Genomic DNA, 57120 nt, shown 5'->3' with positions numbered 1-57120 from the left:
TCGGCGGACTTCCCGCGTTGCGTCCAGGGCCTGCGGGAGGGTCGGTTGTCGCTGGATCAGGTCGGGGTCATCGCGGCGCGCGGTGGTGAGGGATCTGACGAGCACTATGCGCAGTTGGCGGCGGTCGCCACAGTCAATCAGTTGCGTACGGCGGTCACGCTGGAACCGCGGCCCGACCCCGCACCGCGGCCAGAACAGCAGGCAGCGATCACCAAGACCGGCGACGAGTGGGGCAGCCGCTATCGGATCACACTTGGCCATCATGACGCCGCGAAGTTCGACGCCGCCTTGGCGTCGCATCGGGATGCGCTGATCGCCGAGTGGAAACACGATCACGACACCGGCGACGGCGCTTCGGACACCGCGCCGCCGGTGCCGGGGAGCGCCGAGGCGTTCATGCGGCTGGTCGAGGCCGGCTGGGATGCTGAGGCCGCGCGGCGCCCGCACGGGCAGCACACCACCGTGGTGGTACACCTCGATGTCGAGCAGCGCGCCGCGGCGCTGCATCTGGGTCCGCTGCTGACCGAGGCCGAGCGGCGTTATCTGACTTGTGATGCCACCTGCGAGATCTGGTTCGAACGTCACGGCGAGGTGATCGGTGCGGGCCGGTCGACTCGGGTGATCAATCGGCGGCTGCGCCGCGCGCTGGAGTATCGCGACCGCACGTGCGTGGTGCCCGGGTGTGGGGCCACGCGTGGCCTGCACGCCCATCACATGCGGCACTGGGAAGACGGCGGCCCCACCGAACTGTCCAACCTGGCGCTGCTGTGCCCGTACCACCACCGGCTGCACCATCGTGGCGCCATCACCATCACCGGACCTGCACACGCCCCCACCGTCACCGACGACGCCGGCCGATCACTGGCCCCGGGATCGCTGGCGCGCCCACCCACTTCGCCCGCGCCCGCGGTCCCGCCCTGCCGTGGGCCTCTCGGCGAGCGCGCCGACTGGTGGTGGTACACACCGTTCCAACCACAACCGCCACCGACAACCAACTAGCGCTGGTCGCCCGTCGCCGTCACCCCGCCGAGCCCAGCATCGTCTTCCACCCCTCGTCTCCGATGTTGGTCGAATTCGCAACGGAATAGACCACACCGTCGGGGCCCACGACCTTGCCGCTGCGCACGTCGTACAGCGCGGTGGGCAGGGTGTTGGGCGTGTAGGTGCACGGGTTGGGCTGCTGCCCATTGCACAAGACGCTGCCCGATCCGGGACGCTGCAGCGGGTCGCTTTTCGGCGGCGGTGTGCCCGGCACCTGATCGGCGGGCGCGGGGTTGAGGCCGTTGTTGACCGACGGCGCCGGGATCACCAGCCCCGGTTTCACCGGCTGGTCGCAACGCGCGCCCGGCGCGGGACACGTCAGTATCTGATTCGGGTCGCCATACCAGGGGTTGGTGCCGGCCGGCACGTACGGTTCGGTGCTGCGACATTCCCGCGGCGTCGCCGCCCGCTTTCCCGGTACGTCCACACATGGGTAATTGCGCGCTCCGCGAACAACATTCGTCGCATCCATCGGGATCTTGCAGTAGGTGCCTGCCGGGAGCGGGGCGGTGCTGGTATCCGCGGGAGCCCGCCACTCCGATGCCGGCAGGAAGCCGGTCAGGCACGGCGGCGGCTGGTTGAGCGAGATGGCGCCGACGCCGAGCGCTGCCTGCCCGGGAAACTGTGCGGTCACCGACTGAGCGATCGCACCCGACTGGGGTAAGAACACCAACGCCTGCTCGACGCCGTTGTGATAGCGCTTGAGCATGTCGATCACGACCTCGAGATTGGCCAAGGTCTGCGGCAACGACTCCCGCACGTCGCCGAACGTGCTGTTCACCTGCGCGGCCGTCGGCGCCGCGTTGGTCAAGATGCTGCGCACCGCCTGATCGGACTGCGCGGTCTGTGCGGTCAGCGTGTTCAGATTGGCGGCCCAACGACCAATCGTGTCAGCGGAATCCGCCTGACTGTCGATGATGGGCGCCGAACGTCCGATGATGTCGTCGACATCGTCGATACTCCCCCGGAAGTCGTGGGCGATCGCCTGGGTGGCGTCGACCAGGCGTCGCAGGGATGGCCCCAGGCCGCCCACGGCCTGTGACGTCTCGTAGAGCAGCGAGGCGATCTTGTCTTTGGGTAGCACCACGAGGCCACGGTTGGCGGCGTCCAGCGCGGGACCGATCTGGCTGGGAACGGTGCTTTTGCTGATCGTCTGACCGTTCGCCAGGTACGGACCCCGGCCGGCGGTCGATACCAGGTCGATGTATTGCTCACCCACCGCCGAGACCGAATGCACATTGGCCGATGCGTCGGCCGGTATGCGGTATCCGTCCTCGATGCTCATCGTCGCGCGCGCGCCGCGCTGGGTCGGTTCGACGCGGATGACCTTGCCGATGGTGATTCCCCGGTATGTGACGTTGGCAGTTCGGTACAGGCCCCCGGACTGGGGCAATTCGGCATAGAGGGTGTAACGACCGACGCCGACCAGGCTCGGTATCCGAAGGTAATACCAGCCGAGAACCACCACGGCGGCCACCGCCACCGCCGTCAGAAGCATCAGCTGGGTTTTGATCAAGCGGGGCAACATCTTTCATTCGCCCCTTTCCACCAGCGGCCCGCCGGGGGCGTCATTGGGATTGGGCGTGTAGCGGACGTCCGGGATCATGGTGTCCGGATTCCGCCCCCACGATTGCTCGAGCGCCCGCAGCGCACCGGAGAATCCCGTACCGGTCAGCGTCGTGTTGTCGATGGTGGACAGCGTCAGGTCGAGCGCGCCGGAAACATTGACGTAGTCACCGCGGATCACCTGGGAGACGTCGTCGATATTGAACGGCGCCGTGAGACCCAGCTTCAGCGCGCCGGCGATGAACGGAGAGGCGAGAACGAGTTGGCGTAGCGGTCGCTGCAGCGACTGCAGGCTGCGGTAGAGGTTGGGCCGGGTGTCGGCCAGCGCCCGGTTGGCGGCGCTGCTGAATCGCCCAAGGGATTCGGTGGCGTCGGCGAACAGTTCTCGGGTGTCGGCGAAATGCTGGATCAGCGGCGGGATGTCGGTCAGGACCCGGTCCAGCGTGTCCTTGCGGTTCGCGAAGATCCTCAGGAGTTCGTTGCTCGAATCGATTGCGCGCGTGAGGTCGTCGCGTTGACGGCTCAAACCGGTGATGAAAGTGTCCAGCCGACCGAGGAATTCGCGGATCTGATCGGCGCGGCCGTCGAGGATGTTGACGACCTCGGATTGGATCGCGTCGAGGTTGGCGATGCCGCCGCCGTTGAGGATCACCGCGACGCTTGCCAACGTCCGTTCGACGGTGGGGTACGCCGAGGAACTCCTCAAGGGGATCGTGTCGCCGCTTCTCAGTTGCTGCGCGGACGGGTTTTTCGGCGCGGCCAGCTCCACGTGCTGCGTGCCCAGCAGGCTGGTCTGGCCGATCTTCGCGGTTGCATTCGCCGGCAGCTTCACGCCCGGATCGAGGTCCAGCCGAACAGTCGCGATCCAGTTCTTCAGGGTGATGGCACGGACCGTGCCGACCCACACGTCGGCGACCCTCACCCGGCTATTGGTGTTGAGCGCCAACGTGTCTGGCATCTGCACGTAAATGGTCATGTGGTCACTGCCGGTGCCGTGGCCGACCGGGAGCGGCATGTCGGCGATGCCCCGCCAATGGCAGGACGCCAACATCGTCCCGGCCATTAGGAACGCCAGTGCGCGGCGGACCACTCCGATGACGCGCCGCCGCCCCGCCGGTCGGCTCGGCACGCCGCTCGCGCTCACCGGCCCGGCCCCGGCTGCGCGGGCCGCGGAAACCACGGCGGGGACGGCGGATTCGACTCGTCATAGGCGTTGGGCGGGCCGGGTGCGTTGGTCCCCGGCGGTGGCAGCGCGATGTCCTGACCGCCCACCAGCTCGGCGAGCGATTCGGCGGTGAGCATGTTGGCGGTGGCCGGCTGGACCTGCGTGCCCTGCATCCCGGGCGCGACCACCCAGCCCGGCTCGTGGTTGCCGTACGAAAAGGGGGTGTCGCGCGAGAAGATCCCCGGAACGGTGGTGTCTTTGTATCCGGGCGGCGGGCGCAGCCGGTCTTCGGAGTACGCGACTTCCTTGGGCAGCGTGGCCGCGGAGTTGAACGGGTTCAGGCTGGCCGGCAGGTAGTTGAACTTGATGGTGTCCAGCACCGGGGCCAGATACTGTGCGCACAGCTCGGCCGAGTCCTGATACCCCAGCCGGCTGCCGGCCTGAATCGCACTGCAGATGAAATGAATCGGGTTGGCGAAGTTGGGAAAGACGAACAACCCCACCAGCGAGCTGTGGGCGGGCTGGTAGAGGTTGTTGAAGTTGCCCGCGAAGGTGGGCAGCACGTGTAGGGCGGTTTCCAGCCCATTTCGCGGCTCGGGTTGCAGGATCGTGGTGGTCACGTCAGCGAGGTTGTCGACATCGTGAGTGAGGTCGGCGCCGTTGTCGTGCAGGAACTTTCGGGCTGCATCGAGTACGTCGTCGAGGTGGGTGATGGTGTCGCTCACGTCGTGATCGGACTTGGTGAACCAGTCGGTGAACTGAGCCAGGTTGTCGTTGAGTGCGACGAACTGTTGCTTGTGCTGGTATAGCGCGGTGACGAACTGCGCCAGGCTTTTGGTGATGGCGACGAAGTCCCCCCGGCCCTCGTTGAGCGCGGTCAGCGCCTGCGACAAGCTGTTCAGGGTGTCGTTGATCTGCTTGCCCTTGCCGGCCAGGTTCTCGGCGGCCGACTCGATGATGTCGCCGAACGGCCCCGCCGGCTGCTGGGGTGTCGGGCCGAGCTGCCGCAGGATCCCATTGATTGAGTCCCGCAACTGATCCCACTCGACGGGCACCTGAGTGCGCTCGATCGGGATGACCGCGCCGTTTTTCAGCACCGGGCCGCCGGTGTAGGGCGGGGACAGCTGGATGGTGCGCGAGGCCACCAGGCTCGGGTTGAGAATCGATGCGGTGGCCTTGGCGGGCACTTTGTATTTGTTGTTGTAGTGCAACGTGACTCGCATCTTGTCGCCGGCCGGCTCGATCTTGTCGATCGATCCCACCCGGACACCCATGATCTGAACTCGATCGCCTGGGTAGAGGGCCAGGGTCTCGGAGAAGTACGCGACGACCGTCGTGGTGGTGAGTTTTCGGTAGAGCTGCACTCCGGCGACCGCCGCGATGAAGACGAAGGCCGCCGCCAGCGCCGCGACGACCAGTACCCGCGCGGACACGTTGGGCAGTCGCAGGTTGCGGATGTCGAAGATGGTGCTCATCGGTCGCTACCCCCTCGGTCCTGGGTCGGACCGGCCGGGCGAAGGCCCTCGGTGCGCGCCCCCGGTGGCGCATGCTCCGGAAGCGGCACCGCGGTGCCGGGAACGTCCGGCGGCGCCTCGCCCGGCCGGGCCGCGCTCGGGATACCGGGGGTCGGCGGCAGCCCGTCAGGCTTAGGCGGCGACGCCCCGACGTCCAGCGGCGCCGGAAAGCCGCCGAGGACGGCGCCGAACGGGCCCTGGTCGGAAAGCGCGCACGGCAACGGGTTTCCGGGCCGCGGCGGGCTATCGGGCGCCGGTGTGTACGAACAGGGCGATCCCGGCGGTACGGCCGGTCCCGGATGGTCCGGGGTGCCCTCCAGCACCGGCGGGCCCGGCGGGGGTGCGCCATTGGGAAACCGGGTGCCGTTCGGGTCGGGCCAGCGGAATGCCGGCAGCCCGGCGCTGCGCCAGAAGTTCTCCGGGTCGATGCCCCGCTTCTTGAACGCCGCGTCGAGCCACGGCTGAAGCACCTGCGCCGGAACCAGATTCGCCACGATCGCCTTGAAGAACGGACCGGACGCGACGGCTTCGGTCAGGGCCGCGGTGTATCTGCTGACCAGCACGAGCACATCGGACAGTTCCTTCTTCCGCTTGACCAGCTCGTCGCTGACCGTGCCCAGCTGCTGCAGCACACGGTGTGCATTGGGGTTTTCCTTGATGAATCCGGACACCTGCGTCGACACCGCTGACACGTTGCTCAGCAGGATGCTCAGCGCCTGGCTGCGCTGCCGGAAGGCGGCCAGCAGGGTGTCGGCGTCGACCAACAAACTGTCGACCTGTTGGCTGCGGTCGCCGAGTACGCGAGTGATCTTGTCGGCGTTGGCCAGCAGCTGCTTGATCTGAGCGTCCCGATTGCCGATGGTGCCGGAGAATTTGGAGACACCGTCCAGAGCCGCCTTCAGGTGCGGGGCGGTCTGATCGAACGTCTCCGACAAGACGTGCAACGACCGTTTGACGACGTCGATGTTCCAGTCCGTCGCCGCCTTCGTGACATCGACGAACGCGTCGTAGATCTGATACGGGGTGGTGGTCTGCCCGGAAGGGATGATTCCGTTGGGCCGCAGCGAATCCGAACCACGGGGCTGGATCGCCATGTTCTTGCGCCCGAGGAAGGTGTCGGTGCGGATCGCGGCGCGGCTTTGCGTCCCGATCGTCTTGCCGGGCATCGAAAAGCCAACCAGGACCTTGTCGCCGCTGATCACCAGCGAGCGCACCAAACCGACGTTGACGCCGGCGATCTCCACCTTGTCGCCGACGCTGATACCGCCGGTGTCGGCGAATTGCGCGTAATAGGTCGGGGTGGCGAACAGGATCGGCACGCTGGTGAAGCTCTGCCCCACACCGACGACGAGCAACGTCACCAGCGCGCCCATCAGACCGACACGCGTCCGGTTGAACTCCGTCAGGGTTCTCACTGCGGGGTGCACCTTCCGGTCGGCTGCCCGAAGAGCTTGATCGTGCGTACCGGGCCGCCCGGCTGCAATCCGTTGACCTTGATCGAGAGGTCACACAGGTAGAAGTTGTAGAAGTCGCCGTAAATGCCGCCGGCACGGCCGATTACGCGGAACGCGCCCGGGAGTTTTCCCAGCACGTCGTCAACCGTCGGAAGGTCGCTGATCAGCGACTGCTGGATGCCCTCGAGGTGGCCGAGCGTGTCGTGCAGCGGTGGCCGGTCCTCGCTCAACAGGCCGGCCACCGTTCCCGCGGCGTCGCTGATGTGTGCGGCGGCCGCGGCCAGCGGATCGGCCCTGTTCTTCAATCCGGTGATGAGCAATTCCAGCTTGTCGACCGTTCGATCGAACTCCTTCTCGTGCTTGACGGTGGTGGCCAGCACCGTGCTCAAATTGTTGATCACCTCGCCGATCGCCTTGTCGCGGTCGGCCAGCGCCCCGGTGAGTGCCGCGGTCTGGTCGAGGATGTCGTTGATCGTGGCACCTTGTCCCTGGAACACGGTGATGATCGACTGGGCGATGCTGTTGACCTTGTTTGGGTCCAACGCCTTGAACAGCGGCCGGAACCCGCCGATCAGTGCGTCGAGGTCGAGCGCCGGCTGGGTGTGTTCGAGCGGGATCTCGCCGCCGGGGGCCAGCCGCTGGCCGCTCTCGCCGCGTTTGAGCTCCAGGTAGCGGTCACCGATGAGGTTGAGGTAGCGAATCGACGCGGTCGTCGCGCGGTCCAGGGTCAATGAGCGATCCACGTTGAACTCCACCAACACCCGGGTGTCGCCGTCGGTCAACGTCACCTTGGCGACCTTGCCGACTTCCACCCCCGACGCGCGTACGAATTGCCCGGCCCGTAGCCCGCTCGCGTCGGTGAACACCGCGGAGTATCCGGTGGTGCGATCGAATCGCACCTGGCCGAACACGATGATGATCATCACGGTGAACATCGCCAGCACTGACCAGAAGACGCCGAGTTTTACTGCTGTACCAGTGATTTTCATGGGTTGATCGTGTTCTCCCCGAATTGGCGTCCCCAGACGTATTCGGTGGCCAGCGGCTGGCCGAGCCCGAAGTGGTTGTAGGGCGCGAGGCTGGCGCCGGTGTCCATCACCAGATACGGGGCGGGCCACAAGTCCCGGGTGATCTTCTGCCAGCAGCCGGGCCGGCCGCCGGGGCCGCCGTGAGCGTTGACCCGCGGCAGGTTATCCGGATAGACATAGGGATTGGGCGCACCGATGATCGATCCGGCCGCGGCCAACGAATAGCCGTTGCCGCCAGCCGCTTTCGCGACTTCCGGAGCGGCGTCGTGGAAGTTGCGGATCATGCAGAACAGTTCGGGGCTGTAGGTGTCTAGCAGGTCGGCCGTCGGCACCAGATCCGCGGCGCCGCGGGAAAGGTACGGTCCCCCGCGGGTGAAGATGTCCTCGCCGTTGCGACCGACGCCCACCGCCGCCAGCAGCGCGGCGTCCAGGTCGCCCTGTTGCCTGGTCAGGGTGCGTGCGGTGGTCACCGCGTTGTGCAGGAAGTCCCACAAGTCCGGTGAGGCCTTGGTGTAGACGTCGGCCAGGTCCGCCAATCGCTGTACTTCATACCGGATTTGAGGCATCCGCGGGTTCAGCTGGGCCAGGATGGCGTTGCCGTTGACGATGGATTCACCGAACCTGCTTCCCAGCCCGTCCAGCGCCTGCGCCAGCGCGGACAACGTCGCGTTCAGCTCGATCGGACTCACTTTCTCGGATATCGAGGTGACCGTCTCGAACAGCGTGTTGAATTCGGTGGTCACCGAGCGCGCGTCGATAACATCATGCGGCGAGATGCGCTGTCGCGACGCATTTTCCGGCGCGATCAGCGACACATACTTGTTGCCGAACAGCGTCGCCGCCTCGATGTTGGCCACGACGTTCGCCGGAATAAGCGTGACGTAGCGCGGATTCACGTCCAGCACCAGCTTGGCGGCCGGGGCGCCGTCACGCTCGATCTCCGAAATGGCGGCGACCCGGCCGATCTCGACTCCGTTGTAGGTGACCTTGGATCCCGGCTCCATCACCAGGCCCGCCCGGGTAGCGACCATCGTCAGCTCGGTCTTCGGGGTGAAGTCCCCGCGAAATTGTAGATATACCAGCGCCAGAACCAGTCCGCAGACCAACAGCAGGACGACGCCCTCGACGTACACCCAGGCGCGTCGACCCTTCCGCGGCACCGGCGTCATCGGTTACACCGTCAGATTGAAGTTCGGGTCGACGCCGTAGAGCGCCAACTGGGCGAGCAGGACCACCACCACCACCGAAACCAGCGAGAATCGCATCGACCGGCCGACCGCCTGGCCGACCCCGACCGGACCACCGCTGGCGGTATAGCCGTAGTAGCAATGGGTGATCATCACCACCACCGCGATGATGACGACCTCCAGCACCGACCAGCCGACGTCCTCGGGGCGCAGAAAGGTGCGGAAGTAGTGCTCGTAGGTGCCGTTCGACTGGCCGTAGAACACCGTCGTGACGACCTGGCCCGACGTGAAAGCCATGTCGAGGGCGAGCGCGTACAGCGGCACGATCACCGCCAGCCCGCCCAGAATTCGGGTGGAGACCAGAAACGAAATCGATTTGATGCCCATGACTTCCAGCGCGTCGATCTCCTCGCTGATCCGCATGGCACCCAGCTGGGCGGTCGCGCCGGCGCCGACCGTGGCGGCCAGCGTGACCCCGGCGACGATCGGGGCGGCGATGCGGGTGTTGGCCAGCGCGGCGAAGAACCCGGTGAACGCCTCGACGCCGATGTTGCCCAGCGACGCGAAGCCCTGGATCGCGATCAGCGATCCGCCGGACAGCGTGACGAACCCGATGATCGCGACCGTCCCGCCGACCACGGCCATCGCGCCGGTGCCCATGCCGATCTCGGCGATGAGCCGCAAGGTCTCGCGTCGGTAATGGCGCACCGCCCACCCGATCTGCCCGACGCTGGTTCGGGCGAACCGCGCGAAAATCCCGATCTGCCATAGCCTTCGGGCCGTGCCGCCGCCGTAGCGGTTGAGGTTGGCGGCCGTTCGCGGGTAGCGGGCGCGCAGCGCGCCGGGAGCCGATATCGCGGCCACGTCAGCGACCCGTCCCGAACCGCACGCCGATCGTGGTGAGCACCACGTTGACGGCGAACAGCGCGATCACACACAACACCAGCGTCTCGTTGACGGCGGTGCCGACGCCCTTGGGGCCGCCCTTGGTGGTCAGCCCGCGATAGCAGCCGACCAGGCCGGCGATCGTTCCGAAGATGGCCGACTTCACCACCGAGATGACCACCTCGGGCAGGCCGGTGATCAAGGTGAGGGTGCCGACGTAGGCGCCCGCCGAAATGTGTTGGATGAAAACACCGAACACGAATCCACCGACCAGGCCGATGGTGATCACCGCCCCGTTGAGCAAGGTGGCGACGATGGTCGCGGCGACGACGCGCGGCACCACCAGCCGGTGGATCGGGTCGATGCCGAGCACCTCCAGCGCATCGATCTCCTCGCGGATGGTGCGCGCGCCCAGGTCGGCGCAGATCGCCGTGGACCCGGCGCCGGCGATCACCAGCACGGTGGTCAGCGGCCCCAGCTGCGTCACCGCGCCCAAAGCCGCACCGGCGCCGGAGATGTCGGCGGCACCGAACTCCGCCAGCAGGATGTTGAGGGTGAAGATGATCAGCACGGTCAGCGGAATCGCGACCGCGAGGGTGGGCAGCAGCGAGACACTGGTGATGAACCAGCCCTGCTCGATCGTCTCCCGCCACTGGAACGGCCGGCGGAACAGCGCCTTGCCGGTCAGCACGCAGGTCCGGAAGAACCCGCCGACCGCGTCGACCCCCGGCTGGATCTGGCCGCGCAGATACGTCGCGATCACGGTGTGGGTGCTCATCGCCGCCTCTCCCGCAGCTCGAGCGCGGCGATCATCGTGGAGTTGGCCAGTTCGAGGACGTGCTGGGCGAGGGTTCCCGCCTCGTCCGCGTCGCCGGCGCAGACGGCCTCGGCCAGCTTCCGGTACTGGTCCGTTCGGTTCGCCTCGGCGTCGATCGCGGCGGCCAGGGCGGTCAGGGCCCGCTCGTACGCGGCGCGAAAAGGGTTGTACATCAACCGGAACACGATCGAGCCGGAGCTGTCGATCATGTGATCCCAGAATGCGAGGGTGTCGCGGTGCCACTCGAGCGTGCCGGCCGAGGCCTCGAGGCTGCGCAGCGAATCTTGCAGCAGTGCGGCCAATTCGGGTCCGTGTTGTTCGGCCGCCAGTTCTGCGACCTTCGGCCCGATGCGCAAGCGGGCCTCGAGGATGCTGCGGAAAACGCCCGTGTCGAGTTCGTCATCGCGAAACAACAACTGGGGCAGCAGGTCCAGGCCGGCGTGCCGCCGAAAATCGCGCACGGTGGTGACGCCGCCCTGGCGCACCTCGACCAGGCTGGCCGCCGAGAGCCGCTTGAGCGCCTCGCGGACAGCGGGCCGCGATACCCCGAGGACCTCCGCCAGCCGGCGCTCGCTGGGCAGCGCCGCACCCGGACGCATCTCGCCGCTGAGCACATCGGTCGCGATCTGGTCGAAAACCGCTTCGGGCACAGATCGGCGAATCACCGGCTGCAGCGCCATGCGGCCAGTGTGGCTGGCCGAAAGCCAGTCAGGTGGTCAGACCACCGGCGTGTCGCAAATCTTTCCGGGCGGCTACCGTTGCGTCCGCTGCGCCGCCACAAACAGATTGCTGGGCACGTAGTCCCGGACTTCCTCGGGCGCCGCGCGCCCGTAGCCGGCCATCAAGTCGTCGGCCGGTGTCACCGTCACGTCCCAGCCGTGGCGGCCGAACCACTCGCCGACGTCCTCGCGCTCCTCGAAATACCAGAGCTCGTCGGTCCGCGGCAGCTCTCGGTCCGGATCGACGCCGGCCATCAGCCCGCGGATCCGGTCCATCCGTTCGCGGCGCTTGGCGCGGGCCTGCGGGTCGAGGAATTTCGGGCCCAGCGCCTCCACCGCGACCCGGCTGCCCGGAACGGTCAGCCCCTGAATGCGGTCGAACAGCAGCTCCTGGGCGGCGGCGGGCAGATAGGGCATCAGCCCCTCGGCCGACCAGACGCTGGGCGCTTCAGCGTCAAACCCCGCCTGCCGCAACGCGGCCGGCCAATCGTGGCGCAGGTCCACCGGCACCGCGATGCGGTTGCAGGCGGGCTGTGCCCCATGCTCGGCCAGCGTGGCCGCCTTGAAGTCCAGCACCCGAGTCTGGTCGAGCTCGTAGACCGTCGTCCCCGCCGGCCAATCCAGCCGCCATGACCGCGCGTCCAGGCCGGCCGCCAGGATCACCGCCTGGCGGATGCCCGCGCCGGTGGCATCGAGAAAGAACTTGTCGAAAAACGCAGTGCGCGAAGCCATGTAGCCGACCATCGACTGCATCTGCAACGGCAACGTCGGTTCGGCTTCGATGACCTCGTCCGGCAGCTGACCCGCGGAGTGCCAGTTCCACACGCCGTCGCCGGCGGCGTCGAGGAACACCTGAGCGAATGGGTCTGTGATCAATGGGTTTTCGTTGCGGGTCTCCGCCGCGCGGGCCGAGGCCACACCCAGCGCGGTAGCCCCCACGCTTTCGGTGATCTCCCAGCTGTCGTTGTCGGTTCTGGCTCGGCTCATTTCTGGCGTCACTCGCCCTTTCCGGCCCGTTGCGCCCGTATCCGCCCATCAGCTCCGGCGCCGATGCGACCGTCCCGGGCCGGCCGCGCCGTGTCATCATCCGTCCTGGCCACGCCGCTGCCCCCTTGATTCGCTAGCCTACGTACCCGACCCTACGCGCGCCGGATGAGTGGAAGCTGTCAACGAACCCGGTATTGAGTTAACTTGTCGGCGGGCCACTTGGCAGGCCGAAGGCAAGGCGCCAGCGCGCGAACCCGAAGGATCGTTGCTACATGCGAGTTGACGGGCGCGACATCGTTGTTTCCGGCAACTTGCTGCACCCGCTGACCCGGCGGACCAATGACATCCTGCGGCTGATGCTGGCCTCGCTGTTCCTGGCGCTGGTGATCACGGGTTCGGTGATCACCCGCCCGCAATGGATCGCGCTGGAGAAGTCCGTTTCGCAGATCGTCGGCGTCTTGTCACCGACGCAATCCGACGTGGTCTACCTGGTGTACGGGTTCGCGATCGTGGCTTTGCCATTTGTGATCCTCATCGGCCTGATCGTCGCCGGGCAGTGGAAACTGCTGGGCGCGTATGCCGCGGCGGGCTTCGGCGCGATCCTTTTGCTGTCGATCAGCGCCAGCGGCATCGCGTCACCACGATGGCACTTCGACGTTCACGATCGGCTCAGCACGGTCCCGGCGCAATTCCTCGACGACCCGCGCTGGATCGGGATGCTGGCGGCGGTGCTGACGGTCTCGGGCCCGTGGCTGCCGGCGCGCTGGCGGCACTGGTGGTGGGCGCTGCTGCTGGCCTTCGTACCCATCCACCTGGTGATCAGTGCCATCGTCCCGGCGCGCTCGTTGGTGGGCCTGGCGGTGGGGTGGATCGTCGGCGCGCTGGTGGTCCTCGTGGTCGGCACTCCCGCGCTCGAGGTGCCGCTGGAGGCCACGGTGCGGGCGCTGGCCAAGGGCGGCTTCGCCGTGTCCCGGCTGACCGTGGTCCGGCCGGCCGGCCGCGGCCCGCTGATTCTTTCGGCCGACGGCGAACATCTCGGCGAGACGGCGCTGATCGAGTTGTACGGCCCGCACCAACGCAGCGGCGGAGCGCTGCGCCAGCTCTGGGAGAAGCTGAAGCTGCGCGACGCCGAAACCGCACCCCTGGTGACCTCCATGCGCCGGGCCGTGGAGCACCGCGCACTGATGGCGATCGCGATCGGTGAGGCGGGCCTGGCCAATACGGCGACGATCGCCGTCGCCCCGCTGGACCGGGGCTGGATGCTGTACTCGCACCGGCCCCCCGCCGGGACGCCCATCGACGAATGCGCGAAGACGACTCCCGTTGCCCGGCTGTGGGAATCGCTGCGAGCCCTCAACGACCACCGGATCGCCCACGGTGACCTGCGCAGCCACCACATCACGGTGGAGGACGACACCGTGATGTTCGGTGGGTTCGGCAACGCCGAGTACGGAGCCACCGACGCCCAGCTCCAATCCGACATCGCGCAGCTGCTGGTGACCGCCTCGGCGCTCTACGAGCCGAAATCCGCGGTGAGCGCGGCGATCGAGGTGTTCGGCAAGGACACCATCCTCAGCGCATCCCGCCGGCTCACGAAAGTCGCTGTGCCGCGATACATTCGGCGGTCGGTGCCGGACGCGGGTGCCGTCATCTCCGGCGCGCGTGCCGAGGTCAAGCGCCAAACCGGCGCCGACCAGATCAAGCCTGCGACCATCACCAGATTCACCCGCAGCCAGATCGTGCAGCTGGTGCTCTTCGGCGCGCTGGTCTATGTCGCCTACCCCTTCATCAGCACGGCACCGACGTTCTTCTCCCAACTGCGGACGGCGAACTGGTCGTGGGCGCTGCTGGGCCTGCTGGTGTCGGCGCTGACCTACGTAGGCGCGGCCGCCGCATTGTGGGCCTGCGCCGACGGCATGGTGAACTTCTGGACACTGTCAATCGCACAGGTGGCCAACACTTTTGCCGCAACCACCACGCCGGCGGGGGTCGGCGGGCTGGCACTGAGCACGCGGTTCTTGCAGAAGAGCGGCTTGTCGGCGATGCGAGCCACCGCCGCCGTGGCCCTGCAGCAGTCGGTTCAGGTGATCGCGCACCTCGCGCTGCTGGTCTTGTTCAGCGCCGCGGCCGGCGCCTCGATGAACCTGCGCCATTTCGTTCCGAGTGCGACGCTGTTGTACCTGATCGCGGGGGTCGCGCTGGGCATCGTCGGCGCGTTCCTGTTCGTGCCCACGCTACGCAAGTGGCTGGCGGCCGAGGTGCGCCCCAAACTGAACGAGGTGGTGACCGATCTGGTCAAGCTCGCGCGCGAACCGCGGCGGCTGGCCCTGATCCTGCTGGGTTGTGCGGGCACCACCCTGGGCGCTGCGCTGGCGCTATGGGCGAGCGTCGAAGCCTTCGGTGGCGGAACGACTTTCGTTGCCGTCACCGTCGTCACCATGGTCGGCGGGACGCTGGCGTCTGCCGCGCCCACGCCCGGCGGCGTCGGAGCGGTCGAAGCGGCGCTGATCGGTGGCCTGGCCGCGTTCGGTGTGCCGGCGGCCGTCGGCGTGCCGTCGGTCCTGCTGTACCGGGTGCTGACCTGCTGGCTACCGGTGTTCGTGGGCTGGCCGGTGATGCGGTGGCTGACCGCCAACGACATGGTCTGAGGATCCGGTCCTCGGATTCGGCCGCAACACCGCGAGCCGTTTTGGCCGAGGAATTTGATTGCAGTCGGCGTTCGGCGGCGCCGCGGCATAACGCCGGAAAAGATTTTGGCAAACCGGCGAGATATTTCGGTTACTGTCATCCCACCATGGCTGGCGCTGGTACCGGCCCAATTTTCGGGAGATTGGATCGATGAAACATTTGACGCTAGCAACCATTTCTGTGGCGCTGAGTTTGGCGCTCGTGGGTTGCGGCAGCGACAACAAATCGGGTGACAAAACGTCGACGACCACTTCGACGACGACGTCGACGAAATCGTCAACGTCGTCGACAACGAGCGCGGCACCGGCGGCCAAAGCCAAGTACACGATCGCCGACTACGTGAAGGACAACAACATCGCCGAGACACCGGTGCACCACGGCGATCCCGGCCCGAACGTCGACTTGCCGGTGCCCGCGGGCTGGCAGCTGAACCAGAACTCCGGCACCTCCTACGGAGGAATCGTGCAACTTCAGCCGTCCAATCCCTCGGATCCGCCCACCGTCTCGGCGCTGTTCTCCAGGCTCAGCGGCAACGTCGACCCGGCCAAGCTCATCCAGTACGCGCCGGGCGAAGTGCAGAACCTGCCCGGGTACCAGGGCCAGGGCGACGGCTCGGCGTCCACGCTCGGCGGCTACCAGGCGTGGCAGATCGGCGGCACGTACCAGCGCGGCGGTCAGACCCGCGCGATCGCACAGAAAACGGTGATAATTCCCAGCCAGGGCGCGGTCTACGTGTTGCAGCTCAACGCCGATGGTCTGGAGGCCGATCAAGGACCGTTGATGGACGCGACCAACATCATCGACGACCAGACCACCATTACCGCCGGCTAGACCGGCTCACGCAGGTCCCGCGCCCGCGGCCGCGCGGGTTCGGGTGACGACGGGTTGCTCGAAGCCGGCGCCGGCCGCGGCGCGCCGCACCGCCTCGCCGACCGTGTCCGCGCGGTCCAGCGGCACCAGGGCGATCACACAGCCGCCGAAGCCGCCGCCGGTCATCCGCGCGCCCAGCGCGCCCGCGCGCACGGCGGTGTCGGCGATCAGGTCGATGCGTTCGGTGGTGATCTCGAAGTCGTCGCGCATGGAGGCGTGCGAGGCGGTGAAGATTCGTCCGGCTTCGGGATAGTCCGAGTCGCGCAGCGCCGCAACGCAATCGATCACCCGATGATTTTCGGTGAGCACGTGGCGGGCGCGGCGGGCGTCGACGGGATCACGCACGCCGGCCAAGGCGGCGAGGCCTTGCCCGCCCGCGGTGTCCTGCAGCTCACGCAGCGACGATGCCGACAGGTCGGCGGCCGCCCGCTCGCACGACGCGCGCCGTGCCGCGTAGTCGCCGCCGGCGTGGGTGTGGCGCTCGCGGGAGTCGATCAGCAGCAGCACGACACCCGCCGAATCCGGGTCGAAAACGACCGGCGTGACCGTGAGGTCGGCGAAGTCGATCAGCACTGCCGTCGCGTCCCGGCCGAACAGCGCGGCCAGCTGATCGAGCAAACCCGTTGGCGCGCCTACGTATTCGTTCTCCGCGCGCTGAGCCAGCCGGGCCTGCTCTGCCGCGTCGATGCGGAGACCGGCGGCCGACGCGATCGCGCCCAGCGCCGCGCACTCCAGCGCCGCCGAGGATGACAGGCCCGATCCCATTTCCACGTCGCTGGTGATCGACATCGTGCCGCCGGGTACCGGATGACCACCCTGGCGCAACGCCCAAACCACGCCGGCTACGTAGGCGGCCCAGCCGGCCACCTCGCCCGGAGCGGTACCGATCCGAACGCGCACCGGTCCGTCCGCGCGGTCGCTGACAACGGTGATCGCATCGTCGTCGGCGGGGGTGAACGTCGCGACGGTCCGCTGCGGTAGCGCGATGGGCAGCGCGAAACCCAGGTTGTAGTCGGTGTGTTCGCCGATCAGATTGATCCGCCCCGGCGCGGCGTAACGGATCGTCATGGTCATTGCGCGAGGTCCCGCAGACGCTGGGCCACGATCTCCGGCGTGACGTCACCGATGAAGGCGTCCATCGCCGATTCGGAGGCCGCCAGGTATTTGAGCTTGGTGGCGCTGCGCCGGATGGACATCAATTCGACGTGGAAGTAGCCCTCGGCTAACGCGGCGGTGTCGGCGTATTGGTGCAGCGCCGAAATGTAGGGCAGCGGTGCGGAATACATCCGGTCGAAGCGCCCGAGCACGTCGAGGTAGACGGCCACGAAAGCGTCCACTTCGGCCTGGCTGAGTTCGGTCAGGTTGCGCACGAACCTGTTCGGGTAGATGTGCACCTCGACCGGCCAGCGCGCCGCGAACGGCACGAACGCGGTGAACAGTTCGTCGTGGGCGATGATGCGGCTGCCGTCGGCGACCTCACTCGCCAGCAGATCACCGAAGAGGTTGGTACCGTGCCGTTTCCGATGCCGGCGCGCCTGCTCCAGCATCGTGGAGGTGCGCGGCGTCAGGTACGGATAGCCGTAGATCTGACCGTGTGGATGGGTCAGCGTCACCCCGATTTCCTCGCCCCGGTTCTCGAAACAGAACACCTGCTCGACACCCGGCATGGCCATCAGGTCGGCGGTGCGATGCCGCCACGCCTCGACCACCAGCCGCGCATGCGCGGGCTCCAGCTGGGCGACGGACCCGTTGTGGTCGGCGGAGAAACAGATCACTTCGCAGCGGCCATGCCCGGGCGCGGTGACGAAGCCGTCGTCGCCCGCAACGGGTGCCGAGGCGGGTGGTGCCGGCAGCGCGCCGGACAGACTCGGGAATCTGTTCTCGAACACGACTACGTCGTAATCCGGGGCGGGTACCTCACTGGTCAGCCCGGTCGGGCCCGGACACAGCGGGCATGCCTTCGGTGGTGGCTTGTAGGTGCGGTCCTGGCGCAGCGCCGCGATGATCACCCATTGCCCGGTGGATCGGTCGAACCGCAACTGCGACTGCGCGGCGGGATCCCGCGCCGGCAGCGGCCGGCGATCTTCCACCGGCGCCGGGCGATGCCCGGGCAGCGCGAAGAACAGCAGGTCACGACCGTCAGCCAGCTTCGCGCGCGTCGGCGGAGTCACGATGTCGAAGACTAGCTTGTGCCGATTTTCGGGTAAGCATGTTGGGTTAGCGCAAGAGAGGTGGTCCGTCGATAACTGTTCTCTACGAACGCGCCCGCAACTGGGTGATCGGCTCGGATCCTGGCTTGCTTCGGCTGCGGATGGCGACTCGGACCACGGCCGCGCTTGGATGTTCACTGCTGGCGCTGTTCATCCTGACCAGGGCGACGGGACAACCGCTGACCGTCGCCCTGTTGGGCGTCGTCATCACCATGGTCGCGTCGCGCTCGGTCAACGAGCCCGACCCGCGCCGCCAGCGGGTCACCATGGCGCTGCTGCCGCTGCCCGCCGCGGTGTCCATCACCGCCGCGGCGGTGCTGGCGCCGCACACGGTGGTCAGCGACATCGTCTTCGTGATCGTCGTGTTCACCGCGGCCTACATCCGGCGCTTCGGCGCGCGGGGCAGGGCGCTGGGCATGGTCGCGTTCATGTCCTACTTCTTCACGCTGTACCTGCACGCCCGCCTCGCAGAGCTGCCCTGGATGATCGGGGCGGTCGCGGTGGGCACCGTGTGCACGTACGTGATGAGCGCCTACGTGCTGCCCGATCGGCCAGAGCGGGTGCTGCGGGCCACGATTCGGGCGCTGCGGGCGCGGATGGCGATCGTCCTCGACACGACCGCCGAAGCGGTGCGGACCGGACGCCACGATGAACGACGGCGCCGCCGCATGCGGGCCCGCACCATCCGGCTCAACGAGACCGCCCTGATGGTGCAAAGCCAGATCGAGGACAAGGCCGACCCCGGCACCGTGTGGCCCGGCGTCACCGCCGAAGAACTGGTCCCGTGGCTGCTGGACGCGGAGCTGGCCATCGAATGGGTCGCCACCGCCGGTCGCCGGGCGGCCATCCTCGCCTGCGAGGATCCCGCTGCCATGCCCTCGCCCGCCCGGGCCGCGCTCGTCGGCGCGCTCACCCAACTGTCGCGAGCCATCCGGCTGCCGGAGCCCGACGGTCTGCGCCGCGCCGCCGACCAGGCGCAGCGCCAGCTCGACGAGCAATGCGAGGCCGGAGCCGACGACGCGGGCGGCGCCGCCGTGCGCCGCCTCGCCCTGGCGATCATCAACGCCGCATCGGCGACCTCGGACGTGCGGGCGATCGTCGACCGGGTTGCCGCCGGGCGCCCCCTCGACGATGCCGACTGGCAGCGACTCCCGGTGCCCAAGGGCGCCGTCTCCGACGAGGAAGCGCCGGGCCCCGGCTTGCGCCCGACCACCCGGCAGGCCATCCAGGTCTCCGTCGCCGCGTCCTTGGCCATCGTCGTCGGCGAGCTGGTCTCGCCGGCGCGCTGGTACTGGGCGGTGATCGCCGCGTTCGTCATCTTCGCCGGCACCAACTCCTGGGGCGAAACCTTGACCAAGGGCTGGCAACGCCTGGTCGGGACGCTGCTCGGCGTGCCCTGCGGCGTGCTGGTGGCGACGCTGCTCACCGGCCACAAGAACGCGGCGCTGGCGGGCATCTTCGTGTGCTTGTTCTGCGCCTTCTACTTCATGACGGTCACCTACAGCTTGATGACCTTCTGGATCACCACGATGCTGGCGCTGCTGTACGGCCTGCTCGGCCAGTTCTCGTTCGGCGTGCTGATGCTTCGGATCGAAGAGACCGCGATCGGTGCCGTCATCGGAGTGACCGTCGCCGTCGTGGTCCTGCCGACCAACACCAGAACGGCGATCCGCGGCGACGCTCGCGCCTTCTTGACGAGCCTGTCCGTGCTGATCGAGGTCTCGGCCGCGACGATGTTCGGTGTCCAGGACAGCGCCAGCCCGTCGGAACAGGCGCGCCAGCTCGACCGCGATTTGCAGCAGTTCCGGGTCACCGCCAAGCCGTTGCTGGCCGGCGTCGCCGGACTCGCCGGCCGGCGCAGCATCCGGCGCGCCCTGCGGATCTTCGCCGCCTGCGACCGCTACGGCCGGAGCCTGGCGCGCAGCGCCGAGCAGTATCGGGATCCGGTGCGGTCAGCATCGCTGGTTTCGGAACTGGCGCAGGCCTTTTCGGTGGCCGCGGCCCAGACACGACGAAACATCGACGCCCTGCAGGAAGCCATCGAGGGCGGCCACGCCCCGACCCTGGTCTCGGCGACAGACGAGCTCGACGCCGCCGAAGCGGTGGCCCGACAACAGGACGGCGACGGTCGCGGCGGCACCAGCCCCGACACCCGGCGCTTCCTCACCGCGGTGCACGCCCTGCGCCAGATCGAACGCGCCGTCATCACCGCGGCCACCAATCTCGGTGGGCGCGAAAGCGCGAAAGTAACCGCGGCAACTGCGAGCTGACCCGACCACGCGCTGACGTGCACCGCTGCGCCTTTCCCCGAAGCCGCGAAGAACAGCCGTGGCCCGCTTAGCATGTATTGCGGGTCGAGCGGTGAGGACTGCCATGTGGGATCTGAAGTCGCCATTGGTGCTTCTCGGTGTCGTCTGCATCCTGGCTGCAATCGTGGGGGGCGGCGTGAAAGCGCTTGGCGCCGAATTGCCGTTGATCAACAGTTGGCGTCGGCAGGGCGTGCTCGCGGCGTTCGGTATCGCCCCCATCGCGATTCCGCAGATGGTCATCCGGATTGGAGAGTTCCGGGTGACAAACGTGACGGTGTCGTGGGATGGCAACCAGTACAGCGGTTGTGTGGTCCGCGCGCGCTACACCGCATCGATCACGACCAAGGGTTCCGCCGGCGAGTTCGAGAGCCGGGCATTGGTTGTCACGACCTACACCAGCCCTGTGCGGACACATGTCGACGGTCCTGGTTTGCACGTCATTCATGGAACCGCCGAGAACGAGTTGGCCGCCGGCAGCCATGGCAATTACCCGGTCATCGTGGAAATCCTTGCCCCACAGGAACTCAAGTCGTCCCCGAGTTATCTCCATGTTGTCGACTGTTGACGTCTTTTAGCGATCGCGTGAGGAGCAAACCCATGGCGACACCGGACCTCCCGCCGGGCTTCGATTTCACCGACCCCGAAATCTACGCGCACCGGCTGCCCGTGCGGGAATTCGCCGAACTGCGTGCCACAGAGCCCATCTGGTGGAACGAGCAGCCCCTCGATCAAGGGGGCTTCGGCGACGGCGGCTATTGGGTGGTGACCAAGCACCGCGACATCCGCGAGGTGTCGCTGCGCAGCGACGTTTTCTCGTCGGCAACCAAGTCGATCGTGCCGCGCTATCGGCAAGACCTGGCGCAGGGGCAGATCGAGGCGGGGCAGGCGTCGATGATCATGATGGACGACCCCGAGCACAGCCGGCTGCGCAAGATCGTCTCGCGTGGCTTCACGCCGCGCGCGGTCGAGCGGTTACGCGCCGAACTCACCGAACGCGCGCGACGCATCACCGCCGAAGCCGCCGCGCAGGGCTCGGGCGACTTCGTCCGTCAGGTGGCGTGTGAGCTTCCGCTGCAAGCCATTTCGGGCCTGCTCGGGGTGCCGACGGACGACTACGACAAGCTGTTCGACTGGACCAACAACATGATCGGCAGCGACGACCCGGAGTTCGCCGACCAGGACGCGCTGACCTCGGCGGGCGAATTGATGTGGTACGCCATGCAATTGGCGGCGCATAGGGCCGATAATCCGGGTGACGACATTGTCACCACGCTGATCGAGGCCGATTCCGAGGAGCAGCGCTCTCCGACGCCGAATTCGGCATGTTCGTCGTCACGCTCGCCGTTGCCGGCAACGAGACGACCCGCAACTCGATCACACAGGGGATGATGGCCTTCACCGACCACCCGGACCAGTGGGAGTTGTTCAAGGCCCAGCGACCGAAAACCGCTGCCGACGAGATCATCCGGTGGGCCACCCCGATCACGGCGTTTCAGCGCACCGCGCTGGCGGACACCGAACTCGACGGCGTGCGCGTCAAGAAGGGCCAGCGGGTGGTGCTGTTCTACCGCTCGGCGAACTTCGACGAAGAGGTCTTCGACGCCCCGTTCACGTTCGACATCCTGCGCAGCCCCAATCCGCATGTCGGATTCGGCGGCACCGGAGCGCATTACTGCATCGGCGCGAATCTGGCCCGCATGACGATCGATTTGATGTTCAACGCGATCGCCGACCACATGCCCGATCTGCGCTCGGCCGGTGACCCGCAGCGGCTGCGGTCATCCTTCATCAACGGCATCAAGCACTGGCAGGTCGCCTACTGACCGGAACCTAGTGGAGAAGCGAAGCGACCTTCTTGGCTGTCTCCTTGGCCGAGCCTGGATTCTGTCCGGTGACGAGGTTACCGTCTACCACGGCGTAGGAAATGAAGGGAAGTTTGGCCTTTTCGTAGAGCGCGCCACGATCTTTGGCACGTTGCTCAGCGTTGTAGGGCACGAGCTTGTCGACCCGGGCGAACACCTCTTCTCGCCAAGCGAAGCCCGTCATCTTCTTGCCGGCGATGAGGTAAGAGCCGTCGGAAAGCTTGGTGTTGAGAAGTCCGCAGTAGCCGTGGCACACCGAGGAGACGATGTCGCCGCGTTCGTAGATCTCACGGGTGATGCGTTGCAGCCCATCGCTGTCGGGGAAGTCGTACATGACGGCGTGGCCGCCGGTGAAGTAGATCGCGTCGTAGTCGGCTGAGTCGATTTCGTCAGGACTGCGGGTGTTGTTCAGAAGGGCCATCTTGGCCGGGTCGGCGCGCCAGGCCTTGGCGGTCTTGTCGTAATTGGGGAACTTCAGCGCTCTGGGCTCCAGCGGCACCTTGCCGCCGGCGGGGCTGACGAGGGTCTGCTCGAAGCCGTGCGCGTCGAAGATGTGCCACGCGTGGGTGAGCTCGGATAGCCATAGGCCGGTCGGGTGCTCGGGGTCGTCGTAGTGGGCGACGTTGGTGACCACGTTGAGGATGCGTTTTGTCATCGACGGCCTGCTTTCGTGTGTTTGATGAATCGGTCAACCGGCCGGCCCGCGTAAGCCGTCATGCCCGAATGTGTGCATTGCTTACATTGACGCTAGCGCGGCCCGCGCGAGAGGTCAACTGCAAGTCCGGCTCGGCTGAACTCAACGGGTTTGGGCGGCGAGCACGGCGATGAAGGACGCGCGAACCTGTGCGGCGACCTCTTGGATCGACGAAGCGGTGAGCTTGCGGTCCAGGTATAGGCAGGCCAGGCCGTGGACCAGTCCCCAGCCCCCCAGGGCGAGGTCGATGGGGTCGGAGTCGGGGAAGACGCGCGTGATCGCAGTTGCCAGAAGTTCGTGCACCTCGGCGGCCGCTCGCACGCGTTCGTCGTTCTCGTCGTCGCACTCGTTGCCGAACATCAGCCGGAACAGCGCGGGTCGGCGCAGCGCGAACTCGACGTAGGCGACACCGAGTTCGGCCAAATCTTCGACATTGCAGGGCAATTCGCGATCCCGAGTCAAAGCGGCCTTCAAATCGCGTAGCCCTTGAGCCGCTAGTGCAGATTCCAAGGACTCACGGTCGGGAAAGTGCCGGTAGGGAGCGGTGGGCGAAACACCGGCCTCGCGCGCCACGGCGCGAATGGAGAACGACTCGCCCCGTTCCAGCATGCCCATGGCCGTCGTCAGCAGCGCGGCACGCAAGTCGCCGTGGTGATAACTGCTCTTCGTCGTGGCAGTCATGGCCGCGTGGTCCTCCTGGTGGCTCTGGGCTCAATCATCAAACGCAGATTCCTGGTCAATCGGCGGACACGCCGGTGGGGGCGCTCGCCCCCTCCCGGAAGCGCGCTGCCCGTCGTCGCGCCGATGTTGACCCCGCTCACATTGGATTCTATCGTGCAATGTAAGCAATGCACACATCAAGCGAGGCGGTGACGTCAAAGATGGTCCCGAGCGAGGGCATGGTCGCGGACGTGGTCGAGATCGAACTAGGTGGCCGCAAGATCGCCGCCCCGAAGGGCGGGCTGTATGACCGCTACCGGATGGACACCAACCTGGATGCTGTCGCCGCGGACCCGCGCGTGCGCAGCGTTGACTTCTTCCGGGCGCTGCCCAAGACCCAGGTTCAGTCGGTGATTGGTCCGACTCGGACGCCGAACTTCTACTATGCGATGTTTGTCGAAGGCGCAGATCACCTACCTCGCTCCGACGACGGCGCTGCGGTCCCGACTGCCCAGCGAGTTGGATCCTCTGCAGATCGCTCCCGGGATTGGGCTGTTCTCGGTGGTGTTCTTCCGATACGACGTGTGCGACATCGATTTCTACACCGAGGCCACCGTCGGCATCGCCGTCCGACCCGCGCACCACGGCAAGCTCCCGGCCGCCGACCTCCTCTCCTCGCTGGCCAACGACTCGATGCACGCCTACGTCCTGTCGCTGCCGGTAAACACCGAGATCGCGCAGGTCCGCGGTCACGACGGCTATGGCTTTCCGAAGTGGGTCACCGAGATCGATGTCGACATCGACGAGCGACGGACCACGGCGCGGGTGGCCAACGACGACGGCGGCACCGACATCGCGATCGACGTCGCCACCCCGGCGCAAAAGCGGGTCCCCAGCGGCACCCAGGTCTCGACACTGATCTCGTACACCCAACTCAATGGGGGCTGGCACGCCACACTGAGCCAGACCAACACCCTGGCCGTCGGCGGGAAGCTGCTGCCGAAAGACCTGGAGCTGGGCTGCGGACGGCTGACCGACGACGTCCGCTCGCTCAAGCCGATCAAGGCGCTGCGCTTGGACGTCTTCACGGAATGTCAGAACGCCCTGCACATTCCCGTACCCGTCTCGTTCCCGGCGTGAGCCCGAACCACTAGGAAACGCAATGCAGACCGTCCTGGGAGCCAACGGCCAGATCGCCGAGCAGCTCACCCGCTACCTCCACGACAACATCACCGAAAACATCCGACTGGTCAGCCGCAAACCCGCCAAGATCCATGACACCGATCAGCTGTTGCCGGCCAACCTCATGGACGCCGACGCCACCGCCGACGCCGTCGCCGGCAGCGACATCGCCTACCTGGCAGTGGGACTGCCCATGGACTCAACGCTGTGGGAGCAACACTTCCCGGTCATGATGGCCAACACCATTGCCGCCTGCCAGAAACACGGCACCAAACTGGTCTTCTTCGACAACACCTACATGTACCCGCGGACCTCGACGCCCCAGGACGAAGACACCCCATTCCAGCCAGTTGGCCGCAAGGCGGCGGTGCGAGCCCAAATTGCGAACATGCTGCTCAAAGAAATGGACTCTGGGTCAGTCGAAGCCGTCATCTGCCGAGCACCCGAATTTTACGGGCCCGGCAAGACCAAGAGCCTGTCCAACTCCGCCGTCTTCGACCGCATCAAACAGGGCAAGCGACCGATGATCCCGATCACCGCGCACACGAAAAGAACCCTGATCTGGCCCCCCGACGCCAGCCGCGGGATGGCACTGATCGGCAACACCCCCGACGCCTACGGCCAAACCTGGCACCTACCAACCGATCCCAAACGACTCACCTACGCGCAAATGATCGACATCGCCTCGAACGTCACCGCGCGCGACATCCGCTACACGACGGTCCCAGAACTCGCATTCAAGGTCGGCGGATGGTTCAACCCCGCAGTCAAGGAAGCCTCCGAGCTGCTGCCCCGCTACCGCGACGACAACATCTTCGACTCCGCCAAATTCGCCCGCCGATTCCCCGACTTCACAATCACGACCTACCGAGAGGGAATCGCCGAGATCCTCAACGATTAACGAGGGTCTCCCGTAGGAAGCGATGCGCGCCGCACTCGATGATGTCGGTGACCGCTCGTTCGGCGTCAGTTGGGCTCTGACGGCTGTGGGCTCTGCGCATCGCGGCGCTCACCGGTGGCGATGAAGTCCTCGATCAGCTCCACCACCTGCTCGGGCGCCTCCACCTGTGCGAAGTGACCGACGTCGGGCAGCACCTCGAGCCTGGCATCGGTGCGCGCCTCGTGCGCGGCGTAGGCGTGGGCGACGGGAATGATGCCGTCGCGCTCCCCCCAGATAGCCATGACCGGTAGATCTTCGCGCAACCGCAGCCGGTTGAGCGCGCTGACCGCCTGCCCGCGGTAGTCCACGACCGATCGCAGCGTCCGCAGGAACGACTGCCGCGTTTGGCCGTCCGACAACGACGAATAGGCGCTCCACAGCTCCGCGCCGCGCGGCGACCGGATGCCGGCGCTTTTCATCCAGGACCGCAGCTTGTTGCCGACGGACAGCACGGGCGGTGGGGCGACGATCGGCAGCACGAATTCCGCCCCGGGCGCCGAGAGCAGCCGCAACACCCATCCCACGTCGGGACCCAGGCCGCCGCTGCTGATCAGGATCAACCGTTGGGCGTAGTCCGGGTGCTGGTAGACGAACTGCATCGCGACGCCGCCACCGAGCGAGTGACCGACGACGGTCGCGTGGCTGACGCCGAGCTCGTCGAGGAAATCACGCAGCCATACCGCGAATGCGCCCAGCGAGTAGTCCGTGCGGGGTTTCGCCGACTCGCCGTGGCCGAGCAGATCCGGGGCGATCACCCGGAACTTCTTCGACAGCGGCGGGATCACCGACCGCCACGTCTCCGAACTGCCCGCCATGCCGTGGATGAGCAGCAGCGCCTCGCCGTCACCCTCATCGCGGTAGGCGATGCGGTCGCCGTGTAGTTCGAGAACCTTCAGCTCATTCATGTGGCCTGTGTACCCGCTTTGGTCCTGCTCAGCAATGATCTAGTGCATGACCGAACCGGTTGCGACCCGAGTGGCCGTCTACCTCGACTTCGACAACATCGTGATCTCCCGGTACGACCAGATCCACGGGCGGAACTCGTTTCAGCGGGATAAGGCCAAGGGGCTCGAGCAGCACGGGGAGCGGCTGGACCGCGCGACGGTCGACGTCGCCGCGATCCTCGACTTCGCGTCGTCGTTCGGGACCCTGGTGCTCACCCGCGCCTACGCGGACTGGTCGGCGGACATCAACGCCGGGTATCGCGGACAGCTGGTGGCCCGCGCCGTCGACCTGGTGCAGTTGTTCCCGGCGGCGGCCTACGGCAAGAACGGCGCCGACATCCGGTTGGCCGTCGACGCGGTCGAGGACATGTTCCGGCTGCCCGACCTGACCCACGTGGTGATCGTGGCCGGCGACTCCGACTACATTCCGTTGGCCCAGCGCTGCAAGAGGCTCGGCCGGTACGTCGTGGGCATCGGTGTGGCCGGCGCGTCGAGCCGGGCGCTCGCGGCCGCGTGCGACGAGTTCGTCATCTACGACGCGCTGCCGGGGGTTCCGGTGCCCGAACCGGCGCCGGCGGACTCGGAGGCGGACAAGCCGAAAAAACGGACTGCCCGCGCCAAGTCGGCAAAGCGGGACGAGCCCGACGAGCAGCCCGACCCGCAGGCCGCCGCCACGGCGCTGCTGACGCGGGCGCTGCGAATCGGCTTGGAGAAAGACGATGTCGACTGGCTGCACAACTCCGCCGTGAAGGCACAGATGAAGCGGATGGACCCGTCGTTCAGCGAAAGATCGCTGGGATTCCGCTCGTTCAGCGACTTCCTGCGTTCGCGCTCGGACGTCGTCGAGCTGGATGAGACGTCGACGACGCGGATGGTGCGGCTGCGCGCGCAGGATTGAGCGGCGCGGCAAGTATTCAGTGGGTCGCCGGACGATCGAATGACCAGGGATGGGCCGATTCCAATTGGGACGCAACACGAATGAGGACGTCTTCGCGCCCGTAGGCGGCGGCGAGTTGCACCCCGACGGGAAGACCCTCAGCGTTGCGATGCAGGGGAAGGCTGATCGCCGGCTGTCCGCTCATGTTGAAGGGGGGCGTGAACGCGGCGAACCGACCGGCCCGCCGCATCGGCGCCGTAGGGTGCTCGGGATCGTTCTCGAATTCGGTTAGCGGTGGCGGTGGTTCGGTCACCGTCGGCGTGAGGAGCAGGTCCCAGCCGTCGGCCCACCACTGCTGCAGCGCCCGCCGAAACGCATAGACCGCCTCCTGCGCCACCGCGTAGTCGAGCGCGCTCACTTCGCGGGCCCGCTGGGCGAGCACCCAGTTCACCGGCTCGACCTCGTCGGAGGTCAGCTCACGCCCGAGGGTCTGGCCGAAGGCGCGCACCCCCATCGCCATCTGCGTGGCCCACAGCGCCATGAACTTCTCGGTCAAGGTGGTGTCGGCCAGGCAGGCCGGCCACGCCGGCTCGACGATGTGCCCGAGGCCCTCGAGCATCGATCCGGCGGCACGCACGGCCGTGACGCAGTCGGGGTGCAGGACGTCGTTGCGCGGGTGGACGTCGAGCAGCCCGATGCGTAGCCGGCCGGGTTGGGCGCCGACCTCGTCGCGGTAGGCGCGCTCGGGCGGCGGCGCGATCACGGTGTCCCCGACTCCGGGCCCGCGCACGGCGTCGAGCAGGCCCGCCGTGTCGCGCACCGTGCGGCTGACGCACAGCTCGACGCCCAGGCCCACCTCGGCGCGCACCGGCCCGACGGTGATCCGGCCCTGGCTCGGCTTGAGTCCCACCAGCCCGCAGCAGGACGCCGGGATGCGGATGCTGCCGCCGCCGTCCGAGGCGTTGGCGAACGGCACCATCCCGGCGGCCACGGCGGCGGCCGCGCCGCCACTGGATCCGCCCGGCGTGCGGTCCAGCGCCCAGGGGTTGCGGGTCGCCCCCCACGCGAGCGGCTGAGTGGTCGGCAGGCTGCCCAGCTCGGGGCTGTTGGTCCGGCCGGCGATCACCAACCCGGCCGCCTTGAACCGGGCCACGAGCGTGGTGTCGCGGGCGTCGACCTTCGCGGCCTCTTTCAGCGCCACATTCCCGTTGGACAGCGTCTGGCCCGCGAAGCTGGTGTAGAGGTCCTTGAGCAAGAAGGGAACCCCGCGGAACGGGCCGTTGGGCAGGCCCGGGTCGGCCGCCACGGAGCGCGCGTGCCCGAACCACTCGATGACCACGGCGTTCAGCGTGGGGTTGAGACGCTCGATCCGCTCGATCGCCGCCTCCAGCAGTTCACTCGGCGTGACCTCGCCTCGGGCCACCAGCGCGGCCTGATCGGTGGCGTCCATCCAGCGCGTCTCGTCGGCCAGAGCAGTCATGGCTTCCGGTGTATCACGGGGTCAGCGTCACACCCGCGCCCGCGCACGAGTCGCGGTGCCGGCGCACCGGCCTTACGCTCGTTGGTTGCACGAACACAACGGGGGTTTATTGATGCGTGGGATCAACGGGCGAACCATGTCCAGACGGTGCTTCGCCCCGCTCGCGCTCGCGTCGGTTGCCTGCCTGCCCATCGCGTCCTGCTCGGAAACCGCGGCCCCTCCCCCGCTCAGCGCCACCACGTCGACATCCGCCGCGAAAACCAGCACCCGCGCGCCCGCCCCGCCCGCCCCGATAACCGGGCCGCTGGAAAAGGATTGGAAAAGCTACGGCGGCACGGCCTACTTCGGTTGCCCCGAGAAGTTCTCGGCCGGCAGATCGGCGCTCGAGGACATCCGGCCGAAAATCTTCGACCCGAAATCCGGGCAATACGTCGCGCCGGGCATCCCCTCGCTTCCGGCCGGCGAGAACCTCACCGGCGCCATCTGCGCGCCGACCGGCACGGCCGACGACATGAAGGTGGTGTACGTCGTCACCACGGTCAAGCCGGCGCAGGCTTCCGCCCCGGAAGTCGCCAAAACCACCGCCTACGTGTTCGACACCAAGTCCGGCCGTCAGTTGGCCGACAAGGAGCTGCAGCCGCCGGCCCCGGAGCTGAAAATGACCGCGCCGAAGGAATGGGGGTTGGCCTCGACCGCCTCGGGTGTGGCGTGGCTGAACGCCTTCACCGACGGCCACGGCGCCGCATCGCCGCCACGGACCGTGGTCCTGTCCGGCGGCGACCTGTCGATGATGTGGAACGACCCGCAGCCCGGGCGGGTCTGGCAGGACGTGCTCGCGTTCGCGCGCAACACCGAGCCCGGCAAGTCTTCCGGCGCGGAGCTGCGCCGGCCCAGCGGGGAAGCGATCTATCAGGACAACGACGCGCAATCCGTCGATGCCGAATTAACCGACGGCACAACCAAACTGGTGAAGATCACGCACTGGGATTCCTACAACCCGCCCGTGCTGTCGACGATGTTCTACGACCTCAACGCCAAGTCCGTCATCAAGATCGGCGATTCCGACCGGCTCCCCGGCGGCGGGCTGGCCGCGGCGCTGTCCGACGGCAAACTGTTCGTCGACGGCCACGGCTCGGACACCTCTCAGCTCGGCTTCGGCGTATGGAACCTGCGCAGCCAGCAGTGGGACTTCCAGAAGAGCCGAGACGACGCCAAGAAGCTGTCGGTCTCCAAGCTGGCGTTCTTCGAAGACCACCTGTACATCACCGGCACCGGCGGGACGTACTCCGTGATCGCCCTGCCCGCAACCGATCCCGTGGCATCGAACTGGACACTACGGCCTTTCGAGCGGATCTCCGGGTGGACGCTGGTGTGCCGCGGTGAGACCGCGCCGGCGTCCAACGGCGAGTGCAAGGAGATCGTCATGGTGCAAGATCAGGACGGCCACTACCCCGGCCCCTGGTTCTAGGGCGCGCTCGCCGGCGTGCCCTCAATCGGCCTGCCTTGCAACGCTTCTCGTTCTGACAACGATCAGTGCGGTGCAGGCCACCAGCACACCGGTGGCCGCGGCTTCGGCGATCAACGCACCGGAGTTCAGCACTTGCCGGTCGGCGACCAGAGATATTCCCATTTCATTCTTGGCGTCGCCGACCAGTACCGACGGATAGACCAAACACAAAACAACGGTCACGAACGCGATGACCGCGCAGCCGCATGCGACGATCCCGAGCCAGCGCGCCCGCGTCGCGGCGAGCAGCGCGCCGCCGGCCGCCAGCGAGGTGATCACCACGATCCACCCCGGCGTGCTGTCCACCATGTCGGTGAGCAAGGAGCCGTAGTATTCGCCGTGCTCACCGATGTACATGCCGAGGCCATTCCACCGAATGGGTAATCCCAGCTGGCTCACGTCGATCCAGGGCAGAAGTGTCAGTGCGGCCGACGCGATCGCCGCCGCAACGGCCACTACGGTGATTGCTTTGGTACGCAACATGTTCCTCTTCGATAGTCGGGACGAACTTCCAGCCGGCCAGCCAGGTTACGCGTACCAGTCACTAATCCGGGCGCCGCGAGTTAACCGGGCCGCGCTCGGGGGTATCCGACGGGGCATGGGGTGGGTGACGATGCACGCGGTCGCGATCGTCTCGGCTTTGCTTTCCGCTTTCTGGGCTGCGGTGGGAATCGTGGTCCGGCAACGAGCCACTCAGCGCGTTCCGGGTGATGAAGCCATGTCCGCGACCATGGCGACCAACCTGGTTCGCCAACCGTCGTGGTGGGCCGGGACGTTTGCCGCGGGGGCCGGCTACGCGTTTCAGGCCGCGGCGCTGGCGCATGGATCCCTGCTGCTCGTCCAACCGCTTTTTGTGTCGTCGTTGCTGTTCGCGTTGCCGTTGGGCGCGGCACTGTGCCACCAGCGCATCAGCCGGGCCCAGTGGGGCTGGGCGATGTTGCTGACGGCCGCACTGGCGGTTTTCCTGCTGGTGGGCCAGCCCCGCGAGGGCCACGGCCGTCCCCCGATTCCGGCGTGGACGCTGGCGCTGGCGATCACCGTGCCGTCGGTGATCGCGTGCGTCATCGCCGCCCGCCGCGCCACCGGCCGGGTGCGGGCCTCGCTGCTGGGCGTCGCGGTCGCGGTCCTGCTCGGCATGATCGCGGTCGTCACGAAGGTCTGCACCCACCGCTACTCGGTCGGCGGGTGGCATGAGCTGATGACCGTCCCGGCTCCGTACGTGCTGGTGGGGCTGGCGGTCACCGTGACCGTAGTGCAGAACTCGGCGTTTCACGCCGGTGCTCTGCAGGCGTCGGTGCCGATCATGCTGGTGGGCGAGCCGGTGGTCGCCGTCCTGCTCGGGGTTGTCGTCCTGGGTGAGCATCTGGCCGTGGGCGGGCCGACGGCGTTGATCCTTCTCATCGCGGTGGTGGCGATGGCGGCGGCCACGGTCGCCCTGAGCCGCAGCCAGGCGATCGAAAACGGCGATGTGCCAAGTGAGCGGCTACCTTCGCCGAGTCCGGACGAGGCTGCTCTGGCGGCCGCCGGGGCGAGCCGGGGACTTGCGGAGGGGCGACATCAGCTCGAGTGAGCGTCGAAGTCACTTTTTGTCGCGCGGCAACCGGCAGCCGGTGTAGCCCGAGACGACGAGGTTGCCCCGGTAGCCGACCTTGACGAAGATGCCGGTCGGGCCGTAGAAGCCCACGTCGTGGTTCCCGGGGTTGTCGTGCATGACCTGCATGTCGGTGGCGTCGAGTTTGGCGGCCGCCTGTTTGGCTGCCTCCTGGATGCTCGCCCACTGCTGCTCGGAGACTTCGACGTTGGCGGCCACCTCGTCGGGGAGGAAGTAGCCACGTCCGTCGGTCTGATCGTAGGGTCGTTCGCAACCCAGGCCCGAGCCCTCGTGCGGGGTTTCCCAGGTGATCGAGGGTATCAGTTTACTTGTCGCCGAGGTGATTTCGTTCATCGCCGCCTGCACCTGAGTTTGGGTTTCCTCGAACGACGGCAGGGATTTCAGCGTCGCCAGCGCCTTGGCGGCGTCGGTGGGCGGGGTGGGGTGGTGGGGCTGATTCACGTGGCATCCTGTCGCTAGTGCGGTGGCGGTCACGGCGGCCAAGATCAGTCCGTGGCGCCGCCGGCTCGGGGTGCTCGCTATTCGATTGTCCGTCACTTCTGCGGAACCGCCTGATCTCCCAGTCCGGCCAGCACGGCCGCGATGTTGTAGTTGGTCGTCCGGGTGCCGCCGCCGTCGGGGAAGCGGGGGTAGTCGCTGTGCCCGTGCGCGTCACTCAGGTTGAGGGTGCCACCGTGGCCGTCGGGCACCGTGGCGGCCCCCGTCGCCAGGTGCGTGAAGTTGGGGTTGGTAGCCGGATTCGGGCCGAAGTGGCCCGCGCCGGTGGCGTCGGCCGCGCCCAGCACGGTTTCGGCCAGGGTGCTCAGCGGTGGGGGCAGGAACGGGGCGACCGTGTGGGCGATGGCGGGACCGTCGTAGGTCCACTGGATCGGGTCGTCGGGGGTTTCCATGGTGAACACGTGGCCGGGCTGCAGGTGGAGTTGTTGCGGCGTGGACGCTTCGATGCCTGGGGAGCCGTAGAACAGAGCCCGCGATACGCCATGGTCGCCGGGCTCCTGCAAGGCCAGACCGGTGGTCAGCGACCCGTAGGAGTGGCCGATCGCGGTGAGATCGGCGGGGCCGCCGTGGTGGGCGGCCTGTAGCCCGTCGTAGAAGCCGGCCAGGTCGTGGGCGCCGGCCCGCGCGATGTCGTCGTGGCTGACACCCCAGCCGCCGGCCAGCGACTTGCCGAGGTCGTCGAAGCCGGGCACCTGGGGCGGGTCGTACCCGATCCAGGCGATCGCCGAGACGGTGTCGTGTTCGTGGCCGGGGGCCAGGCTCAGCTGTCGCAACGCTTCGCTTCGGAGCCGGGTCGCCTCGTCCGACATGCTGCCGATGGCGCCGTGCACAGTGGTGTTGAGGCCGGGCACGGTGACCGACACGTGGGTGGACGCGTCGGGGTCGCCGACCGCGATCGCGGCGCGGGCCTGCTTGCCGGTCTTGGTGTCCAGCAGCATGAGTTTTCGATCCGGGCTCATCTTGACGGCCTTGTCGACGGCCTGGAGGTCGGGCAGGTACTTGGCCCCGTCGCGGGCGGCATCGTATTGGCGTTGCCAAGCCTCGTACGCCAGGCGATCGTCGAAGATCGCTCCCGGCTCGTTCGGCGGCGGAATGTTCTTGCCCTGCGCCCAATCCGGATGCTGCGCCCTGAGGGCGTCGGCCTGGGCGGCGGCCGCCTGGGCGCCGGTCAACTCGGTGGCCAGAGTGAGCCGGTTGTAATGATCGCGGTCCACCGCGGGCATCCCGTTGTGGTTGCCGATGTACGGATTGTGTTGGTACTCGGCGTCTTTCTGCGCCGGCGTGAGCGAGCTCCACACCTGCGCGAATTGCTTGGGGTCATCCGGCAACGCGGGCAGCGGCGACAGCGGACCCTCCACGGCCTGGATGGCCGCGGGGTCATAGCCGTCGCCGTGCAGGGCCCCGAGTGCGTTCTGCAACGTGTTCGAGTAGCCGTCGCGTGTCGCCTGCAGCTGGCCCAGCGCGGCTTTGGTGTCGCTGATGGCGTCCTGCTCACACTTGGCAATGAGCGTCTCGAGCGCATCGATGTCGGCGGCCGTAAGGCTTTCGTCGTCCTCCATTTCGTCGGCTTCCCCGATCAGGTCGTCGAGCTCCTGCAGCTGGGCCTCCAGCGCGGCGATCTGTGCGGCCGCTGCCTTTTGCGCCTCGGCCAGGCTTGCGGCGATGTTCTCCAGGTCCGCCCCGATCTTGGGCAGCTGCAACGACTGCGCCCCAAGCGATTTGGTCACCCGCTGCACCTCGTCGGAGTCGTTGATCGGATGGCCGCCGTCCTGGTGGTTCCAGGCGGCTTCGAAGCGGGTGCGGGCCTGTTCGAACGCGTTGTTGCTCTCCGCCGTGCATACGCCCGCTTTACGAAAGGCCTGCGCCAGGTTGGAGATCTGCAGTGGGCTGCCGGCCTGCAGGCTTCGGTTGATCGCCCAAGGGTCGCCACCGGCTGCGGCGATCAGCGCCGGGATGCTCAGGTAGCGCAGTTGCATGGGATCCTCAGCCGCTCTCCCGACCAGTACCCATCGCCACCCCTTCGACGCTTGGGAAAAAGGTTACCGCCGCAGCTTCGCCAATCAATTCAGCTGCGGGTAGACCACCACGTGTTGGAAGGCCGGCCCTTCGCGACGGGTCTATCGCGACCATTTGTTTGAACTAGACCAGAATCAGCACGGCCCTCGCCTTCCGGCCTCGATATGCGACAAGATCGAGCGCGAAAGTTCGCCGCGGAAAGGACAACGATGCCGCCCAAGTCACCGACATCAACCCCGAAGCTGCCGCCCGCCCGGGTGGCTCGCGCGGTCGAACGAATCCGTCATCATGTGGGGCGTGTATACCAGCGACTGGCACCTCCGCCGATCACGGTCATCGACCTCATCTTTGGAGGTTTTCTGTCGCAGGCCATTTCGGCTGCCGCGCAGCTTGGCATCGCCGACGCGCTTGCCGCGGGCCCGTTGACCAAGCAGGATTTGGCGCGTCGCGTCGGAGCCGACCCGGACAGCGTGGCGCGGCTGATGCGGTTGCTGATCAGCCGCGGCGTGTTCCGCAGGTGCCGCGACGGTCGCTTCGCGCTCAACGCTTTAGCCGACACGTTGCGCACCGATTCGCCGATTTCGACGCGTGGGGTCGCCTTGCTTTACGGCTCGCCGCAACACCGGGCCAACTGGACGCTGCTAGCCGACGCGGTGCGCACCGGAGAACCGAACCCCCCGAAAGTGTTGGGCAAGGACGTGTTCGGCTACCTGCGCGAGGATCCGGAGTTCGCGGAGATCTTCAACACCGCGATGACGTCCACGTCGGCGATATTGGAGGCGGCGGTGGTCGCGGCCTACGACTTCAGCGACTTCGGTGTCATCGCCGATATCGGGGGCGGCCACGGCCGGCTACTATCATCGCTTCTCGCCGCCGCCCCCAATGCCCGCGGCGTGCTGTTCGACCTTCCCGAGGCGGTCGAGGGAGCGCCACCGTTACTGGCCGCGCACGGTGTCGCCGACCGAGTCACGGTGACCGGCGGATCGTTCTTCGACAGCGTGCCGTCCGCCGATGCCTACGTGATGAAGAACGTCATCCACGACTGGCCCGACGACGAGGCCATCGCGATCTTTGGCACCATCAAAGCCGCGGCTCCTCCGGGTGCGAAACTGCTGCTGTTGGAGATGGTCATCCCGGATCATGACCGCGAGTTCCTTGGCCACTATGCCGACATGGAGATGCTGGTGATGGCCGGTGCGCTGGAACGAAACCGCAAGCAATGGACCGACCTGCTCCAGCGTGGCGGCTTCCGGCTGCAGCGAGTGGTGCAGACGGCAGGGCCGCTGTGCGTCATCGAAGCCATTCCCGGCTAGGAAGCGAACCCCTCGGCGCGGCCAAGAACGCCCGTACCCAGAGTCACCCGCAAAGTTGCCCCAACTGTCCGTGATTGGAGCTCGCGTCGCACTGCGTCTGCTCGCGTCTTTGAATGAAGTCATTGATGCAGTCTTGGTGGGCAGCGGGATCGACAATGCCGGCGCAGGGGTCGCCGGCGTGTGCTTGGGCGGGTGAAATGCAGAGCGGCGCCAGTGCCAGGATTGCGGCCGCCAACAGGCCGAATATTGCCTTCTTCATCGGAATCTTCCTTCCACGCCCCTTATCTTCTATCGATTGGACGCCTGGATCACGGAATGTGTCGAGTAGGTGGCCAACAATGCGCGTCAGGGGGTCTGCTGCCAGGTCCCACAATTCCGTGTCAGGAAAGCGGTGTCACTGCCCCGGATTCCGACTACCTGCGGACCGTCTGTCTTCTTGCTATCGATTACGTCCCTTGGATCGGGACTACCGAGCCGCGCCCAATAACACGTCGGCCCACCGGCGCTGCGATACTTGCCCACCGCAATGTCAACGCCGACAAGGAAAGTCCCGTCATTGTCGATGACTGACCAGTACGAGCCCTGAGGGTCGCCAACGGTCTTACTGCCCGGCGGCGTGCGACCTGCCGTTTGACTGGCGGTGGGGCTAAGGGTGCCGGCCACGGTCGGAGTTGTGCTGTTCGTGGCGGTTGCGCATGCCGCAATCAACAGCGTGGGCGCGGTCAATGCGAGGCGCTTCATGCACGTGGATTGTAAAAACAGCCGATGGCGGTGTCCACCATGTCGAGGTCGCCGCACAATCCGCCTGAGGGCGGCATCACCGGTTATTGTCCGACGCGCATCTCGTAGAAGCGCAAGCGCACAGCGCCCTGCTGACCTATGGACGAAGTATGGCCGACCACTCCGATTGTGTGGGCGTCGATCTGCAGGTTCGTGCCGTTTACGAGCACAGGCGTACTGAGGAGGAACGGCTCGGCGGCATTGGCGACAATCAGGCGGTAGGTAACCCCGTCGAGCACGACGGTCCAGGCGGTCGGCGGAGCGATGGTTCCTTGGAAGAGCCGGTCGACGGCGGACGGTTGCAGGTCGATCCCGACCAGGACCGCCATGTTCGGTCCGCTGGGGGTTGGGACCGCGATCACGTCGTTTCCGTGGACGGTGACCTCCGACAGCGCAGTGAGCGGACCACAGTGCGGCCCGGTACGGGTGAAGAGAGCCCAGCGGTTCTCGGCTCCGGTCAGGGTGTAGTTGCACAGCAGCGCACGCGAATATCGTGGGGATTCTTCGACGCCTAGCCGGCCGCCCATGCCGCCGACGCCGGTAGCGGGCGAGGCCGGCGATTGCCTGGACAAAATGAACTTTGGCCCGTTAGCCAGGGATTCGCTGTTCAGGTCATCGAGGGCGGGCGTGTTGGCAGCGGACGTCTGATAAACGGGCGCGGGGCGCCACGACAGATCGTAGGCCCACGCCGCCGACGTCTCATAGGGATCGACGTGGACCGTTGACGACCCGATGGTTTTGATGAAGCGGTCCGGAATCGCGTAGAGCGCACGCTGGCGTGCCTTGGCCTCTGCGACGCGTTGGTCGACGCGCCCTGGCAGGGCGAGCGTGACCAGGCGGTCGACCGTTTGCGCGGGCGCCCGTAGCGCCTCCGCGAAGCGCGAGGTATCCGGGGGATATCCCCCTGCGAGCACCACGACGGCATACTCTGCGCCAAGCAGAACCAAGGTGGTGGCCAGCACCACCACTACTAACGCACGACCACGGGTTCCTGAAAGAGGGGTGATCGCCACCGCAACAATGATGAGGCCGAGAAGCGCGTAGAGATGCCAGATGTCAGGTTTTGAGAACGCACTTTTGGCCGGGATCATGGTCGCGAGGCCGACGAGCACTACTAGCCGACGGGGAATCTGCGGTCCGCCGCGGATGAACATCATCCACAACGCTCCTATCCAGGCAAGCGTTAACAGGACCGCGACGACCGTGAGCAAAGTTAAGTCATCCTCGGCCGCACCGTAACCCGATGCGAGGGTGGCGCTGGATCTGAGCCAGGCGGGCAGGTTGTCCGGTCGTTGCCCGTCGACTACCCACCAGATGAATGTCGATGCTGCGAATGCGGTCACCGTTGCGCAATGGCGTCCGATAGCTCTCCAGTCGAGCAAAACCGACAGGCCCAGTGCGATGGCCACAATCGCGAGGCCGGCGTTTAGTTTCACGAGCAGCTGCAGGCCTGCGAATGCGCCCAGCACGGTGCACGTGCTCATTACCGTCGAGCGCTTGGGATATTGCTGCAACAGGGGCACCGCCGCCCACGGCAGTGCCGCGAGACCGGCCAGCTCAGGGTATTCCAGGCCCGAAACCCCGCCGTGACCGATGTGCAGGATGGCGACGATGCCGGTGGTCAGGAAGGCACCCAGAAGCGAAGTCATCGGGGCGTGGCGCTGGCGTAACGCTGCCGCGATACCGAGGAACAGGACGGCGACGATGATCGGCTGGTAGATCGTTGCGAGCACCGACTGACCGAAGGAGTAGTAAGCGGTGTTCTGGAGGAATGCAAGCGGCCCGTAAGTCGATACGACTTCGGGGCCCCATGCGAGGTGGTGAATTCGTGCGAGCGCCACCCCGGCCAAAGTCGATTGGTCAGGTCCGATGGCCGCGTCGACTGACGCCTGCGGCCAAAAAATCAAAACCGTAATTAAGGCGGCGACGCCTCGTTGCCAACGCGCAGAGCCCCACGCAGTCGTCGAACACCAGGTCCTGATGCGTCCAAGCGCCGTCGTCGGGACCGACGCGGTTGTCACCATTCACCAAAGCTACCAATCACTTCAAAGGGCATTGGACGTTTCATGAATTGCCCTGCCCGCCTAACTCGGTCGATACCTTTCAGAAAAGTACACCGCTTGCAATCGAGGCTTTATTCGGCGACAGAGCGTCCCGCCGCGAGTATCTTGGCGGACTATGGGCCTCTCGCGATTGGGCACCAGGGAGGCCAACAAGAAGCTCCGTTACGCTGCTGTGTCGGTCGTATTCGTCCCCCTCGGGCAGATTCTCATCCAGGTTTTGGGCTTATGGCTGCACAACTACACTGCCGGTTCGCTATTGGCGGCCGCCATCGTGACCGTCCCTAACTTTTTCGTCAACAAACTTTTCGTCTGGCGGATCAGGTCGCGCGAGAACTTGCGCAGCCAGGTTCTTGTGTTCTGGGTGGCCATGATGCTGGGTGTCGCGTTGGCAACGTTGTTCACTTACCTCGTCGAGGCCGCGATGGCAAACCACACGACGCTCGCCCGCGGCGCAGCAGTGTTCTGCGCCCAGCTGCTGGGATTCGGCATCGTCTGGGTGGGTCGTTTCCTCATCCTGGACCGCTGGCTGTTCAAGCTGGCGGGCGACACCTCTGAGCACGCCGACGAGGTCATCGGCGAGATTCCTGTCTGAGCCAATCGAGCCACTGGGCGGCTCTACGCGCATGGACGCGATCGGGCGGTTCGCCCTACGGCAACCCGGTGTAGCCAAAATCACAATTGACAGGACCCACCCGGCCATGCGTCGGTACTGTTACTCCACTGGACGCGTCCGTTCAGGGAGGCAAACGCGTGACTGGTGACCACCAATCGAGCCGTGTGGACTCGATCAGCGTCGTAATCCCGGTCTACAACGGAGCCGCGACCTTGCCGGGGTTGGTAAAGGAGCTCGAGCAGCACCGTTCGCTGCAGGAGACCAGGGGCGGCCGCAAATTCCGCGTCGACGAGGTGCTTCTCGTGTGGGACCGCGGCATCGGCGGTAGCGAAGAAGTCGTGCGCGATTTGGCCGCGCGCGACGAGTGGCTCCGTCCGGTGTGGCTCTCCCGCAACTTCGGACAACATCCCGCGACGCTGGCGGGCATGACGTCATCAGGTGGCGACTGGATCGTGACGATGGATGAGGACGGACAACACGATCCGGCGTATATCGGCGACTTGCTCGACACGGCGTACCGCGACCGCACCGAACTGGTGTACGCGTCGCCGACGAACCGACCACCGCACGGTGCCTTGCGCAATGTGGCGTCCTGGCTGACGAAGTGGTTGTTCCTACATGTCCTGGTGTCGTCCAAAGGCCTTCGAGCTTTCAACAGTTATCGACTGGTCCTCGGCGAGGCCGGACGAAGTGTCGCCGCCTACGCCGGCGCCGGGGTGTTCCTCGATGTCGCCCTGTCTTGGGTCGTCACCGAACCCTCAACCTGTCCCGTGGTGCTGCGCCAAGAGGGCCGGCCCGCCAGCGCGTACACCCTCCACCGCCTCGTCTCGCATTTTTGGCGGCTGGTCATCTCCTCGGGCACCCGGCCGCTGCGCTTCGTCTCCACGATTGGCGTTCTGTTCGCTCTTCTGGGCTTCGCCACCGCTATTTACAGTGCGGTCCGGAAACTGGTGGGCGATGTCAACGTGCAAGGTTGGACATCGGTGTTCGTAGCGGTGCTTGTCATCGGTGGGGCGGCCTTGTTCTCACTGGGGATCATTGCCGAATACATCGCAGCTGCCGCCGGCATGGCGATGGGCAAGCCGGTGTATGTCATCGTGCGCGATCCGGGTGAAGCATTCGATAGCCCGGAGGGCTGACGGATGCTTACTTGGATTGTCGGCCGGCGGGGATTGCTGGGCAGCGCCGTCTCGCGGTCGATCGGTTCGGAGTTCATCGGCGCTCCGGTGCCGTGGGAAGATCACGATGCTGCGGCTGCGGTGCTCGATGCCAGCCTCGATGAATTCACCCGGGCGGCGCGCGACGACGACTGGTCGGTCATCTGGGCCGCCGGCAGCGGCGTCATAGGTTCCACGATCGACAAACTCGCAGCGGAGACCCGCATCATGTCCCACCTGCTCACACGAATTCGAGAGTCGCGGCCAACCGGTCGGGGTGCGTTCTTCCTCTCCTCATCCGCGGGCGGCATCTATGCCGGGTCGACTCACCCCCCGTTCAGTGAATCGACGACGCCGCAGCCACTGAGCCCGTACGGCGAGGCAAAACTCGCTCAGGAGGAGATTTCGCGGTCGGCGCTCGACGGCTGCGTCCCACTCGTCATCGGACGATTGTCAAACCTCGCAGGGCCCGGTCAGAACGTCATGAAACCGCAGGGTCTGGTCAGTCAGCTGTGCCGAGCCGCCGTGACGCGACAATCGGTGAACGTTTTCGTGCCGATGGAGACCCTCCGCGACTACTTGTATGTCGATGATGCCGCCGCGATGGTGCGGACGCTGGTCCAGAGAGCGGTAGAAACGCAGCCGGCCGCGCCGGTGCTGCGCAATCTGTCGTCTCAACGACCACTGCCGGTTTGCGCCGTCTTGAGGACGGTGGAGCAAGTGGCCCATCGCACGGTTCGTATCGCACTGGGAACGAGCCCGTCGACGAGATATCAAGTCCGGGACCTGAGGCTGTGCACACAGTTCGCGCAGGACTTTCAGGGCGTCGCAATAACTCCGTTTCCCGTGGCGGTCAAACGTGTATACGACGATGTACTGCGTCGACAGCTATCTCCGAACTGATCAAATGACTCTCATTGATTGCCACTCGCGAGTCCTACATGCCGGCCTTTCCGAACCCCTCACACCTTAGTGAAGCAGTACATCCGGTAAGAGGTTTGTCCATTAAGCAATCCATCGCAGAATTTGGGATGTATATATTGCCGAAGAACGCCAAAACTATTGCGAGACAACTCATGCCACCGCCGGAGATTCTGCGCTAGTGCACGCGCAACGTCCGCACTGATGTCCCTCTGCGACACGATCCGCATAGGGCCGTCTTCTAGCTCTTGTTCCCATTTGTGAATGCCGTCATGTCGGCGCCAATCGGCGTATAGGAAGTGGCCGCCGGGCCGTAGCACACGTGCTACTTCAGCGAGGAAACGCGGAAACGCGGGGTAGCAGTGCGAGGCCTCGACATTTATCACCGCATCGAAGGTTTCATCGGAGAAGGGGAGGTCCGCGGCGTTGCCCTGCACGAAGTCAAGGCCAGGCAGGTTGTGCCGTTTGCGGCAGAAGTCGACACCGGCCCGACTTAAGTCCAATCCCGTGTAGGAGGCCAGACCCAAGGTGCGCATTAGATATTCGGCTCCGCCGCCATGACCACAGCTGACTTCCAGCGCCCGTTTTCCACCTAGATCAACCTGGGTCGCCGTTCGGTGATAGAGCTGAATGAAGTAGCGGTTGGGCTCGTCGGACGCCTCCAGGGGGAGGGCCATGGGCGGATCTTCCTCATAGCCCCAGTTGATGAAAACCTGATCGTCACCGCTGAAAAAGCGGGTCGTTAGCGGGTAAAAGTATTTGGCAAAGAATTTCCACCCTGGAGTAAGTAACAGGTGGTTGGTGAGGCTCACGCGTGTGAGTATGACAGAACGCTCCGAGGGTCTGCGCCGACTTCGCCCGGCGCTACGGAACACTTCGCAAGGTGCACCGCCGGCTCAACGCGACGCCACTTGATCCCGCACATCGATTTCCTCGGCTGGGTGCCCGCTGCCGCCACCAATCGCACGTCGGTTGCAGGCCAGCGGCCAGGCCGGAGCAAAACCGGCCCAGACCCGGCTGAGGCTTGGTGGCAGGTACAGGATTCGAACCTGTGAAGCTTTCGCGACGGATTTACAGTCCGCTCCCATTGGCCGCTCGGGCAACCTGCCGCCAGACAGGTTACAACGAGCGAGTAGACAAAGCACAAACGCCTATCACCGGATGAAGGGACGGAATGCATGGCGGACTCATCGTTCGACATCGTCAGCAAAGTGGATCGCCAAGAGGTCGACAACGCGCTCAACCAGGCCGCCAAGGAATTGGCCACCCGGTTCGACTTCCGCGGCACCGACACCACAATCGCCTGGAAGGGCGACGAGGCTATCGAGCTCACGTCATCCACCGAGGAACGCGTCAAGGCGGCGGTCGACGTCTTCAAGGAGAAGCTGATCCGCCGCGACATCTCGATGAAGGCCTTCGACGCCGGCGAACCGCAGGCCTCCGGCAAGACCTACAAGATCAGCGGGTCCCTCAAGCAGGGCATCAGCAGCGAGAGCGCCAAGAAGATCACCAAGCTGATCCGTGACGACGGCCCCAAGAACGTCAAAACCCAGATCCAGGGCGACGAAATCCGGGTCACCAGCAAAAAGCGCGACGACCTGCAGGCCGTCCAGGCGATGCTCAAGCAGGCCGACCTGGACGTGGCGTTGCAGTTCGTCAACTATCGCTGACCGGCGCGGTCCGTGCCGCGCGGCGCGGATTCGCGAGTTACTAGCCCGACCAACCGGTGGGTCTCTACGCTGGTACGAGTCCCACAATTCGAGCGAGGTTCACGATGACCGCGACTCCCCAGGAGGCCGCCGATAACGGTGCCGCCGAGGCCGGATACTCCGACGTGATCATCGTCGGTGCCGGCATCTCCGGCATCGACGCGGCATATCGGATCACCGAGCGCAATCCGCGCCTGACGTACACCGTCCTGGAGCGGCGCGCGCAGATCGGCGGGACGTGGGATTTGTTCCGCTATCCCGGCGTGCGATCGGACAGCAGCATCTTCACGCTGTCCTTTCCGTTCGAGCCGTGGACCCGCAAGGAGGGCGTCGCCGACGGCGTGCACATCCGCGAGTACCTGGTCGCCACCGCGCGCAAGTACGGCATCGACCGGCACATCCGGTTCAACAGCCATGTGCGCTCGGCGGACTGGGACTCCGCAACCGACACCTGGACGGTCACCGTGGAGCAGGACGGGGCACGCAAGCTGTATCGCGGCCGCTTCCTGTTCTTCGGCAGCGGCTACTACAACTACGACGAGGGCTATACCCCGGACTTTCCGGGCATCGAACAGTTCGAGGGCACCGTCGTGCACCCGCAGCACTGGCCCGAAGGCCTGGACTACACCGGCAAGCAGGTCGTGGTGATCGGCAGCGGGGCGACCGCGGTCACGCTCCTGCCGTCGTTGTCGGACCGCGCCGCCAAAGTGACCATGCTGCAGCGCTCGCCGACCTACCTCATTTCCGCGTCCAAGTACGGCGCCGTCGCCGCGGTGGCTCGAAAGTTGTTGCCCCGCAACCCCGCTCACCTCGTCATCCGCATGTACAGCGCCCTGACCGAGGCGGTGTTCTTCGCGTTGTCCCGCAAGGCGCCGGGGCTGGTGCGGTGGCTGTTGCGGCGCAAGGCGATCAACAGCCTGCCCGCAGGCTACGACGTCGACACCCACTTCAAGCCGCGCTACAACCCGTGGGACCAGCGGATGTGCCTGATCCCCGACGCCGACCTGTACAACGCCATCACCGCGGGCGGCGCCGAGGTGGTCACCGATCACATCGACCATTTCGACGCGACGGGTATCGCGCTGAAATCCGGTGGACACCTGGCCGCCGACATCATCGTCACCGCCACCGGCCTGCAGCTGCAGGCGCTTGGCGGGGCCGCGATCAGCCTGGACGGCAACGAGATCAAGACCAGCGACCGCTTCGTCTACAAAGCGCACATGCTCGAGGACGTGCCGAACCTGTTCTGGTGCGTGGGCTACACCAACGCGTCGTGGACGCTGCGCGCCGACATCACCGCCCGGGCGACGGCGAAGCTGATCGAACACATGGGTTCTCACGGCTACACCCACGCCGCACCGCATCGGGGCAACGAGCCGATGGCCGAGAAGCCATCGTGGGACATCAACGCCGGCTACGTGCTGCGCTCGGTGCACATGCTGCCGAAGTCGGGCACCAAGCGGCCATGGAACGTGCGGCAGAACTATCTGGCCGACGCACTCGACTACCGGTTCGACCGCATCGAGGAGGCGATGGTGTTCGGCCGGGTCGAGGATCGGGCGCCGCTGGCCGGCTAGGCTAGCCCGCGGCCGGCGGCCTGGCCATCACCGACGGTTTGAATCCGTAGCTCGGCAGGTTGCGCCAGCCGCCTTGTCCGACCATCGGCCCGAACGGTGTCATCGGCACGGCAGGCAACCCGTTCGCGGCCGGCGGAGCCGTGGACGTCGCGCTCACCAGCGTCGCGACCCCGGGGTTGGTGACGGCGTTGACCGGAGCCCAGCTGGGCGGCACGGACAGCGCTCCCAGCGGAACCGCGCGCCCCACACCCGCTGCCACGGAGCCGGCGTTGCCCAGGCCGGCACCGGCCGCGCCCAGCGCCTTGGCGCCGTTTCCCGCCGCCTGAGCCGCCGAGGAGGCCGCCGGGGCCAGACCCTTCGCGAATGTGCTCATGGCCGTGATCCCGTTGCTGATCTGCCCGAAGGACTGTGCCGTCTGAACGCCGACCTGCCCCGAGGAGATATACGGCACAACGTATTTCGAGTACATCGAGGCGATGTCGTCGAACGGGGTGTTCTCCGAGATCCATTCGTCGATCGGCTTGAGGTTGCCGAGGGTGGGCTCTGCCAGAGTCTGCAGGTTCTCGGCAGCCTGCGCGTTCGCGTTCGCCGCGGCGTCTTGCGCACCGCTGCGAGACGAATTGCCAACGGCTTTCGCGACCGCGGCGGCCTGCTCGGAGGAAGCGGCGGGATTGGTCACTTCCGCCGGCTCGTCGAATTCGGTCAGCTGCGCGGCCGTCGCCGAGGACCCCGCGTAGCCGTACATCGCCGCGGCGTCTTGTGCCCACATCTCGAAATACTCCGCCTCGACCGTCGCGATGGCGGCGGTGTTCTGTCCCAACACATTCGACGCGATCAGCGACGCCAGCAGCGCGCGGTTTGCCGCGATCACCGGCGGGGGCACCGTCAGCGTGAACGCCGTCTCGTACGCGGCCGCCGCCATGGTCGCCTGGCTGGAGGCCAGTTCGGCGTTGCCGGCGCTGGTGCGCAACCACGTCACACAGGGGGTGGTCGCCGCCGCCAGGGCCAGCGCCGACGGACCCAACCACGGTCCGCCGGTCAGCGCGGAGATGACCGACTGAAAGGAGGCGGCGCTGCTGTGCAACTGTGCCGCCAGCTCGCCCCAGCTCGCCGCGGCGCCCAACAACGAACCCGCTCCCGGCCCCGCATACATTCGCCCCGAGTTGATCTCCGGCGGCAGCAGCGCATAGTCCATGTGCGTCTCCGCTCTTACAGCGCCGACGCGGCGGCGTTGGCGGCCTCGGTGGCCGCGTAGGTTCCCGCGCTCTGCGCCAGGGTGGCCGCGAGCAATTCATGCACCGCGATGGCCCGGGCGGCCAGCGCCTGGAACTGCGCCGCATGGGCGGCGAACCTCGCCGCGGTCAGCGCGGACACCTCGTCGGCGGCGGCCGGAACGACCCCCGTGGTCGGGATGGCCGCGGCCGCCTTGCCGACGTTGAGCGCCGCGGTGATCGACTGGAGATTGCTTGCCGCCGCCGACAACTTGTCCGGCTGGACAGTCACGAAAGACATACCGTTTTCCCTTCAGCGTGTGTTCGGATGTCGCGAAACGCTAAACGAGGGTTCGGCGAATTCAGTGCCGACAATTCATTCAAATGGACCTTGAGCTTGTCTTTTCGGCAACACTCATGCTGATTTTTAGCCGCACGCCGTTTCGCGTGCTTTTCTCCGTCACCGCTCCGACGCGAGGCTCACCAGTGGCTTTGAGCCGGTTGGCTTTTGGCGGGAATGGCGCACACCTGTTGATTGCCCTACCTGAGCGGGTATCCATTTACCTTTTTATGAATCTCCCATGCATTTTCAAAGGTATTCCGCACAAATGACCGGCGCCGACTCGCCGAACGCAAATGTTGTCGCCGATAAATATGAATTCGGCATGGATAACCGCGGATACCACGCCGGGCCGTGCGGGGTGTGCAGGCACGGTGTCGCCCCGCTTCGTGAACTCCTACAAAATCGCAGGTGTCCGCAATACGCTGATCGCCATGGCATCTGAGAAGCGCGAACCCAAAGTCGTTGTCCTCGGTGGCGGTTCCTGGGGCACCACCGTGGCGTCAATCTGCGCGCGTCGCGGGCCGACGCTGCAGTGGGTGCGCTCCGAGGCCACCGCGTCCGACATCAACGACAACCACCGCAACAGCCGTTACCTCGGCAACGACGTCGTGCTCAGCGACACCCTGCGCGCCACCACCGACTTCGCCGAGGCGGCGAACTCGGCGGACGTCGTCGTGATGGGCGTTCCCTCGCACGGCTTTCGAGGGGTGCTGAGCGAGCTGGCCAAAGAGTTGCGGCCGTGGGTGCCGGTGGTGTCACTGGTCAAGGGCCTCGAGCAGGGCACCAACATGCGGATGTCGCAGATCATCGAGGAGACGCTGCCCGGCCATCCCGCGGGCATCCTGGCCGGGCCGAACATCGCGCGCGAGGTGGGCGAGGGCTATGCCGCCGCGGCGGTGCTGGCGATGCCCGACCAGCATCTGGCGACGCGACTGTCGGGCCTGTTCCGCACGCGGCGCTTCCGCGTGTACACCACCGACGACGTCATCGGGGTGGAGATGGCCGGCGCGCTGAAGAACGTCTACGCCATCTCGGTCGGGATGGGCTACTCGCTGGGCATCGGCGAGAACACCCGGGCGCTGGTGATCGCCCGCGCGCTGCGCGAGATGACCAAACTGGGCGTCGCCCTGGGCGGCCATCCCGACACCTTCCCGGGCCTGGCCGGCCTGGGCGACCTGATCGTCACCTGCACCAGTCAGCGCAGCCGCAACCGGCACGTCGGTGAACAACTGGGGGCGGGCAAACCGATCGACGAGATCATCGCCTCGATGAACCAGGTCGCCGAGGGCGTCAAGGCCGCCAGCGTGATCATGGAGTTTGCCAACGAATTCGGCCTGACCATGCCGATCGCCCGCGAAGTCGACGCCGTGATCAACCACGGCTCCACCGTCGAGGAAGCCTATCGGGGCCTGATCGCCGAGGTACCCGGCCACGAGGTGCACGGTTCCGGCTTCTGAACTGGCGCTTTGACGCCAGGCAATTCAAATCTTTGCGTTCTCTATGGGCCGCGCCAGTCGGCTTGACCGGCCTTTGCCAGCAAAATACCGTCGACGCAGGTGGCCAGGGATTTTCGGGCGCGATGCAGCGGGTCCATCCCGTCGTAATCCTCTGTACGCCAGCGCGTTACGAAGAGGTAATGGGCGCACAATGGGGCGGATATCGGAACATCCCCCGCTAACACCTACCGAGGGACGCGACCGATGCACAACGCCGAACAAATGGGTGACAAAGCCCGCGCTCAAAGCCTCGCCGAACCGCGTCTCGAACGGTTGCGCGGCATCATCCGGCACGATCTGCCGTCCTCACTCGTGGTTTTCCTGGTCGCACTCCCCCTGTCGCTGGGCATCGCGATCGCTTCGGGCGCCCCAGTACTCGCCGGCCTGATCGCCGCGATCGTCGGCGGAATCGTGGTGGGCTCGTTGGGCGGATCCCCGCTGCAGGTCAGTGGCCCCGCGGCCGGACTGACGGTGATCGTCGCCGGCCTGGTTTCCGATTTCGGTTGGGGCATAACGTGCTTGATCACCGTCGCCGCCGGAGTCGTGCAGGTTCTGTTGGGGCTCAGCCGTGTTGCGCGCGCCGCCCTGGCGATCTCACCTGTCGTCGTGCACGCCATGCTGGCGGGCATCGGCGTCACGATCGCCCTGCAGCAGGCGCACGTGTTGCTCGGCGGAAAATCCAAGAGCTCGGCCTGGCACAACCTCATCGGGCTTCCGGGCCAGATCGTCGGTGCGCACCGTCCGGGGGTGATCCTGGGTGTGCTGGTGATCGTCATCCTGGTGGCCTGGCGATGGGTTCCCGCCAAAGTGCGCCGCGTCCCGGGGCCACTGGTCGCCATTGTCGCGGTGACGGTCATCTCGGTGGTCTTCCCGTTTCACGTGCGCCGGATCAACTTCGAGGGGTCGCCGCTGGAGGCGCTGCGGTTGCCCGATCTTCCCCACGGCAACTGGGGCGCGGTCGCGATCGGGGTGATCACGGTGGCGCTGATCGCCAGCGTCGAGAGCCTGCTGTCGGCCGTGTCGGTCGACCGGATGCACAACGGGCCACGAACCGATTTCAACCGCGAGCTGGTGGGGCAGGGAGCCGCCAACATCGTGTCGGGCAGCATCGGCGGGCTACCGGTGACTGGGGTGATCGTCCGCAGCTCGACAAATGTCAACGCGGGGGCCAAATCCCGCGCCTCGTCGATCATGCACGGCGTCTGGATCCTGTTGTTCACCATCCCGTTCGCCGGGCTGGTCGAGGAGATTCCCACCGCCGCCCTCGCCGGGCTGCTCATCGTCATCGGGATTCAGCTGCTGAAGCCGGCTCACATCGAAACCGCAATGAAACACGGCGATCTCGCGGTCTACGTCGTGACCGCCGTCAGCGTCATATTCCTCAACCTGCTGCACGGCGTCATGATCGGACTCGCCCTGGCCATCACACTGACCGGATGGCGGGTGATCCGCGCCAAGATCGAAGCCACGCCGACCGACGACGGATGGCGGGTGAGCATCGACGGCGCGGCATGCACCTTCCTGGCGCTGCCGAGGCTGACGCGAGTGCTGGCGTCGGTTCCGCAGGGCGCGACGGCGACGGTGGTCATTGCGGTCCACTACCTCGATCACGCTGCGCATCAAGCCATTACCGACTGGCAACAACAGCATGAGGCGACGGGCGGGGCGGTGGCGATCCACGGCGGAACCGAGACGGATCAACGCGACCCGCGCCCATCCTCGGTCGAAGCCGAAACATCCGAGGCCGCAGCGTAATCGGTTCGCCGCCCGGCCGAGCCGGGTCAGTCCACGTCGATGCTGATATGCAGCCGCTTGCCGCACACCTGCGCCAGCCGCTGCAGCACGTCCACGCGGGGCACCTCGGTCCCGTCCTCCCACGCGGCGACGGCTTCCTGGGTAGTGCCCATCGCTTCGGCCAGTTGGGCCTGGTTCATACCGGCGCCGGCGCGTGTTTCGAAGATCAAGTCCGGCAGATCCAGCGCGAGGCCGGCTTCGTGAATGTCCATCGAGTTGGGTTCAGTCATCGCCATCACCATCCGACCTCAATGGTACTTGCGAATCGGACTACCGCCCCGCCATTTCCTCCAGCCGGCGGATACGGTCCTCTATCGGCGGGTGCGTGGAAAACAGCGACCCGATCCGCTCGCCCACCCGGAACGGGTTGGCGATCATCAGGTGCGCCTGGCTGGCCAGCTGGGGCTCCGGCGGCAGCGGGGCCGCCTGGACCCCGCCGGAAATCTTGCGCAAGGCCGACGCCAGGGCCAGCGGGTCGCCCGTCAACACCGCGCCCGATTCGTCCGCCTGGTATTCGCGTGACCGCGACACCGCCAACCGCACCACCGTCGCCGCGATCGGGCCCAGCAGCGAAACCAGCAGCAGCGCAAAGGGATTGCCGCCTTCGCGGTCATTGCCACCGAAAAACATTGCCATGTAAGACAGTGCGGTGATCACCGAGGCCAGCGCGCCTGCCACACATGAGATCAGGATGTCGCGGTTGTACACGTGCGAAAGTTCGTGACCCAGCACCGCGCGCAACTCACGCTCGGTGAGGATGTCCAGAATGCCGGTGGTGCAGCAGACCGCCGCGTTGCGCGGGTTGCGCCCGGTCGCGAACGCATTGGGCGCGTTGGTGTCGCTGATGTAGAGCCGGGGCATCGGCTGGTGCGCGCCCGTCGCCAGCTCTCGCACGATCCGGTACATCGCCGGCGCCTGCACCTCCGAGACCGGCTGCGCGTGCATCGCCCGAAGCGCCAGCTTGTCGCTGTTGAAGTACGTGTAGACGTTCATGCCGATCGCGAACAGCACCGCGAGGAACATCGCGGTCCTGCCGAACATCGAGCCGACGAACACGATCAGCGCGGACATGCCAACCAACAACGCGAACGTCTTGAACGTGTTGTGATGCGGATGCCAGGTCATCGGTGTCCTCCTTGCGAACACTCGGGAGCGCGCGCTACTGCGGTTACAGCTCTTTGAACGCCCGAGATGGCCTTGTTGGTTCCGCAGGACTTCGCGATCGCCACTAGCCGTGCCGGCTGATGGTGTAGTCGACCAGCGTCTGTAGCGCCCGGCGGCCGGGAACATCCGGTAACACGGCCAGCTCCTGGCGCGCCTGCTCGGCGTACTCGTGAAGCGACTGCTTGGCCTTGGCCATGCCCGGCGAGGCCCGCAACAGTGCCAGCGCCTCGGCCACCGCGTCGTCGTCCTCGATGGGGCCGACCAGCAGCTCGCGCAGCCGCGCCGCCTCGGGCCCGGGCTCGCGCAGCGCGTAGACCATCGGCAAGGTGTGCACGCCTTCGCGCACGTCCGTGCCGGGCAGCTTGCCGGACTCGTGGGAGTCGCTGTCGATGTCGATGATGTCGTCGGAGATCTGGAACGCGGTGCCCACGATGCCGCCGAGACGGCTCAGCCGCTCCACCTGGTCGGCGTCCGCACCCGAGAACATCGCACCGAACCGGCCCGCCGCCGCGATCAGGCACGCGGTCTTCTCGTACACCACCCTCAGGTAGTGCTCGATGGGGTCCGATCCCTCGACGAAGCCTCGGGTCTCGCGCATCTGCCCCGTCACCAACTGGGCGAACGTCTCGGCGATCAGCCGCACGGCCTCGGGGCCCAGCCGGGAGACCAACCGCGAGGCCGTGGCGAACAGGTAATCCCCCGCCAGGATCGCGACGTTGTTGCCCCAGCGCACGTTGGCGGTGGGCGCGCCGCGACGAACCTCCGCCTCGTCCATGACGTCGTCGTGGTACAGCGTGGCCAGGTGCACCAGTTCGATGACGGCGCCGGCGATGGTGACGTCTCCGCTGTCCGGGTTGGGTCCGATCTGGGCCGACAGCACGGTGAACAGCGGCCGGAACCGCTTGCCGCCGGCCTTGAACAGGTGCGTCAGCGACTCGGTCATGATGTCGTCGGCGCTGAGCAGCTCGGTGTCCATGAGCTGCTCGATCCGTCCCACACCGTCCCGTACGGTCGCCGCGAAATCGGGGTTGCCGAAGTCGACGCCCGCCACCACCGTTGCCGGAGTACTCACGGCACCAAACATACTGGTGTGCATGAAGACGGGAGCGACCCGAGCCCAAGTGGTGGTCGTGGGCGCCGGGCCCGCCGGTTCGGCCGCGGGTGCGTGGGCCGCCCGCGCGGGCAACGACGTACTGGTCATCGATTCGGCGAGCTTTCCCCGCGACAAGGCCTGCGGCGACGGACTGACCCCGCGCGCGGTCGCGGAGCTGGAACGGCTGGGGCTTGGCGACTGGCTGGACAGCCGCATCCGGCATCGCGGGTTGCGGATGAGCGGATTCGGCGGCGAGCTGGAAGTCGACTGGCCCGGTCCGTCATTCCCGTCGACCGGCAGCGCGGTGGCCCGCTTGGAGCTGGACGACCGGATCCGCAAAGTCGCCGAAGATTCCGGGGCGCGAATGCTGCTTGGCACCAAGGCCGTTGCCGCGCAACATGATTCATCGGGCCACGTGACATCGGTGACATTGGCCGACGGCACGGAGGTCGGCTGCCGTCAGTTGATCGTCGCCGACGGCGCCCGCTCGTCGCTGGGCCGCAAGCTGGGCCGGCGCTGGCATCAGGAGACGGTGTACGGCGTCGCCGCCCGCGGCTATCTGACCACCGCGCGGGCCGACGACCCATGGCTGACGTCGCATCTGGAACTGCGCTCCCCCGACGGCTCCTTGCTGCCCGGCTACGGCTGGATCTTCCCGCTGGGCAACGGCGAGGTGAACATCGGCGTCGGAGCGTTGTCGACGTCAAAGCGACCCGCCGACCTGGCGCTGCGGCCGCTGATCGACTACTACACGGACCTGCGCCGCGACGAGTGGGGCTTCACCGGCCACCCGCGGGCGGTGGCCTCGGCGCTGCTGCCGATGGGCGGCGCGGTGTCGGGCGTGGCCGGCGCCAACTGGATGCTGATCGGCGACGCCGCGGCCTGCGTGAACCCACTCAACGGGGAGGGCATCGACTACGGGCTGGAGACCGGGCGGTTAGCCGCGGCGCTGCTGGACTGCCCCGACCTGTCACAGGTGTGGCCGTCGCTGCTGCAGCAGCACTATGGCCGCGGCTTCTCGGTGGCGCGCAGGCTGGCGCTGCTGCTGACGTTCCAGCGGTTTCTGCCGTCGACCGGACCGATCGCCATGCGCTCGACGACGCTGATGACCATCGCCGTGCGGGTCATGGCCAATCTGGTCACCGAGGACGACGCGGACTGGGTGGCGCGCGCCTGGCGGGGCGGCGGCCGGCTGTCCCGGCTGCTCGACCGCCGAACGCCCTTCAGCTGACCGAGTGCCGTGCATCGCCGCTGGTCAGCGGGCTTTCGTGGCCCCTTGCGGGCGCAAAATCGGCGATTCGCTTTCGGCCGCGCAGCTTGAGCGGGCCGTGTATAGTCCAGCTAATGAAGGGAACGACGCTGGCTACTATCGGAGCCGCCGCTGCTATCGCGCTTGCCGCGCTGGCCGCGCCGGCGCAGCTCTCCGTGCCGGCGCAGGCGGATCCGCCGCCGACGGCGCCATACCCCACCCCGCGGACACCGTCGCCGCCGAGCGACTACGACGCGCCATTCAAGAACACCGTCAACGGCTTCGGCATCTACCAGCCGCAGGACCAGTTGGCGTGGCTGGGCAAGATCACCTGCGACCGGTTGGGCCGCGGCGTGGACCACGACGCCCATCAGTCCGCGACTTTCATCCAGCGCAACCTGCCGCGCGGCACCACCGAGGGGCAGTCATTGCAGTTCCTGGGCGCGGCGGTCGACCACTACTGCCCCGACCAGATCGGCGTGGTCCAGGCGGCCGGCAACCACTAAAACCTTCAGCGCCCGGGTTTGGTCCCGGCGTGTAGGGCGACGATGCCGCCGGTCAGGTTGCGCCAGCGCACCCCGGACCAGCCGGCCTCGGTTATCTGCTGCGCCAGCGCCGCCTGATCGGGCCACGCCCTGATCGATTCCGCGAGGTACACGTACGCGTCCGGATTGCTGGACACCGCCCGCGCCACCCGCGGCAACGCCCGCATCAAATACTCCTTGTAGACCGTGGCGAACAGCGCATTGGTGGGCGTGGAGAACTCGCACACCACCAATCGGCCGCCGGGACGGGTGACACGGGCCATCTCGCGCAGCCCGGCCTGGGTGTCGACCACGTTGCGCAGCCCGAAACTGATTGTCACGGCATCGAACACGTCGTCACCGAACGGCAGCCTGGTGGCATCGCCGGCGACCTTCGGAACGTCGCGCGCGGCGCCCGCCGCCAGCATGCCGACGGAAAAATCGGCGGCCACACACCAGGCCCCGGACTTCGCCAGCTCCACGGTGGACACCGCGGTGCCCGCGGCGAGGTCCAACACCTTCTGACCCGGCCCGATGGCCAGCGCCGACCGGGTGGCCCTGCGCCAGTACCGGTCCTGGCCCATCGACAGCACGGTGTTGGTCAGGTCGTACCGGCGGGCGACACCGTCGAACATCGACGCGACATCCCGGGGGTCCTTGTCCAATTCCGCGCGACTCACCAGAGGAACGCTACCCGTTGGGGGAATGAGGTGGCGCCGTCGGCGTTGTAAGGGGGGTGACTGAAAAAGTTTGGTTTATCACCGGTACATCGCGAGGTTTCGGCAGGGCGTGGACGATCGCGGCGCTGGAGCGCGGCGACAAGGTTGCCGCCACGGCCCGCAACACCACCGCGCTGGACGACTTGGTGCAGAAGTACGGCGACGCGCTGCTCCCGATTCGCCTGGACGTGACCGATCGGGCGGCGGATTTCGCGGCGGTCAAGCGCGCGCACGACCACTTCGGCCGGCTCGACATCGTGGTGAACAACGCCGGCTACGGTCAGTTCGGGTTCGTCGAGGAGCTCGCCGAGCAAGACGCACGCGATCAGATCGAAACGAATGTGTTTGGGGCGCTGTGGATCACGCAGGCCGCGCTACCCTACCTGCGGGAGCAGGGCAGCGGCCACATCATCCAGGTTTCCTCGATCGGTGGCATCACCGCGTTCCCCTTGGTCGGCATCTACCACGCGTCGAAGTGGGCGCTGGAGGGCTTTTCGCAGGCGCTGGCGCAAGAGGTCGCTCCGTTCGGTGTGCACGTCACGCTGATCGAGCCGGGCGGTTTCGACACCGACTGGGCCGGCGACTCGGCCAGGCATGCCGATCCGCTGCCGGCCTACGACGATGTTCGCGCCGCCGTGCAGGCCGAGCGTAGCCGCCGGTGGGCCAGCCCGGGTGACCCGTCGGCGTCCGCCGCGGCCCTGCTCAAGGTGGTCGACGCCGAAAAGCCGCCGCTGCGAGTGTTTTTCGGCGCTTCGCCGCTGGAAACGGCGAAGGCCGACTACGAGAGCCGGCTCGCGAACTGGGAGGAATGGCAGCCGGTCGCCGAGCTGGCGCAGGGGTGATTAGCGACTAGCTCGGAGCCGGTGTCACCCCAGCGCCGCGGCCCACGCGATGTGGCCGTCGTAGCCGTGTTCGTGGGCCATCGCGCGATAGCGATCCCTGAAGTCCTGATACGCGGCATCCTCGCCGCGTGCTCGCGCCAGCAGCGCCCGGAGCCGTAGCACCCAGACCTCACGTATCGCCAGAACCTCTTCGGCCGGTTCGGCCGCCAGCCGCTCGACAGCGGCCTCGGCTTCGGTCAGCTGCGCGGCGGATGGGCTGTCGAGCAATGCCTCCACCAGAGCACCCGTCGCGGGAAGGCCCCACCCCAGCGCCAGGCCCTTGCGGAACAGATGGTCGACGGTGGCCTGCATGAGCGGTATGGCCTGACCGCGATCTCCATGCCGAGCCCTCTCGCGCGCCACATACATTTCGACGATCGATAGTTGCGACAGAAGGTATTTGGGGCGTACGGACCCATCGTTGAGCTCGGCCAGCAGCCTATGTCCGCGGTCGCGCTCCATTCCGGCGCCCCGATGCACCAGCGCTACACCCAAGGTCATCCGGGCGATGGCCAGCGCCATGTCATCACCGGATCGTTCGGCGATCTCCAAGGAATTCTCGATCTCGCGTACCGCACGATCGTCGGATCTCATTGCGCCGAAAGCTATTCCCGCGAAGTAGACGTATGCGACAACGGTGACGTAGGACATGGGGTCGGTGCTGCGGGCCATAACAAGGCCCTGCTCCAGTCCTTCTCGCCATCCGTCGCGACCGAGGGCATAACGAGCGATAGCCTGGTTCGTCAAGGCCAGCGCTAAGGGAGATCCGATGATGAAGTTGCCCTTGGCCGGGTCACCGGCGGCGAGGTCGATGACTCGCTGGGACCAGCGCAACACATCCGAATATTCGACGTTCTCACCCTTGGCGAAGATCGGGGCGACGGACAGGCCTACCGTCAACGTCGGGTCGTCGATCGATTCGATGAGGGCCATGGCCTCCGATGCCACCTGCGAGGCCTCGCGCCGCCGGTCGTCAAGCGCATAATCCATCACGAGCCCCACCATGCCGATGGCCAGCGAGGGCTTATCGCCGGCCGCGGCGCACAATTCGCGAAACTCGTCGAAGCGCTCACCGGCCACGTGCTCATTGACCCGGAAGGCGATGCCACACAACATGGTTCGGGGCGCGATACGCATGGCCACGCGGTTGGGATCATCGGCGGGTAGTGCGTCGGCGATCGTTCGGGCACGTTCCCAGCTCAGCCACGCCGCGGCGATGTCGCGGTTGGTCGCCCATGCCGCGGCGCGCATGTGCCAGCCGTAAGCGCCGTGCTCGTCACCGGCGGCCTCCAAATGCCCGGCGATCAGGGCGGCGTGTTCGTCGGCCGCTCCCGGAGCGCGTGATTCGATCGCGGCCGCGATGCGCCGGTGCAGCTCGGCACGGTCCGATCGGAGCTGCGATTCGTAAGCCACCTCCCGAATCAGAGGATGGTAGAACGCATATTCGGGTTGCTGGCTGGGCATTTGATTGATGAGCTGGGCCGACACCAGTTCCTCGAGCACCGGCTCGATGCCCAAGGTTTGCAACAGATCCCGGTTGAAGTTCGAGCCGATGACCGCCGCAGCGCTCAGGGTGCGTTTCGCCTTCTGGCCCAGCCGGTCGATGCGCGCGGCGATAGTGGCTTGCAGCGTGGCGGGCACGCGCACCGCAGCACCTTCCGTCGTCGAGACGTAGGCGCCCGAATTGCCTTGCAGCACACCGCGGTCGGCAAGCTCGCGCACTATTTCTTCGGCGAAGAACGGGTTGCCCGCGGCCCGCTCGGTGATCATGATGGCCAACTCAGCGACCGACGGGTGTGCC

The 57120-nt window shown here is 66.6% G+C and carries 50 protein-coding genes, 1 tRNA gene and 2 pseudogenes (2 of these 53 only partly in view); 23 read left to right on the top strand and 30 right to left on the bottom strand.

Annotated elements, in window-relative coordinates; genetic code table 11:
• Positions 1-999, top strand: partial view of an HNH endonuclease signature motif containing protein gene (locus AC5Y30_RS10965; RefSeq protein ID WP_499918151.1) — the 3' portion only. 252 nt of this gene lie to the left of the window's left edge; 999 of the gene's 1251 nt are visible here — the last part of the coding sequence; its start codon lies beyond the left edge, outside the window; the stop codon is at positions 997-999.
• Positions 1000-1018: 19 nt separating this feature from the next.
• On the opposite strand, the gene AC5Y30_RS10960 is transcribed toward AC5Y30_RS10965, so the two are convergent.
• From AC5Y30_RS10960 to AC5Y30_RS10915, 10 genes are all read right to left on the bottom strand, one after another.
• Entirely contained in the window at positions 1019-2569 is a 1551-nt protein-coding gene (locus AC5Y30_RS10960) for an MCE family protein (RefSeq protein ID WP_499918150.1), read from the bottom strand.
• 3 nt (positions 2570-2572) lie between these two features.
• Positions 2573-3670: a virulence factor Mce family protein gene (locus tag AC5Y30_RS10955; RefSeq protein ID WP_499918263.1), complete on the bottom strand. Its 1098-nt coding sequence runs from the start codon at positions 3668-3670 to the stop codon at positions 2573-2575.
• A gap of 77 nt (positions 3671-3747) precedes the next feature.
• Positions 3748-5247, bottom strand: a complete 1500-nt coding sequence (locus AC5Y30_RS10950) for a virulence factor Mce family protein (RefSeq protein ID WP_499918149.1) — start codon at positions 5245-5247, stop codon at positions 3748-3750.
• Complete coding sequence (locus tag AC5Y30_RS10945; RefSeq protein ID WP_499918148.1) at positions 5244-6701, bottom strand: virulence factor Mce family protein; 1458 nt, start codon at positions 6699-6701, stop codon at positions 5244-5246. Before AC5Y30_RS10945 ends, AC5Y30_RS10950 begins: the two co-directional genes overlap by 4 nt.
• Entirely contained in the window at positions 6698-7729 is a 1032-nt protein-coding gene (locus AC5Y30_RS10940; protein WP_499918147.1) for an MCE family protein, read from the bottom strand. Before AC5Y30_RS10940 ends, AC5Y30_RS10945 begins: the two co-directional genes overlap by 4 nt.
• Positions 7726-8937, bottom strand: a complete 1212-nt coding sequence (locus AC5Y30_RS10935) for an MCE family protein (protein WP_499918146.1) — start codon at positions 8935-8937, stop codon at positions 7726-7728. Before AC5Y30_RS10935 ends, AC5Y30_RS10940 begins: the two co-directional genes overlap by 4 nt.
• 3 nt (positions 8938-8940) lie before the next feature.
• A complete protein-coding gene (locus tag AC5Y30_RS10930; protein ID WP_499918144.1) occupies positions 8941-9819 on the bottom strand; it encodes an ABC transporter permease in 879 nt (292 codons plus the stop codon).
• Between the two features lies 1 nt (position 9820).
• Positions 9821-10618 carry an MlaE family ABC transporter permease gene (locus tag AC5Y30_RS10925; protein WP_499918143.1) on the bottom strand — a complete coding sequence of 266 codons (798 nt, stop codon included), beginning with the start codon at positions 10616-10618 and terminating at the stop codon, positions 9821-9823.
• On the bottom strand, positions 10615-11337 hold the full coding sequence (locus AC5Y30_RS10920; RefSeq protein WP_499918142.1) for a FadR/GntR family transcriptional regulator: 723 nt from the start codon (positions 11335-11337) through the stop codon (positions 10615-10617). The genes AC5Y30_RS10925 and AC5Y30_RS10920 overlap by 4 nt, the downstream gene beginning before the upstream one ends.
• Before the next feature lie 72 nt (positions 11338-11409).
• Positions 11410-12363 carry a class I SAM-dependent methyltransferase gene (locus AC5Y30_RS10915; RefSeq protein WP_499918141.1) on the bottom strand — a complete coding sequence of 318 codons (954 nt, stop codon included), beginning with the start codon at positions 12361-12363 and terminating at the stop codon, positions 11410-11412.
• Between the two features lie 272 nt (positions 12364-12635).
• On the opposite strand from AC5Y30_RS10915, the gene AC5Y30_RS10910 reads away from it, so the two are divergent.
• Together AC5Y30_RS10910 and lpqN are read left to right on the top strand one after the other, a co-directional pair.
• Positions 12636-15011, top strand: a complete 2376-nt coding sequence (locus AC5Y30_RS10910; RefSeq protein ID WP_499918140.1) for a lysylphosphatidylglycerol synthase transmembrane domain-containing protein — start codon at positions 12636-12638, stop codon at positions 15009-15011.
• A gap of 190 nt (positions 15012-15201) precedes the next feature.
• Positions 15202-15882, top strand: coding sequence for an envelope biogenesis lipoprotein LpqN (gene lpqN, locus AC5Y30_RS10905; protein WP_499918139.1), 681 nt, complete (start codon positions 15202-15204; stop codon positions 15880-15882).
• Positions 15883-15888: 6 nt separating this feature from the next.
• Here lpqN and AC5Y30_RS10900 read toward each other — a convergent pair whose 3' ends face one another.
• Both AC5Y30_RS10900 and galT read right to left on the bottom strand, forming a co-directional pair.
• A complete protein-coding gene (locus AC5Y30_RS10900) occupies positions 15889-16989 on the bottom strand; it encodes a galactokinase (protein WP_499918262.1) in 1101 nt (366 codons plus the stop codon).
• A 2-nt stretch (positions 16990-16991) separates the two neighbouring features.
• On the bottom strand, positions 16992-18092 hold the full coding sequence (gene galT / locus AC5Y30_RS10895; RefSeq protein ID WP_499918138.1) for a galactose-1-phosphate uridylyltransferase: 1101 nt from the start codon (positions 18090-18092) through the stop codon (positions 16992-16994).
• A gap of 104 nt (positions 18093-18196) precedes the next feature.
• On the opposite strand from galT, the gene AC5Y30_RS10890 reads away from it, so the two are divergent.
• From AC5Y30_RS10890 to AC5Y30_RS10880, 3 genes and pseudogenes are all read left to right on the top strand, one after another.
• A complete protein-coding gene (locus tag AC5Y30_RS10890) occupies positions 18197-20401 on the top strand; it encodes an FUSC family protein (RefSeq protein ID WP_499918137.1) in 2205 nt (734 codons plus the stop codon).
• A 103-nt stretch (positions 20402-20504) separates the two neighbouring features.
• Positions 20505-21005, top strand: a complete 501-nt coding sequence (locus AC5Y30_RS10885; protein ID WP_499918136.1) for a hypothetical protein — start codon at positions 20505-20507, stop codon at positions 21003-21005.
• A 32-nt stretch (positions 21006-21037) separates the two neighbouring features.
• Positions 21038-22263, top strand: a pseudogene (locus tag AC5Y30_RS10880) (cytochrome P450).
• Positions 22264-22270: 7 nt separating this feature from the next.
• Here AC5Y30_RS10880 and AC5Y30_RS10875 read toward each other — a convergent pair.
• Together AC5Y30_RS10875 and AC5Y30_RS10870 are read right to left on the bottom strand one after the other, a co-directional pair.
• Positions 22271-22957, bottom strand: coding sequence for a type 1 glutamine amidotransferase domain-containing protein (locus AC5Y30_RS10875; protein WP_499918135.1), 687 nt, complete (start codon positions 22955-22957; stop codon positions 22271-22273).
• A gap of 141 nt (positions 22958-23098) precedes the next feature.
• Positions 23099-23677, bottom strand: a complete 579-nt coding sequence (locus AC5Y30_RS10870) for a TetR/AcrR family transcriptional regulator (protein WP_499918134.1) — start codon at positions 23675-23677, stop codon at positions 23099-23101.
• 200 nt (positions 23678-23877) lie between these two features.
• Here AC5Y30_RS10870 and AC5Y30_RS10865 point away from each other — a divergent pair.
• Together AC5Y30_RS10865 and AC5Y30_RS10860 are read left to right on the top strand one after the other, a co-directional pair.
• A pseudogene (locus AC5Y30_RS10865) lies at positions 23878-24796 on the top strand (acetoacetate decarboxylase family protein).
• A gap of 22 nt (positions 24797-24818) precedes the next feature.
• Complete coding sequence (locus AC5Y30_RS10860) at positions 24819-25739, top strand: NAD-dependent epimerase/dehydratase family protein (protein ID WP_499918133.1); 921 nt, start codon at positions 24819-24821, stop codon at positions 25737-25739.
• 65 nt (positions 25740-25804) lie between these two features.
• Here AC5Y30_RS10860 and AC5Y30_RS10855 read toward each other — a convergent pair whose 3' ends face one another.
• Positions 25805-26683 (bottom strand): alpha/beta fold hydrolase, encoded by an 879-nt coding sequence (locus tag AC5Y30_RS10855; protein WP_499918132.1) that lies wholly within the window; start codon positions 26681-26683, stop codon positions 25805-25807.
• Positions 26684-26729: 46 nt separating this feature from the next.
• Here AC5Y30_RS10855 and AC5Y30_RS10850 point away from each other — a divergent pair, with 46 nt between their 5' ends.
• Complete coding sequence (locus AC5Y30_RS10850) at positions 26730-27620, top strand: NYN domain-containing protein (RefSeq protein WP_499918131.1); 891 nt, start codon at positions 26730-26732, stop codon at positions 27618-27620.
• 16 nt (positions 27621-27636) lie between these two features.
• Here AC5Y30_RS10850 and AC5Y30_RS10845 read toward each other — a convergent pair whose 3' ends face one another.
• A complete protein-coding gene (locus AC5Y30_RS10845) occupies positions 27637-29079 on the bottom strand; it encodes an amidase (protein WP_499918130.1) in 1443 nt (480 codons plus the stop codon).
• A 136-nt stretch (positions 29080-29215) separates the two neighbouring features.
• Here AC5Y30_RS10845 and AC5Y30_RS10840 point away from each other — a divergent pair, with 136 nt between their 5' ends.
• A complete protein-coding gene (locus AC5Y30_RS10840; RefSeq protein ID WP_499918129.1) occupies positions 29216-30547 on the top strand; it encodes a hypothetical protein in 1332 nt (443 codons plus the stop codon).
• A 21-nt stretch (positions 30548-30568) separates the two neighbouring features.
• Here the strand turns inward: AC5Y30_RS10840 and AC5Y30_RS10835 are convergent, their stop codons facing one another.
• Complete coding sequence (locus AC5Y30_RS10835) at positions 30569-31069, bottom strand: hypothetical protein (RefSeq protein WP_499918128.1); 501 nt, start codon at positions 31067-31069, stop codon at positions 30569-30571.
• A 115-nt stretch (positions 31070-31184) separates the two neighbouring features.
• Here AC5Y30_RS10835 and AC5Y30_RS10830 point away from each other — a divergent pair, with 115 nt between their 5' ends.
• Positions 31185-32156: a DMT family transporter gene (locus AC5Y30_RS10830; protein WP_499918127.1), complete on the top strand. Its 972-nt coding sequence runs from the start codon at positions 31185-31187 to the stop codon at positions 32154-32156.
• A gap of 9 nt (positions 32157-32165) precedes the next feature.
• Here AC5Y30_RS10830 and AC5Y30_RS10825 read toward each other — a convergent pair whose 3' ends face one another.
• Both AC5Y30_RS10825 and AC5Y30_RS10820 read right to left on the bottom strand, forming a co-directional pair.
• The gene (locus AC5Y30_RS10825) at positions 32166-32639 is read right to left on the bottom strand and encodes an LppA family lipoprotein (RefSeq protein ID WP_499918126.1); all 474 of its coding nucleotides are present in this window, start codon (positions 32637-32639) and stop codon (positions 32166-32168) included.
• A gap of 92 nt (positions 32640-32731) precedes the next feature.
• Entirely contained in the window at positions 32732-34672 is a 1941-nt protein-coding gene (locus tag AC5Y30_RS10820; protein WP_499918125.1) for a putative alpha/beta hydrolase, read from the bottom strand.
• Between the two features lie 249 nt (positions 34673-34921).
• On the opposite strand from AC5Y30_RS10820, the gene AC5Y30_RS10815 reads away from it, so the two are divergent.
• Positions 34922-36025, top strand: a complete 1104-nt coding sequence (locus tag AC5Y30_RS10815) for a methyltransferase (protein WP_499918124.1) — start codon at positions 34922-34924, stop codon at positions 36023-36025.
• A 345-nt stretch (positions 36026-36370) separates the two neighbouring features.
• Here the strand turns inward: AC5Y30_RS10815 and AC5Y30_RS10810 are convergent, their stop codons facing one another.
• Together AC5Y30_RS10810 and AC5Y30_RS10805 are read right to left on the bottom strand one after the other, a co-directional pair.
• A complete protein-coding gene (locus AC5Y30_RS10810) occupies positions 36371-36766 on the bottom strand; it encodes an Rv1352/Rv1906c domain-containing protein (RefSeq protein WP_499918123.1) in 396 nt (131 codons plus the stop codon).
• Positions 36767-36849: 83 nt separating this feature from the next.
• A complete protein-coding gene (locus tag AC5Y30_RS10805) occupies positions 36850-38829 on the bottom strand; it encodes a hypothetical protein (protein ID WP_499918122.1) in 1980 nt (659 codons plus the stop codon).
• A 169-nt stretch (positions 38830-38998) separates the two neighbouring features.
• Here AC5Y30_RS10805 and AC5Y30_RS10800 point away from each other — a divergent pair, with 169 nt between their 5' ends.
• The 3 genes from AC5Y30_RS10800 (at position 38999) to AC5Y30_RS10790 (ending at position 41541) form a co-directional block, all read left to right on the top strand.
• Positions 38999-39460 (top strand): GtrA family protein, encoded by a 462-nt coding sequence (locus AC5Y30_RS10800; protein ID WP_499918121.1) that lies wholly within the window; start codon positions 38999-39001, stop codon positions 39458-39460.
• A gap of 86 nt (positions 39461-39546) precedes the next feature.
• Positions 39547-40620 (top strand): glycosyltransferase, encoded by a 1074-nt coding sequence (locus AC5Y30_RS10795; protein ID WP_499918120.1) that lies wholly within the window; start codon positions 39547-39549, stop codon positions 40618-40620.
• A gap of 3 nt (positions 40621-40623) precedes the next feature.
• Positions 40624-41541 carry an SDR family oxidoreductase gene (locus tag AC5Y30_RS10790; RefSeq protein ID WP_499918119.1) on the top strand — a complete coding sequence of 306 codons (918 nt, stop codon included), beginning with the start codon at positions 40624-40626 and terminating at the stop codon, positions 41539-41541.
• A 59-nt stretch (positions 41542-41600) separates the two neighbouring features.
• On the opposite strand, the gene AC5Y30_RS10785 is transcribed toward AC5Y30_RS10790, so the two are convergent.
• Positions 41601-42371, bottom strand: a complete 771-nt coding sequence (locus AC5Y30_RS10785; RefSeq protein WP_499918118.1) for a phthiotriol/phenolphthiotriol dimycocerosates methyltransferase — start codon at positions 42369-42371, stop codon at positions 41601-41603.
• 213 nt (positions 42372-42584) lie between these two features.
• Positions 42585-42668 (bottom strand) — tRNA-Tyr (locus AC5Y30_RS10780).
• A gap of 69 nt (positions 42669-42737) precedes the next feature.
• Here AC5Y30_RS10780 and AC5Y30_RS10775 point away from each other — a divergent pair.
• The gene (locus AC5Y30_RS10775; protein ID WP_499918117.1) at positions 42738-43229 is read left to right on the top strand and encodes a YajQ family cyclic di-GMP-binding protein; all 492 of its coding nucleotides are present in this window, start codon (positions 42738-42740) and stop codon (positions 43227-43229) included.
• A 104-nt stretch (positions 43230-43333) separates the two neighbouring features.
• Complete coding sequence (locus AC5Y30_RS10770) at positions 43334-44845, top strand: flavin-containing monooxygenase (protein WP_499918116.1); 1512 nt, start codon at positions 43334-43336, stop codon at positions 44843-44845.
• Position 44846: 1 nt separating this feature from the next.
• On the opposite strand, the gene AC5Y30_RS10765 is transcribed toward AC5Y30_RS10770, so the two are convergent.
• Complete coding sequence (locus AC5Y30_RS10765) at positions 44847-46040, bottom strand: PPE family protein (protein WP_499918115.1); 1194 nt, start codon at positions 46038-46040, stop codon at positions 44847-44849.
• Between the two features lie 14 nt (positions 46041-46054).
• Positions 46055-46357, bottom strand: a complete 303-nt coding sequence (locus AC5Y30_RS10760; protein ID WP_499918114.1) for a PE family protein — start codon at positions 46355-46357, stop codon at positions 46055-46057.
• 83 nt (positions 46358-46440) lie between these two features.
• Here AC5Y30_RS10760 and AC5Y30_RS10755 point away from each other — a divergent pair, with 83 nt between their 5' ends.
• The 3 genes from AC5Y30_RS10755 (at position 46441) to AC5Y30_RS10745 (ending at position 49650) form a co-directional block, all read left to right on the top strand.
• Complete coding sequence (locus AC5Y30_RS10755; RefSeq protein ID WP_499918113.1) at positions 46441-46668, top strand: hypothetical protein; 228 nt, start codon at positions 46441-46443, stop codon at positions 46666-46668.
• A 162-nt stretch (positions 46669-46830) separates the two neighbouring features.
• Entirely contained in the window at positions 46831-47856 is a 1026-nt protein-coding gene (locus AC5Y30_RS10750; protein WP_067355914.1) for an NAD(P)H-dependent glycerol-3-phosphate dehydrogenase, read from the top strand.
• Between the two features lie 261 nt (positions 47857-48117).
• Complete coding sequence (locus AC5Y30_RS10745) at positions 48118-49650, top strand: SulP family inorganic anion transporter (RefSeq protein ID WP_499918261.1); 1533 nt, start codon at positions 48118-48120, stop codon at positions 49648-49650.
• 26 nt (positions 49651-49676) lie between these two features.
• Here the strand turns inward: AC5Y30_RS10745 and AC5Y30_RS10740 are convergent, their stop codons facing one another.
• From AC5Y30_RS10740 to grcC1, 3 genes are all read right to left on the bottom strand, one after another.
• Positions 49677-49931 carry a helix-turn-helix domain-containing protein gene (locus tag AC5Y30_RS10740; protein ID WP_499918112.1) on the bottom strand — a complete coding sequence of 85 codons (255 nt, stop codon included), beginning with the start codon at positions 49929-49931 and terminating at the stop codon, positions 49677-49679.
• 28 nt (positions 49932-49959) lie between these two features.
• The gene (htpX, locus tag AC5Y30_RS10735) at positions 49960-50814 is read right to left on the bottom strand and encodes a zinc metalloprotease HtpX (protein WP_499918111.1); all 855 of its coding nucleotides are present in this window, start codon (positions 50812-50814) and stop codon (positions 49960-49962) included.
• A 103-nt stretch (positions 50815-50917) separates the two neighbouring features.
• Positions 50918-51925 (bottom strand): nonaprenyl/(2E,6E)-farnesyl/geranylgeranyl diphosphat synthase, encoded by a 1008-nt coding sequence (gene grcC1, locus AC5Y30_RS10730; RefSeq protein ID WP_499918110.1) that lies wholly within the window; start codon positions 51923-51925, stop codon positions 50918-50920.
• 22 nt (positions 51926-51947) lie between these two features.
• On the opposite strand from grcC1, the gene menJ reads away from it, so the two are divergent.
• Entirely contained in the window at positions 51948-53177 is a 1230-nt protein-coding gene (gene menJ / locus AC5Y30_RS10725) for a menaquinone reductase MenJ (RefSeq protein WP_499918109.1), read from the top strand.
• A gap of 113 nt (positions 53178-53290) precedes the next feature.
• On the top strand, positions 53291-53701 hold the full coding sequence (locus AC5Y30_RS10720) for a DUF732 domain-containing protein (protein ID WP_499918108.1): 411 nt from the start codon (positions 53291-53293) through the stop codon (positions 53699-53701).
• Between the two features lie 5 nt (positions 53702-53706).
• Here AC5Y30_RS10720 and AC5Y30_RS10715 read toward each other — a convergent pair whose 3' ends face one another.
• On the bottom strand, positions 53707-54399 hold the full coding sequence (locus AC5Y30_RS10715; protein WP_499918107.1) for a demethylmenaquinone methyltransferase: 693 nt from the start codon (positions 54397-54399) through the stop codon (positions 53707-53709).
• A gap of 56 nt (positions 54400-54455) precedes the next feature.
• On the opposite strand from AC5Y30_RS10715, the gene AC5Y30_RS10710 reads away from it, so the two are divergent.
• Complete coding sequence (locus tag AC5Y30_RS10710) at positions 54456-55280, top strand: SDR family oxidoreductase (protein WP_499918106.1); 825 nt, start codon at positions 54456-54458, stop codon at positions 55278-55280.
• 24 nt (positions 55281-55304) lie between these two features.
• Here the strand turns inward: AC5Y30_RS10710 and AC5Y30_RS10705 are convergent, their stop codons facing one another.
• On the bottom strand, positions 55305-57120 hold the 3' portion of the coding sequence (locus AC5Y30_RS10705) for an ATP-binding protein (RefSeq protein ID WP_499918105.1). 1355 nt of this gene lie beyond the right edge of the window; 1816 of the gene's 3171 nt are visible here — the last part of the coding sequence; the start codon falls outside the window, past its right edge — the gene reads right to left on this strand; the stop codon is at positions 55305-55307.

The organism is Mycobacterium sp. NGS27 (assembly GCF_059813005.1).
This window is presented reverse-complemented; position numbering and strand designations above follow the sequence as displayed.

Coding starts and splice junctions, on each gene's coding strand:
- AC5Y30_RS10900 (WP_499918262.1), bottom strand. CDS start 16,989: ATGACGATCCGTTACGCCGCGCCGGGGCGGATCAATCTGATCGGCGAA.
- AC5Y30_RS10860 (WP_499918133.1), top strand. CDS start 24,819: ATGCAGACCGTCCTGGGAGCCAACGGCCAGATCGCCGAGCAGCTCACC.
- AC5Y30_RS10805 (WP_499918122.1), bottom strand. CDS start 38,829: ATGGTGACAACCGCGTCGGTCCCGACGACGGCGCTTGGACGCATCAGG.
- htpX (WP_499918111.1), bottom strand. CDS start 50,814: ATGACCTGGCATCCGCATCACAACACGTTCAAGACGTTCGCGTTGTTG.
- AC5Y30_RS10720 (WP_499918108.1), top strand. CDS start 53,291: ATGAAGGGAACGACGCTGGCTACTATCGGAGCCGCCGCTGCTATCGCG.
- AC5Y30_RS10820 (WP_499918125.1), bottom strand. CDS start 34,672: ATGCAACTGCGCTACCTGAGCATCCCGGCGCTGATCGCCGCAGCCGGT.
- AC5Y30_RS10755 (WP_499918113.1), top strand. CDS start 46,441: ATGGACCTTGAGCTTGTCTTTTCGGCAACACTCATGCTGATTTTTAGC.
- AC5Y30_RS10810 (WP_499918123.1), bottom strand. CDS start 36,766: ATGAAGCGCCTCGCATTGACCGCGCCCACGCTGTTGATTGCGGCATGC.
- AC5Y30_RS10835 (WP_499918128.1), bottom strand. CDS start 31,069: ATGTTGCGTACCAAAGCAATCACCGTAGTGGCCGTTGCGGCGGCGATC.
- menJ (WP_499918109.1), top strand. CDS start 51,948: ATGAAGACGGGAGCGACCCGAGCCCAAGTGGTGGTCGTGGGCGCCGGG.
- AC5Y30_RS10950 (WP_499918149.1), bottom strand. CDS start 5,247: ATGAGCACCATCTTCGACATCCGCAACCTGCGACTGCCCAACGTGTCC.
- AC5Y30_RS10935 (WP_499918146.1), bottom strand. CDS start 8,937: ATGACGCCGGTGCCGCGGAAGGGTCGACGCGCCTGGGTGTACGTCGAG.
- AC5Y30_RS10750 (WP_067355914.1), top strand. CDS start 46,831: ATGGCATCTGAGAAGCGCGAACCCAAAGTCGTTGTCCTCGGTGGCGGT.
- AC5Y30_RS10925 (WP_499918143.1), bottom strand. CDS start 10,618: ATGAGCACCCACACCGTGATCGCGACGTATCTGCGCGGCCAGATCCAG.
- AC5Y30_RS10830 (WP_499918127.1), top strand. CDS start 31,185: ATGGGGTGGGTGACGATGCACGCGGTCGCGATCGTCTCGGCTTTGCTT.
- AC5Y30_RS10920 (WP_499918142.1), bottom strand. CDS start 11,337: ATGGCGCTGCAGCCGGTGATTCGCCGATCTGTGCCCGAAGCGGTTTTC.
- AC5Y30_RS10915 (WP_499918141.1), bottom strand. CDS start 12,363: ATGAGCCGAGCCAGAACCGACAACGACAGCTGGGAGATCACCGAAAGC.
- AC5Y30_RS10765 (WP_499918115.1), bottom strand. CDS start 46,040: ATGGACTATGCGCTGCTGCCGCCGGAGATCAACTCGGGGCGAATGTAT.
- AC5Y30_RS10840 (WP_499918129.1), top strand. CDS start 29,216: ATGTCCAGACGGTGCTTCGCCCCGCTCGCGCTCGCGTCGGTTGCCTGC.
- AC5Y30_RS10745 (WP_499918261.1), top strand. CDS start 48,118: ATGGGTGACAAAGCCCGCGCTCAAAGCCTCGCCGAACCGCGTCTCGAA.
- AC5Y30_RS10875 (WP_499918135.1), bottom strand. CDS start 22,957: ATGACAAAACGCATCCTCAACGTGGTCACCAACGTCGCCCACTACGAC.
- AC5Y30_RS10870 (WP_499918134.1), bottom strand. CDS start 23,677: ATGACTGCCACGACGAAGAGCAGTTATCACCACGGCGACTTGCGTGCC.
- AC5Y30_RS10775 (WP_499918117.1), top strand. CDS start 42,738: ATGGCGGACTCATCGTTCGACATCGTCAGCAAAGTGGATCGCCAAGAG.
- AC5Y30_RS10770 (WP_499918116.1), top strand. CDS start 43,334: ATGACCGCGACTCCCCAGGAGGCCGCCGATAACGGTGCCGCCGAGGCC.
- AC5Y30_RS10790 (WP_499918119.1), top strand. CDS start 40,624: ATGCTTACTTGGATTGTCGGCCGGCGGGGATTGCTGGGCAGCGCCGTC.
- AC5Y30_RS10940 (WP_499918147.1), bottom strand. CDS start 7,729: ATGAAAATCACTGGTACAGCAGTAAAACTCGGCGTCTTCTGGTCAGTG.
- AC5Y30_RS10850 (WP_499918131.1), top strand. CDS start 26,730: ATGACCGAACCGGTTGCGACCCGAGTGGCCGTCTACCTCGACTTCGAC.
- AC5Y30_RS10760 (WP_499918114.1), bottom strand. CDS start 46,357: ATGTCTTTCGTGACTGTCCAGCCGGACAAGTTGTCGGCGGCGGCAAGC.
- AC5Y30_RS10740 (WP_499918112.1), bottom strand. CDS start 49,931: ATGGTGATGGCGATGACTGAACCCAACTCGATGGACATTCACGAAGCC.
- AC5Y30_RS10910 (WP_499918140.1), top strand. CDS start 12,636: ATGCGAGTTGACGGGCGCGACATCGTTGTTTCCGGCAACTTGCTGCAC.
- AC5Y30_RS10845 (WP_499918130.1), bottom strand. CDS start 29,079: ATGACTGCTCTGGCCGACGAGACGCGCTGGATGGACGCCACCGATCAG.
- AC5Y30_RS10955 (WP_499918263.1), bottom strand. CDS start 3,670: ATGGCCGGGACGATGTTGGCGTCCTGCCATTGGCGGGGCATCGCCGAC.
- AC5Y30_RS10815 (WP_499918124.1), top strand. CDS start 34,922: ATGCCGCCCAAGTCACCGACATCAACCCCGAAGCTGCCGCCCGCCCGG.
- AC5Y30_RS10855 (WP_499918132.1), bottom strand. CDS start 26,683: ATGAATGAGCTGAAGGTTCTCGAACTACACGGCGACCGCATCGCCTAC.
- AC5Y30_RS10960 (WP_499918150.1), bottom strand. CDS start 2,569: ATGTTGCCCCGCTTGATCAAAACCCAGCTGATGCTTCTGACGGCGGTG.
- AC5Y30_RS10885 (WP_499918136.1), top strand. CDS start 20,505: ATGTGGGATCTGAAGTCGCCATTGGTGCTTCTCGGTGTCGTCTGCATC.
- lpqN (WP_499918139.1), top strand. CDS start 15,202: ATGAAACATTTGACGCTAGCAACCATTTCTGTGGCGCTGAGTTTGGCG.